Raw genomic sequence first — 44,177 nt, 5'->3', positions numbered from 1 at the left:
TCGGCAACCGGATCAGTTGTGTCATCAATTACGATATTCTGATTTTGAGTGATTGAATTGCCACTTGCATCAGTATAGGTCCAAACCACAACCTTACTTGTCGTGATTGGGAAAGTTTCTGTATGTGTTCCCGTAATTGCGCCATCACAGTTATCTGTGGCAGTTGGGGCTGTTAAACTTGTTACTTCACACTGTGCATTTACATCGGCAAGTGTTGCCAAATCAGCAACWGGATCAGTCGTATCATCAATTAYGATATTCTGATTTTGAGTGATTGAATTGCCACTTGCATCAGTATAGGTCCAAACCACAACCTTACTTGCCGTGATTGGGAAAGTTTCTGTATGTGTACCCGTAATTGCGCCGTCACAATTGTCTGTGGCAGTTGGAGCTGTTAAACTTGTTACCTCACACTGTGCATTTACATCGGCAAGTGTTGCCAAATCAGCAACYGGATCAGTYGTRTCATCAATTACGATATTCTGATTTTGAGTGATTGAATTGCCACTTGCATCAGTATAGGTCCAAACCACAACCTTACTTGTCGTGATTGGGAAAGTTTCTGTATGTGTACCCGTAATTGCGCCGTCACAATTGTCTGTGGCAGTTGGAGCTGTTAAACTTGTTACCTCACACTGTGCATTTACATCGGCAAGTGTTGCCAAATCAGCGACAGGAGCCTGATTATCACTTACTGTTACATCAAAACTACAAGTATTATTATTTCCAGCATTATCAGTAACAGTCCAAATAATTGTAGTTGTTCCTGTTGGAATTTGAGCACCATCAAGAGTTGTGCCTCCATTAAAATCATTAGACACTGATGCTACAGTACAATTATCCGAATAAGACTGAAGATCGAATTCAGTTCCAGACACGGTATAATAGCATTGACCTGAATCGGTATTTTTACTTTGATTTGAAACGCAGAATAAACTTGGATCAACATTATCGATTTCAGCAGTTTTGGCCGTTAAGGCTGGAGCAGGGTTCGCTTCACAATTTGTCGATCCATCACTAAATGCAATACTCTCAATATTGTAAGTTCCGTCACTTGTTATCGCGTCTGTAGTTAAAACTGCTGATCCGGATCCATCTGTTGTAACAACTTCTGATTTTGAGGTTCCATTATCGTTATACCCAACAGTATAATCAGTATTTGCACTTAAACCTGTAACAGTAAGTACAGGTGAAGTATTGTGACATACTGGTGATGACACGTTAAAATCAAGTGAAGAAATATCCGGAAGCGGATTCACGGTTACATTTAAAACCAAATCGCCTGAAACACAAGCCGTAGGTGTTTCTTCTCTGGCAGTAACCTGGTAGTTACCTGCACTTCCCCAGCGAATTTGAATTATACTTTCATAATTTGCACCGGAAGCTACAGTTGGCTCGTTGAAAGTTGTACCCTGATCAGTACCATCATTCACAATTACACCTCCAGTAATTGTCCAATAAATGGTTGAACCAGAATTTCCTTCCACCCTATAAGTTCTTAATTCTCCTTCACAAACACTTTCGTTTGGAGACAGGTTTGTCTGTGCATAAAGATCTACTTTAGGCCAGACAACAACTAAAAACAATAAGATATATTTTATGTAGAAATGTTTCGTCAATATCTTTATTTTAGGGTAAAACTCTAGTTTTGTTTTAGTTCAGATTACACGCTTGCTTTATTTTTCTTAAACACCTATACGGCAATTGTTAAAAAGTGTTTAGTTTTTTTATAATAAATGCGAATATAATCAGTATTTTTTTATTTTTTATCTTAAATACACCTTGTCATCGGTGTCATTCATCCAATAATTAAAGTCTTTAGTCAAAGATTTGGCTTAATTCATTTATTAAAATAGAAATATGCCCTCTTTATACGCTACCTCTTAGCTTCATCATTTAATGTAAAATTCACAAAGATAATAATTTTATATCCTTAATAGATTTAATTAATCATGATAAATTCCAACAGGATTTGGCTCCACACCAATATCAAAAGTACCTTGCGCAGTACATGATTTTGAATCAGTTACTGTGACTGTATATGTTCCAACTCCCAAAGAACTTGCATTGGGTGAATTCAAACCTCCATCATGACTCCAGCTGTATGTATAGAATGGACTCGATCCATTTGGAGTTCCTCCTGTAACATCAACATTTAACTGACCGCTTGTTCCATTGGTACATACTACACTCGAAGCATTTAGTGACACACTTGGTTGTGGGTTTACAAGTATTCCCGAAATGTGTTCAATATTACTACATCCATTGGTCTTAGTTATCGTTAATGAAAAATCTTTTGCCATTAATGCAGCCGTATTATAAACGACAGTAGTATTTGCTGAGTTAGGAGAATTCACCTCTGCTGTGGGAGTCCACAAGTAAGTATCACCTGCATCGGAATTGGAAATTGTGGCAGATAAACTAATTACTTCGCCACTACAATATTCCGCTTTATCGGCTGCAATTGTAAAGTGAGAATTTTCTCTTACTGTCAGCACCATATTATCTGTATCGACACAAGATGCTGTAGCTGAGGCAGACTCCTTAACGGTAAGTGTGAATGTATAGGTTCCAAATGGAATATTCTCATCAACAGTCGGATTCGGCACGTAAATGTCGCTTAAATAGCTTAATCCGGAAGCAGGAGAACAAGCCCACTCGTAGTAGATCCCTCCACTCCCTTCTAACTGTGTTGTTTCACCTTCACAAATCGATTTTGCAGGACCTGCCTCGGCAGATATTGGTGTAACACCAGGGATTGTTACATCGAAACTTTCATTTCTACAAGCATATCTATCCTGAACGGTAATTGTATAAACATCCCCAACCTTTGGGTTATTCAAGGTAAAAACATTGTCATCCTGAAATGGACCTCCATCTAAACTGTATTGATAATCTGCAGGATCTAATCCTGATTTCAAATCCACAGTAATGGTCGCAACGGGTGTTGCCCCATCACAAGAAACCAAACTTGTTGGCGAAGCTTCAATTTCCGGGATATCGATAATGGTAACGACCTTTTCATAGTATTCAGGTGCCGAACAAGGGCAACTTTTTAAGAAAGACAAACGCAAATCTTCATCTCCCTCAATACCAGAATCACTAACAGCCTGGTAATAATATGTAACTTCGGTAACTCCCGGAGACATATTTACGGTACTTGGTATTTTACCATCACCAATCTGTGAGCCAAATTCATCTACATAAATATAATCGACCCCATTTTCAGCAGTACCTGAAATATTTAAATCAAATGTAAGATCAACGTCAAGATCTTCTTCTCTTTTGAATTTAATAAAACTACCCGAGCAGCCTTCATACATTACGTCAACGTCCTCTTCAACTCCAATACCATTCTGAATGATAACTTCGTTTGATTTAAAACTCTCAGCTTCCAGGAATACGGCTGAATTGTAGCTTGCATCCCACACATCAGCAATAATCAATCGAATATGATAGGTTTGACATGGTTGTACGTTTGCTGAAGCAGTAAGTACAGTTGTTCTTCCATCAAACTGTGTCGCAAAACCACCAGCTTCATCAATATAGTAGGTCGAATTCCCACAGTTATCATTTACATTATTAATGGTAACCGGATTTGAAGTACCTGGTATCAAAGCGATATTTTTCCCTGATAATCCCGCATCAGCTGTAATTCCCGGTCCACTAATGATAAAAGCAAATACATCATTGTAAGCACTACATGCATATTCTGGATATTCCTCTGAAGCAAAAACGTATCTAAACTCCAGCACATCACCTGCAGGAACAAAATCAAATTCAAGAATTTGAGCATCATTTCCATTATTACCGGTTAGGGCATTGACATCAGAATCATTACCAGCATCCCCAATATTCTGACTCGAATTTCCTGTATTTGGACCTTCTGCACTATTTACATCTCCAGTAGATATAATAATCCCAGAAGAAAGTGGAAAGTCAGAAGTCCCAGCATTAAAATATCCCAAGCCTCTTGTCTCATCTCCTGAATACACGATATTATCGGTTGTTAAACAACCCGTAACCAATACATTTTTCACAAGGTTCTCTGCAGAGTAGCTATTTTCCGGAGATTTATCATCCACTTCTATTGGATCTGTAGATGGAAGATCATCATCTACAATTGTAATGGTTTCTTCCTGAACACCATCTTCACTCCCATTTATCACTGAAGTGATATCAACAACCACATTAATGTCGCCATCATTGATACTATTATCAATGGCAGTAAAATTAGTACTTGCAGAAGTTGAACCGGCCGGAATTACAATTTGACTTGCAGAAGAGTAATCAGATCCACTTCCGCCTGTATAACTCAAATTAACAGTTACAGGAAAAGCTTGTGCACCTACAAGCGAGGCTGTAATGCTAGCAATGCCACCATTCTCATTAATCGATGTAGGACTAACACTCAAACTAACCAGGTCGGTACTTTTAGGCTCACCCGAAACCACAACATTATCCATATAATAAAACTCATTGGTCCAGGTATTTCGCATCTGCACCTTAATTACCAATGTATTCCCATCAGGAATATCTGTACATGCCTGCATTGCAGAAATATCATTTATGTGTGAACCATTTGAAGCAAAAAGCACATCTGCGCCTCCATCAACCGAATAGTAAATTCTCAGGTAGTCAACATCCTCCATCTCATTGCCCCATGAACCAATATCCATGCTTATTTTCATTTGCTCATAAGCAGATATATCTATGGCATTTGTGGTCCATTCTCCTATATTATCAAGATCAGTCCCTGCGATTCCTGTACCACCACTACCATTGGCTGGATAAGTCCTGCTACTAATTGTTCCCTGTCCGTTATTATTCAGAGTCCACCCCTGGTTGGCACCTTCAAAATCTTCCTGCCAAATCACAGAAGATCCTGCTGCACAATAATCTATATTGCCCTGAACCAGTATATCATCAATTCTATAGTATTCTTGATTTCCTGTACCATTCTTCATTCGCACCCTTATCTCCAGACTAGATCCATTCAATCCACTTACAGAAGCATTCCTATCGGTATTGTTAGCAGGAAAATCATCGTACCATGGATTAGTAGCATCAAAATTTTGCCATCCACCTCCATCAAGATTGTATTGAAATAAGATATAATCCTCATCTCCATTACCTTGCGGCTCCAAACCTCCAGATTCCTGTGCATCAATAGAAATAGAAATGTCAATATAGGCAGAGATATCAATTGCAGCTGTAGTAGTCCACTCAGCAACTGACCTATTGTTATCACGAAGTTCCAATTTTCCATTTCGAACCTGAAACCAGTCATTCCCATCAGCACCATTAAATCCACTTGTAGTCCACCTTCCACTTTCCGAGGTATCGCCATTGCTATTGTCCGAAAAATCCTCAGACCAAATCGTAACCTGTGCATTTACTGCAAGCGAAGAACATACAATGATTAATAAAAGTAAAACAGCGCGTACAATTTTATAGGCAGAAGTATTTTGGTAAGTCTTTTGAGTAGAACTTAGCATAGGCGTTTACATTTGGATAATCTAGGTAGAAATAGCTTGTGTCAAAAATAATTAATTATATTACAACTCCAGAGATCTACGAAAAAAAATCACTTTTGTTTAATTTTCTTTACACAAAGAATATTTAAACTTCAAAATTTTGCAACACACATACTTTAATCATGATAGATCCCTACTGGAACAGGAGTAGCATAAATTCTAACATTAGCCGTATTTACAAGATCCAATTCACAGACTCCTTTAGCTGCTTTTACAGAAATGATATTATCCCCTAAATTTAATTCGGAAGATGGGATAGCAATCGGAAGATCAGCACCTGTTCCATTGGCACTGCTACCCACTTTAACTGCACCTCTATACAAACTATATACCACACCCGTTTCGCTGGCATGAACGGTAAAATTGGCAATTTCGCCCTGGCATTTAGAATCTCCACTTACAGCAAGAGAGTTATCTGCTACATTCAACATATTAACAGTAAGTGTGATATCGCAGGTTGAAACATTTCCGTTAACATCCTCAACCGTTAAAGTAACAACATTATCTCCTACATCATTGCAATCAAAGTCGGTCCGACTTAATGTTCTGCTCCCAATTCCACATTCATCAATATAGCCAGGATCAACATCATCAACAGTAATACTTCCCGATCCGCTTGCATTAAGATCCAAAACCAAATCCTGGCATGTTGCATCTCCAGTATTTCTTACATAGTCTCTGGCCTGACCAGGTCCAACCCACTCTAGCCTAACTACAGCGCCACCACCATTTTCATAATAATCCAGTCGTACCGAAGCAAGTTCATCTGCAGTTAAATCAATAGTTCCAGATCTTTGTTGAACCCCATGATCTCTCCAATCATCAATCAATTGTATTCCATTCACCCATAAGCGAACTCCATCATCAGAATTTGTATAAAATGTATAAGTCCCTGTTTGAGGAGCCTTAACTACACCTTGAAATCGGATGGAAAATTGGTTATTCCCAACCAAAGAAGACTCTGGCGGACCACTTCCCCAACTATAATTTAACTCATCAACCGTTAAAGTTTCCTGGTAAGTTTCAAAATTACGGCCCGAATAATATTCAGCAGTCCATTGAGAAATTTTAGGAGCCTGATTATCCACAACTGTAATCGTAAAAGTATGACTTGTAGAATTTCCTGACTCATCTGTGGCCACAAAGGTATTGGTAGTTGTTCCTACCGGAAATAAAGACCCCGGTGGCAAGCCCTGAGTTTGAACCACTGTTACCGTTTGAAATTCTACCACATAGCGTCTATTATTTGTTCCTCTTAAATCATTCCATCTACCATTGCTATACATCTCAGTATAATCCTCCCCACTTCCCCAATCATTTGGTTCACCACCATTCCAATTGTCAAAATCAACAGGTTCACCAGTAACCCATTCGAAATTACCTTCCGAGGAAGCATCCGTTAATCCAATCCATATTCCTCCTAACTGGGCATCTAACCAATCATTTTCAGCTTGAGAATTGATGGTAACCAAATGACCTCCTAAATCCAATGCATTTTGAATTGCTGTGGTGGCATTAGCAGAACCATTTGAATAATAATAGGAATGATTGTTCCAAATTCCCAAATTTGTGTAACCAGATAAATTTCCGGTAAAAAGACTTTGATCATCAGTAGCTGACGGGATGGTATAATTAACTACAGCACCACAAACTCCGTCATCAATATTTACACTCATATCTGTTTGCGGATTCTGGAAAGTAGGTGCAGTAAGGTCAGGAACAATCGGACTACCCTTAATCACAAGGTTATCCAAATAAACATAGCGACTATTGCTAACATTCGAAGTTATCCGAATTCTAACATTGGCATTATCGTTAAAACTATTGCCTAAATCATAAGATACAGCTTGCCATGTGTCTCTGCTACAATTTTGAGTATACAAGCTTCCTCCAAATCCACTTCCACTATCAGCAGACAGTAACCATTGATGCGTTCCATTGTTGTTCCCAAACCAATAACCTCCATCCCATTCTACGCTAATATTTTCATATCCAAGGGTAGAAATACTTAATTCGATAAAACTATTGTCACTACTTGTATAAAGTGAAGAAAATGGGTTACCATAACTTCCCGAAAATCGAACATTTGACGATATACTCACTGAAGGACTTCCTATCGAACCTGGTTGCACACTTAAATCTCCATTGGAAGAGAACTGGAAATCTGCCATCACCTGCTCTTGAGAAAAAGAACTCAAAACCATATGTACGAATAAAAACAATACGAACACGTGTTTCCATCGAAACAATTCGAATTGTCTTTTTATATTTTTTTCAAACTTCTTATTCGTATTGAGCATATTACAATCTCTGATAATGATGTTTAATAAACTGGTATGAAAATTTTGTACGAAGTAAATATTTTTTTGTTCTTTTAACACAAAATTAGATTGTTAAAAAGCATATCTTCCAAATCAGGAAATCATGAATAGCTCTAAATATCAACACCTCTTCTTCGATCTCGATCGCACTCTGTGGGATTTTGATTCCAACTCCGAAATTACACTGAATCAATTATTCAGAGATTATCAACTCCAAAGCATTTTTGGAAGTTTTCTTTTCTTTAAATCAAGGTTTGAATACCACAATGGGAAACTTTGGAATGCCTACTATCAAAACAGAATTCGGAAAGAAGATTTAATGTACAGAAGATTCTATTTGACTTTAAAAGAGGCGGGCACTGATGACCTGGACCTGGCAAAAGAAATTGCGCAGGATTTTATTGAAATTAGCCCACTACAAACAAAAACCTTTCCTAACGCGCATAAAACATTGCAGTATTTAAAAGACAAAGGCTACAATCTCCACATCATCACCAATGGCTTTAACGAGGTTCAATATAAAAAACTATCAAACTGCAGGCTCATCTCCTACTTTACAGAAATTATCACCTCCGAAGATGCTGAAGCCAATAAACCATCGCCACTAATTTTCGATTATGCCCTAAAAAGCGCTGGTGCAACAAGAAGTAACAGCATAATGGTTGGCGATGATCTAAAAACCGATATCGCTGGCGCCAGAAAGTCAGAAATCGATCAAATATACTTCAATGCACACAAGAATAAACACGAGGATCAACCCACTTATGAAATCAACAATTTAATTGAAATCACTAAAATTCTATAACCCGAACAGAATCCTTACAATTTCAAACCTGTTTTTAAGATTTTTTAACAATTCATAAGCTGAAACTGCCGAATAGCATGTTTTTCGTAACAAAACAAAGTCTATATTTGCAGCGGTAATTGTGACGGACAGGCTTGGTAACCCTTCCGTTTTGTCAACATCATAAGTTTGTATGTAACTTCCATAAAAATTCTAATGGGTTAGTAAGAGTTACAGGGTTAATAGATATACAAATGGTTAATAAAATATAGAGTTAGACTATACAAACGATGTTGATATAAAGGCTGTGTTTAGGGGACACAGCCTTTTCTTTTTTCTCAATCCTATTTTTTCATTATTTCACCCATAGATAATTGAGTCCATCTACAAATCACATCAAGTTTTTCTCTTCTTCTTTTTAGCAGCTGGAAACAGCACATTGTTCAAAATCAATCGGTATCCTGCCGAATTCTTTTTTAAATTCAAATCTGTTGGAGGATCTCCAACTAAATGTTGGTAATCTTCCGGATCGTGTCCCCCATAAAAAGTCCATGTCCCCTTACCAAACTTCCCATGGATATAACGTGCCTCGCCAGCCGATTTATTTTCTCCCATAATTAAAACTCCAGGCTTAATCAATTCTTTCTTGAAGGCAGTGGTTTGTCCCATAAATCCTTTAATAAGGTTCTTGTGATTCTGACAGAGCATGGTGGGTACAGGATCCCACTTCGCCGAAAAATCAAACAGAGAAAAGTAATCTTCATCTCTATTCACTTTACGTGATAAGGTGACATCAATATCCGAAAACTCGTACACATACGGGTTGGTTTCCAGTGTAAAATCAGTAAAAGCAAATGTTTTATTGTAATCCAACTTTTCCTGGGCATGTTCATCCATAGGATCACCATCGAAAACATGATTGCAGATATCCGTTTTATCGGCCGCAAGGCTTATATCGAAAGTATCGGTAGCAGAACACATGGCAAATAGAAAACCACCATTCTCAACAAATTTCCGAATGGTTTGCGAAACCGCTTTTTTCAAATCTGATATTTTTGAAAAGCCAAATTTATTAGCCCTTGCTAAATTGTCACTTACCTCATCTTTATACCACTGCATATTTCGGTACGAGGCATAAAATTTACCATGCTGCCCTGTAAAATCTTCATGATGCAAATGAAGCCAATCGTAATCCGAAAGTTTATTGTTTAAAACTTCATCGTCATACACAATATCATATGGAATTTCGGCATAGGTAAGTGCCAGGGTTACAGCATCATCCCAGGGCTTTTTCCCTTTGGGTGTATAAACGGCTATCTTAGGAGGCTTTTCAAGCTTAACGGCATCCATATTGGCTTCAGGCGATGAAATCTCATTCATCATTTGAGCGACTGCAGCCTCAGAAACTACAGAATAGCTTACACCACGAATTTTACACTCATCCTCAATCGATTTATTCAAAGGCAAGAGAAATGAACCTCCACGATAATTCAACAACCAGTGAATTTCATAATTGTTCTCCAAGGTCCAATAGGCAATTCCATAGGATTTTAGATGATTTTTCTGAGAATCATCCATAGGAATTAACAAACTTGCCGAGAATGCCGGAAACAAGTTAAAGCAGAATAAAAGAAGTATTAGATATGATTTTAACATGCTATTCATAAGTACGATCGATCAATTGATTTACTTCGAAAGTACAAAATCACATGCTAAAGGAAAAACGAAATGATTTAAAAAGGAGCAGCGTCTTCAAAATCGCTACCACCTACAAGTCCTGCATTTGGATCTTCGAAGCCACCTGAGTCTTGATTCATACTAGAACTGAAAGTTTTAACTTCTTCGGGACCATCATCGCCAAATGGATTCAAACTTTCGCCCTCCAAATCCATAAATCGAGCCAGCTGGTTACGGAATCTCAACTGAATTTCGCCAACCGCACCATTACGGTGTTTTGCAATAATGATATCAGCAATACCAATTAATGAATTCCCTTCGGCATCTTCTGTAATTCCATAACGCTCCGGACGGTGAATAAACAACACCATATCGGCATCCTGCTCAATTGCACCAGACTCACGAAGGTCGGAAAGCATTGGCTTTTTAGCATCACCGGTTCGCTGCTCAACCCCACGATTCAGCTGAGAAAGTGCAATTACCGGAATATTTAACTCTTTTGCGATGATCTTTAGCTGTCGCGATATCAAAGATACCTCCTGCTCACGATTCCCTCTCATATCGGAACCTGCTGTCATCAGCTGCAAGTAGTCAATAATCACACAACCAATATCATATTTGGCTTTTAGTCGACGACACTTTGAACGCAATTCATAAATCGACAAACCAGGTGTATCATCTACATAAATTGGAGCATCCACCAAATCTTTAATCTTAACATGCAATTGCTCCCACTCGAAATCTTCCAGTTTACCATTTCTTAGCTTCTCCGAGCCCAATTCGGTTTCACTGGAAATCATACGTTTCACCAACTGATCGCCACCCATCTCCAGAGAGAAAATTGCAATTGGCGCTTTGTGCTCCACAGCCATATTTCGGGTCATGGATAGTACAAAGGCAGTTTTCCCCATCGATGGACGCGCTGCAATAATCACCAAATCGGATTTTTGCCAGCCCGAAGTAATTCTGTCCAATGCGGTAAATCCGGAAGGCACACCACTCAATCCATCGGGGCGTTTCCCAGCCTCAACAATCTGGTTAATTACCTCATCGGCCAGTGGACGAATGTGTGCAGATTCTTTTTTAATATTTCCTTCTGCAATATCAAAAACTTCCTGCTGCGCCTTATCCAATAAATCGGCAACATCAATGCTATCATCGAAAGCCTGGTTCTGAATATCGGACGAAACACGAATCAATTCACGCTGAATGTGCTTTTGGGCAATAATACGAGCATGAAACTCGATATGAGCGGCCGAGGCTACACGGTTGGTTAACTGGGTAATATAAAAAGGTCCACCTACCTCATCCAAAGTTCCTTCTCGCTTCAACTCTTCGGTTACAGTTAAAATATCGATAGGTTCTTCTTTGGTGGAAAGATTCATAATGGCCTTATAAATCTTTTGGTGAGCATCCTTGTAAAAAGAATCAACTTTTAACAAGTCTCCAACCGAAATAATTGCATCTTTTTCCAACATTAAAGCACCCAAAACAGCCTCTTCCAATTCCACTGCCTGAGGTGGTACCTTACCGTATTCCAGATCAATTTTATTTTTCGATTGATTCTTATAATTGTTTGCTCCAGCCATATACCTTTTAAATATTTAATTCTTCAGATTTCAACACCATCTCTCTATCACGTACTCATTCAAATTTGTGTCGAAAAATTTGAGAATGCAAAGATAAAGATAGAAAATTAAAATGCTATAATTTGATTTTTTTTGCTCTTTAAAACGAGTATTTTTAAGGCACATTTATCAAGAATACTAAATATGCTTTGCTTTCCAAATGCCAAAATAAATTTGGGTCTTAACATCATTGAGAAAAGACCCGATGGATTTCACAATATCGAAACCGTTTTTTACCCTTTTCCTTTGTGCGATGCTCTCGAAATTGCCCAAAGCGATTCCAATGAAACTTATGAGTTCAGTTCATCGGGAATTCCTATCGGGATAGATCCCTCTCAAAATATCGTGATTAAAGCCTTTGATTTAATTGCCTCGAAATTTGAGATTCCCTCTACTGCAATTCACTTGCACAAAAACATTCCTTTTGGAGCCGGATTGGGTGGTGGCTCGGCCGATGCTGCCTACATGATTAAAATGCTGAACGATTTTTACAGTTTGGGTTTAAGTATTCAACAAATGGAAGAATTTGCCATTCAAATTGGCAGCGACTGTCCTGTGTTTATTAAAAACGAAGCTGTTTTCGCCGAAGGAAAGGGCGAAATTTTTTCTTCTATTCAGCTCGATTTAAGTGGATATCACATTGCCTTAATCAAGCCTGACATTCACATTAGTACACCGGAGGCTTATTCGGGTGTTTCGCCTAAAAAGCCGGAAAAATCGGTAAAAGAATTAATTAAACTACCACTGAAAGATTGGAAAGAAAATATTTTCAACGATTTTGAGGATAGCATTTTCCCAAATCATCCTGAACTTAAAAAACTAAAAGAAGAACTGTATGAATCGGGCGCCATTTATGCAGCAATGTCGGGAAGTGGATCGAGCATGTTTGGCATTTTCGAAAGAGAACCAGAAATCCAGGAGAACTGGAAAAAGCATTTTATTTGGAGTGGTAAATTATAAACTCCAGTTATCAGCAAATAAAAAGGGATTGTCATTACAACAATCCCTTAATATTTTCATATCAGAAAGATTACTCAATCTCTACCATTAACATTTTGTTAGGGACTTTTACTCCTTCTTCAACATGAATCTTTTTAATAACACCGTCGAAAGGCATTTCGATCTGATTCTTCATCTTCATAGCTTCAAGAATCATTAAGCTTTCTCCAGCCTTTACTTCCTGCCCTTCTTTAACGAAAATTTCAACAATTGTTCCTGGAATGAAAGACATAATATTTTTAGGATTTGGTCTCTCCCAATTTTTTCTTCTTTCAAACTTTTTGGTCAATTCTGTTGTGTAAACAGTACCATCAACGTTGAATTCTTTTAAATTTTCCATAACGAATAATTTTTAGAATGGAGGAATACCGTGCTTCTTAGCTGGTCTTCTATCAACTTTATTATTTGACACCTCGATAGAGTGTAATAACATACTACGAGTCTCTTCCGGCTCAATAACAGTATCGATATAACCTTTAGCAGCTGCAACATAAGGATTAGCGAACTTCTCTTTATATTCTGCAACTTTTTCTTTACGCATTGCTTCAGGATCTTCAGCATTCATAATTTCCTTACGGAAGATAATGTTAGCCGCTCCTTCAGGTCCCATTACAGCAATTTCTGCGGTTGGCCATGCAAACATGAAATCTGCCTTCATATGACGAGAGTTCATTGCAATATAACCTCCACCGTATGCTTTACGGATAATTACTGTAATCTTAGGTACAGTTGCTTCTGAGTAAGCATAAAGAATCTTAGCACCATGACGAATAACTCCCATGTGCTCCTGATCAACACCTGGTAGGTAACCTGGCATATCCTCAAGAGTAACAATTGGAATATTAAATGAATCACAGTAACGGATAAAACGAGCGGCTTTATCAGATGAATCACAATCCAATACACCAGCTAATACCATTGGCTGATTAGCAACAAAACCAACTGTTTCACCATTCATTCTACCGAAACCAATAACGATATTTCTTGCGAAATTCTCCATGATTTCAAAGAAATCTGAATCATCAGAAATAGCTCTGATTACGTTACGGATATCGTATGGTTGAGTTGGATCAACAGGAACAATTTCCTCAATTTTGTACTCTGGTTTTGGAGGCTTTGGTGGGAAAGCTTTTGCTTTCTTCGCATTGTGCCAAGGAATGAAGGTAAGTAGCTTCTTAATTTGTTCGAAGCATTCGTACTCGCTTTGAGCATAGAAATGAGCATTACCTGTGATTTCACTATGAACTTTAGCTCCACCCAGTTCTTCCATACTAATTTCTTCACCCAATACAGTTTTAATTACCTCAGGGCCGGTAATAAACATTTTTGAAATGTTTTCTACCACAAACACGAAGTCGGTAAGCGCAGGAGAATAAACAGCTCCACCAGCACATGGACCAAGAATAACGGATAATTGAGGGATTACACCTGATGCTAATGTATTACGGAAAAAGATTTCACCATATCCAGCAAGTGAATTAACACCTTCTTGAATACGAGCTCCACCCGAATCATTAATACCGATCAATGGTACACGCATTTTTAATGCATGATCCATGATTTTAGTGATTTTACGTGCATGCATAAGACCTAAAGAACCACCAGCTACTGTAAAGTCCTGTGCAAAAATACACACTGGCTCCCCGTAGATAGTTCCTGTTCCAATAATAACACCATCACCATGAAGTTGTTTCTTTTCCATACCAAAGTCGCGAGCTTCATGCTCAACAAACATATCGTACTCATGAAAAGAATCTTCATCTAAAATTGATGTTACCCTTTCTCTAGCAGTCAACTTTCCCATCGCAACTTGCTTCTGGATAGCTTTTTCACCGCCACCTTGAAGCACTTTTTCTTTTCTCTTTCTAAGATCAAGAATGTTTCGTTTCAATGACATAATCTGTACATTTAGTTAGAAAATATATATCTCTATATATGTTGAATTTCAATAGCTCATGAAATTCCAAGCTACAACGTTAGCAATTTTTACGCTAGAAAAAAATTCTGGCGTTTACTAGCTTAGTGTTCCAGCCATATAAAATAAACTCTTTAGCCTGATAATCAAAACTTTTCCTAAAAAACTATTTAGAATAGTTCTATTTAGGAGCAATTCGATACAAATACAGGGCAACACAGGTAAAAACAATATTTGGTAACCAAACGGCGAGCATCGGGTTCATGCTACCATTGGTAGCGAAAACAACCGAAATCTGTAAGAATAGTATAAACGAGAAACTTAACAGTAATCCTATCCCCAAATGCAATCCCATACCTCCACGAATTTTTCGCGAAGCCAGTGAGGCTCCAATTAAAGTTAGAATGAAAGTTGAGAATGGATTGGCCATTCTTTTATATTTCTCAATTTTATAAGCATTAATATTACTGTCACCTCTCAAGGTTTGCTGATCGATATAATCGTTCAGCTCATTATAGTTCATCGCTTCAACCAAATATTTTTTACGCCCAAATTCTTTTGGACCAAAACTTAATGTTGTATCTATTTTTTTACCGTGCTCAAAACTTTCTTTTTCGCCATCATAACTCCTGATAAAGTAGTCATTAATGGTCCATTTATTTTCTTTTTTGTTCCACTTGATATTTCTCGCCGTCAATTTTGATTTCAACTCCTTACCTTCAAACTTTTCCAATGAAAATCGGTAACCCGTATTGCTCGAAGTCTCCCAGTTGTGCATGTAAATAAACAAACCTGGCTCTATCTGGCGATGTATGTTTCTATCTTTATTAATGTATCTCTTTTTAATGTAAGTTTCGTTAAAATCTATCCTTTTTGCATTTGCCGGGGGGATAATAAAATTACTCAAGGCAAAGGAAAACACGCCAATAATCAGCGAAGCGATAAAATAAGGAAACATCATTCTCCTAAAGCTAATCCCACTACTTAGAATGGCAATAATTTCGGTGTTATAGGCCATTTTTGAAGTAAAGAATATTACTGCAATAAAAGTGAATAAGGCACTAAAAAGATTGGCAAAATAGGGAATGAAGTTCAGGTAGTAATCGAATAGAATTGCCCTAAGCGGTGCTTCTTTATCAATAAATTCATCGATATGTTCCGAAAAATCGAAAATAACAGAGATACTGATAATAAGAACAATCGCAAAAAAGAATGTACCCAAAAACTTTCGGATAATATATAAATCTAATTTCTTCAAAACCTGATTTTTAAATTCTGATTTTTTCGGTGAATTCCAAAAAAAACTTACCGGATTAAAAGTATAACTAATTCTTCAAATATCAATTAGAGCAAGCGTATTGTAAGATTTTTTAACAATTATAAACGCGTTGCTAACTTTTTAACCATGATATCTTTCCATGCTGCAAATGTTCCTGCATTAATCTGTTCTCTCGCCTCACGTACCAGCCACAGGTAAAATGCAAGATTATGGATACTACAAATCTGTGAACCTAACAACTCGCCTGAATGTACCAAGTGACGAACATAGGCTTTCGAATAAGCTGAATCAACAAAAGAAGTTCCATTAGGATCGATTGGTGAAAAATCATCGGCCCACTTCTTGTTTTTAATATTGATAATCCCTTCGCTTGTAAAGATCATTCCGTTACGTCCATTTCTGGTAGGCATTACACAGTCGAACATATCAACACCTCGTGAAATGGCTTCCAAAATATTAACAGGTGTACCTACTCCCATTAAATATCGTGGCTTGTCTTCCGGAAGAACGTCATTTACCACCTCAATCATCGAGTACATCTCCTCAACCGGCTCACCAACTGCTAAACCTCCAATTGCATATCCTTCTCGATCCAAAGAAGCCACATGTTCGGCAGCCTTGATTCTTAAATCGTCGTATACACAACCTTGAACGATTGGGAAAAGGGTTTGAGAGTATCCATATTTAGGTTCTGTTTCGTCAAATCTTTTCACACAACGTTCCAACCAACGCTGGGTTAGTTCCAAAGAGTTTTTAGCATACTCGTAGGTCGAAGTTCCCGGAGGACACTCATCGAATGCCATAATAATATCGGCACCAATGGTTCTTTGGATGTCCATTACATTTTCTGGTGTAAAGAAATGTTTCGATCCGTCGATATGAGAACGGAACATGGCCCCTTCTTCGGTAAGTTTTCTGTTGTCGGCCAAAGAGAAGACCTGAAATCCCCCACTATCAGTCAATATAGGACAATCCCAGCCATTAAACTTGTGCAAGCCTCCTGCTTTTTCCAAAACATCCAACCCCGGACGCAAGTACAAATGATATGTATTTCCTAAAATAATTTCTGCATTGATATCATCGCGAAGCTCACGCTGATGCACTCCTTTTACCGAACCAAGTGTTCCTACCGGCATAAAAATCGGAGTTTCTATTTTTCCATGATCTGTCGTTATCTCTCCTGTTCTGGCAGAAGATTTTGGATCGGTTTTATGTAATTTAAAATCCATATTGACTGTTTTAAAACTGCAAAAACAAAAGTCGGCTTTTGCAAAATCGGCAACAAAGATACTAATAACCTGAGTTCGATTAAAAATATCAGTCACAGAAAATCATATTTATTCAGGATTTACTTTAAAAAATCAGAAAGAATACCAGGGTATTTTGAAGATTTTTTAATGTAAAGATTGGATGAAGATGATTTTTAAAAGAATTTACCTGCTTTTGGCATAAATTTCCTCAATTTCTCTCGAAATATCCCGATATTACTGCGAGTATTTGAGAAAATTTCTACTCAAAACCAGAATAAACTGTGACAATATTTTTAATCGAACTCAGGTTAATAAATCTTATTCCAGAATAAAGTAGTTTAAACAGACAAAAAACATTTGATTCCCGCTATTTTTTTTCGATTTAAATTATTTCCCCAGGCCTTAGATGATGAAGATTCGTTTAAATTTGAACTGCACAAAAAAAATATTGTATTGGAAACTTATTTTTATCACTCTCTTACACCATTTCAATGGTTTTTAATAATCGGTTTAGCACTGTCATTTCTAACAGAATTATTCTACTCAAACTTCTATTTAAGAAAAATCAAAAAGAAACAAGAAGCAAGAATTAACTCGGCTTCCACCCCTGTTTCAATTGTAATTTGCGCTAAAAATCAGGCACATTATTTAGAGAAAAACTTAAGAGGATTTTTAAATCAGGACTATCCGAACTTTGAAATCATAGTGGTTGATAACGGAAGTGTAGACGATACCGAAGATGTTTTAATCAGGTTAAAGAATGAATATCCTCATTTAAGATCAACCAAAATTCCCATTGATGACAAGTTTAAACACAACAAGAAACTGGCCATTACAATTGGTGTTAAAGCAGCAAAACACGACCGAATTCTACACCTGAACCCTAACAGTTTTGCCAACAGTGAAACATGGTTACAAAATACCATGGCACAAGCCGAGGGCAAACTCTACAATGCATATAGCAATTTTGATTATCGCAAAGGCTTCTTTTATAACTTCTACAGGTATGATCTTAGCAAACAAATGATAAAATTAGCCGCTTTTACAAAATCCAATAAGCTTTATGCCGGCAATGCATACAATATGAGCTTTTCAAAAACTGATTTTCTAAACAACAAAGGTTACGCAGGCAATGCGCATTTCGAGGCAGGCTACGATCATATTTTATCGATAGATTTGGCAAAAAAAACAGATTACACCTTTTCAAGTATGCCCGACACAAAACTAAGTGTCGATGCTAAAAACCAGGCTAAAGTGTGGAGAACCCTAAAGAAGTATTACTTCAGAAGTCGAAAACACATCCCTTTTAAAAGAAAATTTTTGTTGGACCTTGAACCAGTTGCTCAATTTTTATTTCTTCTCTTTTTAATTCTATCCGCTATTTATACACAGCTGTACTTTTCCTTACTCGCCTTGTACCTTGTAAAAATTGCCGTTAAAGGATACAGCTTTAAAAATGCTTTAAGGCATTTGAGGGAAGAGAATTTATTTTTATCTTCGTATGTATATGTCTTTTTAAGACCTATCTATAATTTGATATTTTATATCCAAAGTTGCACCTACAGTAAACGATCATAATGGAAATAAATCCGAACCTCTCAGAAAAAGCTCAATACGACTACAGGCTTGTACAAGCTTCGGTTAATGGAGATCAGAAAGCATACGAGGAGCTTTTTAAAAGATACAAGGACGCTATATTTTTCATGTTATTAAAAATGGTTAATAACAAGAATGATGCGGAAGATTTAACCTTTGAGGCTTTCGGTAAGGCTTTTCGAAACATCAGACAATATTCTCCAAAATACGCATTTAGTACCTGGTTGTTTAAAATTGCATCGAACAACTGTATCGACTTCCTTCGCAAGAAGAAAGGCAATACCATTTCGATCGATGGAAAAGATGATGCTGAAAATGAGAGAACCATTACACTTGAGTCCAGCGGCCTGAATCCTGAACAGGAATTTGTAAAAAAACAAAAGGCCAAAATCATGCGTAGCGAGGTGGGCAAGTTAAAAGAAAGATACCGAAGACTTATTGAACTGCGTTACTTTGAAGAATTCTCTTACGAAGAAATTGCCCAGGAACTAAAGCTGCCTATTGGAACAGTAAAAGCTCAACTTTTTAGAGCCAGGGAATTACTTTTCAACAACTTAAAAGATTCGGAAGTTAAAATCGACAAGAAAAAGAAATAATATTCTTGTTGGAAAACAATGAATGCGAATTAGTTCTATCTTTGCCAACCTAAAATTAAAATTGGCATGGAAATCATTGAAAAATATTTTACAGATTTAACTGAGGAACAAAAGTCACGTTTCGCTCAGTTACAGGATTTGTATACGCACTGGAACAGTCAAATCAACGTCATTTCGCGTAAAGATATTGATTCCTTGTACTTGCATCATGTTTTGCATTCATTATCGATTGCCAAAGTAATCCAGTTTAAAGCTGGAACACAAATTATGGATGTAGGTTGTGGAGGCGGATTTCCGGGCATACCTTTGGCCATTCTTTTTCCGGAATGTAATTTTTACATGGTAGATTCGATAGGAAAAAAAATTAAAGTGGTAAATGAGGTTGCTGCTGCACTGGGGCTTAAAAATGTAAAAGCCGAACACACTCGAGTTCAGCAAGTAAAAGAAAAATTCGACTTTATTGTAAGCAGGGCTGTTACTGCATTCCCAAAATTTGTAAACATGGTTCGTAAAAATTCTTCACCAAAAGATAAAAATAGTTTAGCCAATGGCATCCTATATATCAAAGGGGGAGATTTTCAGGAAGAAATCGCCGGCTATGGCGATAAAGTGCAGCTTTTCGATTGCACTAAATTTTTCGAAGAAGACTTTTTCGAAACAAAAAAAGTGGTTCATCTTGAGCTTTAGGCAAAATAATTTGCATCATCCTTTTGTTAGATTAAAAAAAAACTTATTTTTGCAGTCCAAAATCAACGGATATAATAACTTTATTAGATAAAAATTTTTCGCGATGAAAAGAACATTTCAACCATCAAATAGAAAGAGAAGAAATAAGCACGGTTTCAGAGAAAGAATGTCTTCTGTAAGCGGAAGAGCCGTACTATCTCGTAGAAGAGCTAAAGGCAGAAAGAAAGTTTCTGTTTCAAGCGAGCGCAGACACAAAGCTTAATTGTACAATTAAGTAACCGATATACAGAAAGTAAAGAATTCAAATTCTTTACTTTTTTGTATTTAATGGCTACGCCCTTTCTACATTTGACTGAGTTCCAGAGGAGCTCTTTTTTTTTGCCCTAATTTTTGCAAGAATACGCTATCAAATGAGGCAGCTCATTTCCTAAATCTAAAAATCTCTGCTATTTTTGTAAAACGCAAAAAAATTAGAAATAAACTCATTGATTTGCCGTTTACCAACTATCGAACTTATCATCGATAGCCAACCCAACAGAAAAACAGATTAGGATGAAATCAAATCATTTTTTTAAAAGTAAATTCTTTTTAATTCAGGTCGGTATTGCTTTAGGAATCACTATTGTATTGGTTTGGATTACACTATCAGGTTTAAAATGGTATACTCATCATGGCGAGAAATTAACTGTTCCGAATTTGTATGGAAGAAGCCTGGAAGAAGCCGAGCAGAAAATTGACGAAGAAAACCTGAGATTTACAGTATACGATTCAATCTACAATCCCAAATATGCACCGGGAACGGTTTTGGATCAAAGACCATTGGCAGGAGCCATTGTAAAGCGCAACCGAAATCTGTTTTTAACCATTAATGCTCATCAACCTGAGCAGGTGCGATTCCCAAACCTGGTTGACAATTCTTTCCGACAGGCCTACGAACTGCTTATTACCAATGGATTTAAAATTGGTCGTTTAGAGTATTCGAAAAGTCAGTTTTTTAACCTTGTACTTTACCCTAAACACAAGGGAGATTCAATTGGCGCAGGTACAATGATTGACAAGGGGGCAACCATTGATTTGGTTTTGGGACGAGGTAATACATTTGGTGTATTGGCTCCTAACCTAATGGGAAAAAGCAATGCCCAGGCAAAAGAGAAGATTATCCTTTCGAATTTAAATATTGGTAAAGTCGAATTCGACGAATCAATTGTATCACATAGCGATTCATTAAATGCAAAAGTATTCAAGCAATATCCTTCCTACAACGAGGATCGTAAAATCCGTCCAGGAAACAATATTGATATCTGGTTAACAAGGGATACTTTAAAACTTCAGCAAGCAGATTCACTGCTTCAACAACGATTAAGCAAAGTGCTTTATTAAAATACCAAAGGACTAATGACACAAGAACCAAAAGATAATTTCAATCCTGAAGAGGAGATGGATGCCAATCAGGAAGTATTCGAACATTTTCGTTTCGAAGTTGATCCTGGGCAAAGCATGCTTAGAATTGACAAATACCTGGTGGACAGAATGCAAAATGCTTCGCGAAATAAAATTCAGGAAGCTGCTGATTCGGGCTGTATCAATGTAAATGATAAACCAGTTAAAAGAAATTACAAGGTAAAGCCAAATGATGTAATTACCATTGTTTTAAGCTACCCTCCAAGAGAAATTGAAATTATTCCTGAGGATATCCCTTTAAATATTGTTTACGAAGATGATGCCTTTCTGATTGTGAATAAAAATCCTGGAATGGTGGTTCATCCTTCCTATGGACATTATTCGGGAACATTGGTGAATGCTTTGGCTCACCACCTAAAAGATTTGCCACTTTTCAATTCAAAAGACCCAAGGCCAGGTTTGGTTCACCGTATCGATAAAGATACTTCGGGAATTTTGGTGATTGCAAAAACGGAAGAGGCCAAAACCAAGCTTGGTTTGCAATTCTTCAACAAAACCAGCGATAGAAAGTATCGCGCTTTGGTTTGGGGAAACCTGGAAAATGATGAAGGAACAATTACCGGGCACATTGGAAGAAATTTAAAAAACAGGAAGGTGATGGATGTTTTTCCTGATGGAGAATATGGAAAGCATGCCGTTACTCACTATAGAGTTCTTGAACGCCTGGGATATGTGAACCTGGTAGAATGTATTCTGGAAACAGGTAGAACCCACCAAATCAGGGCTCACTTTAAGCATATTGGTCACCCACTTTTTAATGATTCAGATTACGGTGGAGACCAGATTTTAAAAGGAACTACTTTCACCAAATACAAACAATTTGTACAGAACTGTTTTAAGATCTGTCCGAGACAAGCATTACATGCCAAAACCTTAGGATTCGATCACCCTGTAACTGGTGAGTACGTTTCCTTTAATTCTGAAATTCCTGAAGACATGAGTACTGTAATCCAGAAATGGAGAGATTACACAGCACACAGAGAAGAATAAAATACTCAAACCCAAACAAGCACGATGAAAAGAAATATTGCAGTAGTAGCAGGAGGCGATTCGGCCGAGATTGTGATTTCACTTCAAACGGCAGATCATATTTTCAATACACTAGACAGAGAGCTTTACAATCCTTACCTGCTTGAGTTAAAAGAACTGGACTGGAATGTAAAAATCGACGATCAATCCTATCCTATCGATAAGAATGATTTTAGCTTCACAAAAGAGGGGGAAAAAATCAAGTTTGATTTCGCTTACATTGCAATTCATGGTACACCGGGCGAAAATGGAATTCTTCAGGGATATTTGAACCTGCTGAGAATACCTTATTCAACCTGCGATGTATTGAGCAGTGCTTTAAGTTTTAACAAGCATGCCTGCAATTCTTACCTAAAAAGTTTAGGTTTCAATTTTGCCAAATCGGTTCTTTTAAAGAAGGATGAAGCGTATTCTGTAGAAGATATCAATGCCAAACTGGGAATGCCATGCTTTGTGAAACCAAATGCCGATGGTTCAAGTTTTGGGATATCAAAAGTAAAGCAAGTTGAAGATTTAAATGATGCCATAGAGAAGGCATTTAAGGAAGGCAAAGAGGTAATTATAGAAGAGTTTATTGATGGACTGGAATTTACCTGTGGTCTGGTTAAAACAGAAGCAGAGAGTCTTGTTTTCCCGGTTACCGAAGTTCTGCCCAAAAAAGAATTCTTCGATTTTGAAGCCAAATACGATCCGGATATGGCAGAAGAAATTACTCCGGCCAGAATTTCGGATGAACTGACCCGAAAAATTCAGGACATCTCTTCTAAAGTATACGATGCCTTAAAATGCAAAGGAATTGTGCGTGTTGATTACATGATCAGAAAAGATGAGATCTTCATTCTCGAAGCCAATACGGTTCCGGGAATGACAGCCAATAGTTTTATCCCGAAACAGGTGGCTGCAATGAATCGTGAATTGAAAGATATTTTAAACATGGTAATTGAAAACGAATTCTAAACTTCAATTTTAATTTAGCTTAAACGCCTGATTAAAAAAGTTTTAATAATTTCAAAAAAATGAAAAAAAAGTAATTTTTTTTCATTTTTTTTTGCGCTTTCGAAAGGCGCTATTTATAAGGGTTCTTTCTAATTTTATGAAAATAACTCTCTGAAAACTAAGCCAAAGCTCTAAAATATCACAAACTTTTTTCAAACTTATACGTAATAAGAGTATAGAATTTAATGGATTATTTTCAATTCATTATTTCATAGTTAAATTTTAGGGTTAGTAATAGAACATTAACAAGGAGACAGGGGCAGTCTCCTTGTTTCTTTTTATCCCCTTCCACAAAAAAATCCGATGAATAAATTCACCGGATTTTAATATGATTGATTTCTTATCGTAAGAAATTAGTCAGCATCAACATACTCCTCGTTGTAAACTTCTAAAGGAGCACATGTACACATTAAATTACGATCGCCAAATGCATCATCCACACGACCTACTGTAGGCCAGAATTTATTATCAGCAACCCAACTTAATGGATATACAGCTTTCTTACGGCTGTATGTATGGTTCCACTCATCAGCAGTCATTACCAAGTGAGTGTGAGGCGCATTTTTCAATACATTATCTACAGTATCAGCTACACCATCTTCAATCTCTTTCATTTCTTCATTGATTTTTGCCAATGCTTCGATGAAACGATCTAATTCTTCTAATGGCTCACTCTCTGTAGGCTCAACCATTAATGTTCCGTGTACCGGGAACGATAATGTTGGAGCGTGGAATCCGTAATCCATCAATCGCTTCGCAATATCAGTATCAGTAATTCCAACCGATTTGTTGAATTCACGACAATCAAAAATCATTTCGTGACCAACACGTCCGTTTGCACCTGTATAAAGAATCTTGAATCCCATTTTTTGGAATGAAGATGCAAGGTAGTTAGCATTCAAAATTGCCATTTTGGTTACTTCTGTAAGACCTTCAGCACCTAACATAGCAATGTAACCGTAAGTAATTGGCAATACGCTTGCCGATCCGAATGGAGCTGCAGCTACCGCTGTAATTGCATTTTCACCACCTGTTTTCACATATTTGTGAGAAGGTAAGAATTGTACCAAATGCTCAGCTACACCAATTGGACCAACACCTGGACCACCTCCACCATGAGGAATCGCAAATGTTTTGTGTAAGTTCAAGTGACATACATCAGCACCAATTAATCCAGGATTGGTTAATCCTACCTGTGCATTCATGTTTGCTCCATCCATATAAACCTGTCCACCATTCTCGTGGATCAAATCCATCATCTCCTTAATTCCGGTTTCGAATACACCATGAGTTGAAGGATAAGTAATCATGTAAGCACACAAATTTTCAGCATGCTTCTCAGCCTTCGCTTTCAGGTCATCAAACTTCACGTTACCATTCTCATCGCAATCAACGATTACCACTTTCATACCTGCAACAGTTACCGATGCCGGGTTGGTTCCGTGTGCCGATGAAGGAATCAAAACAACATTTCTGTGGCCTTCACCTCTCGAAATGTGGTACTCACGAATTACCATCAAACCGGTATACTCTCCGGCAGCACCAGAGTTAGGTTGCAATGTACATCCTGCAAAACCGGTAATTTCTGATAACCATTGTTCCAATTCGCTAATTAACTCGGTATAACCATCTACCTGGTTCATTGGTACGAATGGGTGAATTCCACCAAACTCAGGCCAGCTAATTGGCAACATTTCAACAGCTGCATTCAACTTCATGGTACATGATCCCAATGAAATCATAGAAGTATTCAATGCAATATCTTTTTTCTCTAAGTTCTTAATGTAACGCATCATCGCTGTTTCTGAACGATAGCGGTTGAAAACATCAAGAGTTAGGAAATCACTGGTTCTTGTAAATTTGTTATCGAAGTAGATTTTTTCTTCCACTTCTTTTGCTTCCACTTCCTTACCGGCCGCTTTCGCAAAAATATTCAAGATGGTATTGATTTCTTTCTTACTGATTTTTTCATCAGAAGAAATACCAATTGTATTTTCATTCACATAGCGTAGGTTGATCTCAGCTTCCAAAGCAGCTTTTCTGATCTCTTCTACTGAAACTCCTTCAGGAACTACAACTTCAATAGTATCGAAGAAGTTCTGAACATTCTGCTGGTAACCTAAAGCTTTTAATCCTTCAGACAATTCACCTGCACCTGCATGAATGTGCTTAGCAATTCTTCTTAAACCTTCAGCTCCATGATACACACCATAGAAACCTGCCATAGTTGCAAGTAATGCCTGAGCAGTACAAATGTTAGAAGTTGCTTTTTCACGTTTGATATGCTGCTCACGAGTTTGTAGAGCCATACGTACAGCGTGGTTACCTTGTGCATCTTTGGTTACACCAATAATACGACCTGGTACATTACGCTTGTATGCTTCGCGACAAGCCAAATATGCAGCGTGAGGTCCACCATAACCCATTGGAATACCAAAGCGTTGAGTTGTACCTACTACGATATCAGCTCCCCATTCTCCCGGAGGAGTTAAAAGTGCCAAACTCATTAAATCTGCAGCAACAGAAACCAAAGCATCAGCAGCATGAGCTTTTTCAACAAAGTCTGCATAGTCTTCAATACTACCGTTTGCCGCTGGATATTGTACGATTGCACCAAATACATTCTCGTTAAATTCGAAGGTTTTAAAATCTCCTACAATCAACTCAAGTCCAAGAGGTGCTGCTTTAGTATTTAATACATCAAGAGTTTGAGCAAAAATATTCTGATCTACAAAAACCTGGTTCGCACCAGCTTTCTTTTTTGCACGAGAACGAAGTCCCTGCATCATATACATTGCCTCACCAACCGAAGTTGCTTCATCTAAAAGAGAACAGTTTGCCAGTTCCATTTTAGTTAAATCCAAAACCATAGTCTGGAAGTTTAGCAATGCTTCCAATCTACCTTGAGAAACTTCTGCCTGGTACGGAGTATATGGAGTGTACCAACCTGGATTCTCCAATATATTTCTCTGAATTACAGCAGGAGTAATTGTATCGTAGTACCCTTGACCAATGAAAGTACGGAACAATTTGTTCTTCGCAGCAATGCCTTTAATCTTGGTAAAATACTCATACTCCGATAAAGCTTCTGGTAAGTTCAGAGCTTTCTCCATTCTAATATCCGCAGGGATCGTTTCTTCAATAAGGGCATCGATAGAAGATGCGCCAACAGTTTCCAACATGGTCTTGATATCGCCGTTGCGAGGACCAATGTGACGTGAAACAAACTTTTCGCTTGCCATATTGTTGTTTATTTTAGTTGTTGTTGTTTAAAATTTAATTTGTTGTAAAAGTAGCAAAAGATTTAAATTTTCAAGTAGCTAATTCAGCTTTTCAGGCGCTGTTTTTTAACATTCTTTTTTTTGAATAACAAACATCTTAACTTTTTGTTTTCTAGAACAATACAAAGATGACTTTTGTCATATTTTTCGCTAATTTTTCCCTCTCGAACATCTTAATCATTTTGTTTACTTCAACTTGCAGATTGTAGCAAATAAAAAACCTCTTCGAGTGGAAGAGGTTTTATATCCTGTGATAATTGTTATAATCCTTTCAGAAACACATTGTTATTGCGTTCGTGACCGATTGTGGTTGAAGGGCCGTGTCCTGGGTAAACTTCTACTTCATCGTCCAAAACCAGCAGTTTTTCTTTAATTCCACCAATTAATTGTTCGTAGTTTCCGTAAGGCAAATCGGTTCTACCGATACTTTCACGGAACAAAACATCACCGGCAATTACAAACTTTTGTTCTTCGTTGTAAAACACTACATGTCCTGGCGAGTGCCCTGGCACGTGCAATACTTTCAATTCAGAATTTCCGAATTTAATTACATCTCCATCCTGAATGGCTTCACCCATTTTTGGTGGTTCCACTACATTCTCCAAGCCTAAACGAACTGCATAATTTGGTGCTTCGGCCAATAAAAACTCATCATCCTTATGGGCGCAAGTCAGTAAATTAAACTCATCTTTCATAAACTGATTTCCCAAAACATGATCGATGTGCAGGTGAGTATTCAGTTGTTTTACCAGTTTCAAACCTTTTTTCTCCACAAAATCAATCAACTTCTTGCCTTCCTCTTCGAAAAAAACGCCACAGTCAATTAATACTGCTTCTCCTGTTTCATCATGTAATATGTATGTATTTTCTTGCCAGTGATTAAACACCAAAGTTTCAATTGTAATCATATCCGATAATTTTTTAGTAGCCCAAATTTACATTTATTTGTACGAACTTGAAAAGTAGAGGGCTAAATTTATGCTTCTTTCAATGCAAAACGATCCAAGACCTCATATACAGAGCCATCCTGACTCAACTTACTCTCCATTAAAACGAATTCCTTTACCCAAAAAGTTTCATCGTACCATTCATTGTATGATTCTAATTTTTGCTTTACCATTTCTGGATTTTTTACACCATGTTTTATTCTTCCGAAGGTAACATGTGGGGAAAATTTGGTATCGCTAAAATCAACAATGTGCTCCAATTGATTTACAAGTTCGTTCCGCAAATCGTAAATCGAATTGTCGCCATCCACGCCAAACCACAAAACCCTGGCTTTATTTATCGATGGGAAAGCACCCAAAGCTTTCAACCGAATTTGAAAAGGAGGAATTAAATTGCCACACTGCCTCAATCGCATTTTAATCAATTCCAATTTTCTAACATCTGTAGCTCCTATAAAGCCCAGTGTAATATGAAGTCCGTTTAAATCAACCCATTTAATCCATTCGTCTTTTAAATCCAATTGAACTTGCGGTAATATCTTACGAATTTGATTTTTATGATGTATCTTTATTGCAATGAAAATGCGTTTGGTTTCCACTTGGAACTGATATTTAATGGATGTTCGTATTCAGGCATTAAAATATTCATTTCTCGAAAGGAAACCATATGAAATCGAAATTATCTGCGTCAAACTATAAAATCTTATTGGAATGAAATCAAAAAAATTTGCCGTTATACTTGCAGGATCGGGAGTTTACGATGGATCTGAAATTCACGAAGCTACTTTAGCATTATATGCTATCTCGAAAAACGGAGGTGAATATGAACTATTTGCTCCGAATACCGACCAGTATCATGTTATTAATCACCTTACAGGTGAAGAAATGAATGAAAAGCGCAATGTGCTTGTAGAAGCTGCCCGTATTGCCAGAGGAAACATTAAAGATGTGAAAGAGTTTGATGCCGCAAATTACGATGCTCTTCTTCTTCCAGGTGGATTTGGGGTAGCAAAAAACTTGTGCACCTTTGCTTTTAAAGGTCCCGATTGCGATGTAAATGCTGATGTTGAAACTGCAGTAAAAGCTATGCACGCAGCCGAAAAACCAATTGGAGCACTTTGTATTGCACCTGCCCTAATTGCTAAAATATTGGGAACAGTTGAGGTAACCATTGGACAGGATGCGGGAACTGCTGAAGCCATCAGCTCACTGGGAGCAACCCATGTGAATACAACTCATGGCGAAATTGTTTTCGATAAAGAAAACAAAATTGTTACTACTCCTTGTTATATGCTTGATGCTACCATTGCTCAGATTGGCGAAGGAGCCGAAAATGTGGTAAAAACAATCATGGCTTTATAGAAATTACACAAAGACCTTATCAAATTATAAAACTGAAAGTACGCAAAACTGCAAATGCGTACTTTCTTTATGCTCTAGCGTATGAAGAATAGAAATACCAAAGATCCTGGCGAAAATCACATTTATTCTTTTGTACTGTCCAACTTGTTCTTGTTTGTTGGGATTTTCTTTAGTTTAAATTCAGCTTCGGAAGTTGCCATTCTGTTCTATTCCCTATCGGTAAACCTCTTTTTCCATTGGCTAGGATTTTACTCCAGGGTGAAGAAAAAAATCAGTCATTTTTCAGAGTACTACAACAACCTGCTTATTGCCTTGTATTGTATTGCATCAGCCGTTCCGGTTTTTCTTTTGCTGATCCCTTTACTTCTGGAAATTTCGCTAAGCCACTGGACACTTCTATTGGCTAGTTTAGCCATTAGCTACCTGCTGAAATACCTGTTAAAAAACTACTTTAGCTGGGAAACAACTACTGAAAAGCTGATGAATCGATATCGCATGAGCATTGAACAGGAGCGCGATGAAAATTTCCAGCTCATTAAAGCTCACCTGGATCTTAATCCTGAAAAATTTGAAGATTATATCGAGAAATCGGAACTCTTTGATGATAGAATCGAAAATTATCTAAAAAATTCTAATTGATTCTTTTGGGCAGTTTATGCGGTGGAGGCAATTCATGCTTACTCATTCTGTCCAAAATTTCTTCTACCATCCAATCATCGCCAAGCGGATCGTATTCTGCTTTTAAAGAAGTTCCAAACATGCTAGCAATTGATTGCCAAAAAACTGCTGTAACAGATCCTTTCAATTCCTTTAGGTGATGATAACTGCTATGTCCAGATTCCCGATCGATCAATTTCATGAGCAATTTTCCCTGCGAAATCTTCAATTTCATTAATGGCTTTTTGTACTCCTTCATCAATCCCTTGTACTCTTTTCTGATTAGTCTTCTTCTCTCCTTTTTGCTGTGAATGTTCTCCAACTGCAAATTCAAGCGTTCTATGGTAACATTTGCTTCTTCGGCATAAGGGTAAACCACTCGTACATTCCGAACCGTTCTCCAGTACTTCCTGGTACTGCGGTAATGTTTCCGCTTTCGTTTTTTGTATCGTTTTACAATGATTTCGTCGAGATTTACATGCAGGTTGGTATCGGCAAAAACCACCGTGTCGAGTACAAGATTTGGCCTGCCCTCAAAAGTTTTGGCTTTTCCACTTTTGCCAAGCATCAAAGCAAAACATCCTATCAGTAATATTTTTAAAACAGATGGTCCTTTCACAATTCAAAGTTAATCTTTCTATCTTTAAGGAAATTACCAAAACATACTATCATGCAAAAATTTATTCCCCTATTTCTTTTACTGATTTCTTCAGTAATCGTTTCGGCCCAGGATAGAATAACAGGCCATAATTTTGCAACCCGTTCGGAAGTGATTGCCCAAAACGGAATGGCTTGCACCAGTCAGCCACTGGCTACACAGGTAGCACTCGACATTCTAAAATCTGGAGGAAATGCCGTTGATGCAGCCATTGCAGCCAATGCTACACTAGGATTAATGGAGCCAACCGGTTGTGGAATTGGTGGTGATATTTTCGTAATTCTTTGGGATGCGAAATCAAAAAAATTATATGGATTAAATGGCAGTGGCCGTTCTCCAAAATCGCTTAGCCTGGAATACCTGCAAAAAAATACCAATGGTAAGATTCCGGCCTATGGTGCCTTACCAGTTTCTGTTCCAGGCTGTGTTGATGGCTGGTTTAGCATTCACGAAAAGTTTGGAAAGATGGATATGGAAAACATTCTACAACCAGCAATTACTTATGCAAGGGAAGGTTTTCCGGTAAGCGAACTAATTGCCTACTATATGAATGGCTCAGCAAAGAGATTAAAAAAATATCCAGGCTTTGCCGAAACCTATATGCCAAACGGGAAAATGCCTCAAAAGGGTGAAATTTTTAAGAATCCATATCTTGCTAACACCTATGAAAAACTGGCCAAAGGTGGTCGCGATGCTTTTTACAAAGGCGATATAGCCAAAAGCATTGCCAAGTACATCAAAGAACAAGGCGGTTTTCTTTCTTACGAAGATATGGCTTCTCACAACTCAGAATGGGTTGACCCAATATCAGTAAATTACAGGGGATACACAGTGTGGGAATTGCCCCCAAACGGACAAGGAACTGCTGCCCTTCAAATTCTGAACATTCTAAAATACTACGATATTGCCCAGATGGGATTTGGCTCAACAGAATACCTGCACACTTTTATCGAAGCTAAAAAACTGGCTTTCGAAGATCGCGCAAAGTTTTATACCGATCCCGATTTCTCGGATATTCCAATCCGTGAATTGATTTCGAACGAATATGCACAGGAGCGCAAAGCATTAATCGATCCGAACAGGGCGGCAAGAGAATATCCGGCAGGAGAATTGGAACAAGGAAATACCATTTACCTTACAGTTGCCGATAAGGAAGGAAACATGGTATCGCTTATTCAGAGTAATTACAGGGGAATGGGTTCAGGCATGACTCCTCCTGGTTTGGGATTTGTATTGCAAGACCGAGGCGAATTGTTCAGTTTGGAAGAAGGCCATGCCAATGTTTATGCCCCGGGTAAGCGTCCATTCCATACCATTATTCCGGCATTTGTTAGTAAAGACGACAAGCCATTTATCAGCTTTGGTTTAATGGGTGGCGCCATGCAACCACAAGGGCATGCTCAAATTGTAGTAAACCTGGTCGATTTTGGCATGAATCTGCAGGAAGCAGGCGATGCACCAAGAATTCGTCACGAAGGTTCGTCTCAGCCAACCGGTTCGAAAATGAAAGATGGCGGTTGGGTAAACCTCGAATCGGGCATCTCTTACCAGAGCATTCGCGAGCTAATGCAAAAAGGACACCGGGTTAAATTTAGCGCTGGTGGATTTGGTGGTTACCAGGCCATTTTGTTCGACGAAGAAAATGGTGTGTACTATGGTGCTTCTGAGTCGAGAAAAGATGGTCAGGCAGCTGGTTACTAAAGCAGGATTATGCGATTTAATTTAACATAGTTGACATTTTAAATTAAATACAGGAAAAGCTCGTATTTATAAAGATTAATAGGTCTTTGTGAAGATTTTAAAAAACATGAAATTTACTTAAGACTATTTTTTGGGATGCACTTAATTTTTACTTCTTTTGCAAATCACAAAATAATACAACAAACAAGTTTTAATAACGACATAACAGATCGGGCATGACTAAGTATGTAGAATTAAATGTTAGATCGGAGATTGGTGAATTAGAGGGAGTAATCCTTCATACTCCGGGTGCAGAAGTCGAAAACATGACTCCTGAAAATGCCGAAAGAGCACTTTACAGCGATATCCTGAACCTTGCGGTTGCCAGAGAAGAATATAAGCAGTTAAGCGGTGTGTTGGGAGAAATTGCACAAACCTACCAGGTAAAAGATCTATTGGCAAATGTTCTTAAAAACGATACAGCCAAAGAGTCCATTATCGATAAGATTTGTTTAATGGAGCCACAGGTTGGTATAAAAGGCAATACCTATTGTGTTAAAGATTATTTGTTGGATCAGGATGCAAATGAGCTGGCAACACTTTTAATTGAAGGTGTACCCTTAAAGCGCGACAACCTTACTAAGTTTTTAAGTAAGGAGCGTTTTGCAATGCGTCCATTGCACAACTTCTTTTTTACTCGCGATGCTTCCATGTCGGTTTTGAACGAAGTATTAATTGGTAAAATGGCCAATGGTGTTCGCGATCGCGAATCATTAATCATGCAATCCATTTTCGATTACACGCCAGGATTTAATACCAAAACGGTAAATCCTATCGATAATCCTTTGATGGATCCTAACTGTATGATTGAAGGTGGTGATGTTTTAATTGCTCGCGATGATATTCTTGTAATTGGTAACGGAACAAGAACTACCTCGCAAGGTATCGACTTTATTCTTGCACAGCTATTGTCGCAAAAAGAAGAAAAGCAACGCCATATTTTGGTACAGGAGTTGCCAAGTCAGCCAGAATCTTTCATTCACCTCGATATGGTATTTACCCTATTGGATGTTGATACATGTATGGTTTATGAACCATTAATTATGCGTCCGAACAAGTACCAGACCGTTCACATTACCATCCAAAACGGAAAAGTATTGGATATCAGAAGAGAAAACAACCTTCTGGAAGCACTGAAAAAATTAGGTATGGATTTGAAGCCTGTTTTCTGTGGTGGTAACGGTGATCCTTGGAACCAGGAGAGAGAGCAGTGGCACAGTGGTGCAAACTTCTTTGCTGTTGGACCGGGTAAAGTGGTTGGATACGGAAGAAATATCCACACCATGGAAGCCATGAACAAGAATGGATTTGAAATTCTTCGTGCGAAAGATATCATTCGCCACAAAGTGGAACTTTCTGATTACGAAAAATACGTAATTACCATTGAAGGTTCGGAGCTGCCTCGTGGTGGTGGTGGTGCACGATGCATGACCATGCCGGTTCGTCGTAAGCCAGTAAATTGGTAAGCAATTACGCAAAATAAACACAAAAAAGGAATCCGTTTTGGATTCCTTTTTTTGTTGGTGGTTGTGCTGTTATACCAACTTATTTAGTAATTACAATGGGCAATCTAGTTTTGCCAACTTCCCATTTTAATTCCCCATTGTACCATAGTTTTGTATTAAAGAATTGATTTGATTTTATGAATCTCCATTCTGTTTTTATTGTATCAACTACATTCTCTGAAAGTTGAAGCAATACAGTATCCTGTCCAACCGTTTCTTGATTATATTCTTTTGTAACTCCTCCTCCTGTGCTAGCTGAAATTACGTAAGTACCATTTTCTTTTTTAGAAATAAAATCACGAGGTTCTATTTGATTGTCGTACAAAAGCTTTTTTTCTCCATCATTAAAACAAAACACTTTAATTTCATCATGCTTAAAATGATTTAATGAATTAGGATTTAACAAATCCTTTCCTTCGGTATCCCGTATGCTAAGCTCAAATATATAATCAATATGTGAATCTAAAATAGCTACTTCATCTTTACTTTTCGTGCAAGCAACCATTGTTAATGCTATGAGTAAAATAATATTCTTCATACCTACCATATTTTAAGGTTTTATACCAATAACACATTTATTATTATACTGATAATTCCAACCGTTTGAAATAGCAAAATCATCACTTTAATGAGTGATTTATTACCACCTAACCAAAGCAGATTCCATTCTGGAGACACTCAATCATAAATCGTACTCTACTGGTATTATTTTATTTTTATAAAGTTTAGTTGAACTATTAATCTGATTTTAGTTTCTCTTTAATTATATCAATTAAATCTTTATGACCTTTTTTGCGTGCTTTTCTCCAAAATGCAAGCTCCATTATGATTCCCACGAAAATAAAAGAGGATAAAAATATGATAAGACTCCTAATTCCCATATTAAAATACATTAAGAGTATTATAGATATTAATAGCAATGCTGATAATATTACTTTCATATTCATAAACTAAAGTAAACGTGACAAATACTTTCCTATTCTCCCTGCAATACCAGTAGATCCAGCAATAGCTCCTCCTAAAGCTCCCCATCCTGCGGATTCCCAACTCCCTCCTGTTATACCTCCATAGATACCTCCATAGATAGCTCCACCAATATCGGCTGCAACCCATGGAGCTACTTTTGTGTTTCCATAAGCATCCGGATTTTCTTCCCACCATTCCAAGGAAGAAATAGATATTGCTAAAACAGTAGCTAACATATGTCCTTCTTGAGATATAGCATCATAACCAACATTATTAAATTCTGTTATTAGTTTTTCTACATTAAGCTTTAAGTCATAATCTGATAACTCTCTATTGTAATTTAATTTTAAATTATAATATAAATCAGATAAAATTCTATAAGAATCACTATTTATTTGGTTATCAGACTTAAGTCTTTCGATTAAATCTAATAAGTTCTCACTTTCAGGATCTCCGGACTTTAATCCAACATTCCCAAAACTTACTTTTTTTACGTTGGATTCAACTACTAGTTCCTTATGCTTATTTAACTCTCCAATAAGAGTAGTTTTATCTGTAGATGAGATTTCTAAAGTTGAAACAAATTTTTTATTAAAGTTATTTATAAAATCAATTTTTTCATCAACATCTTCTCCATTATCTATTGCCTCAAAATTATTTTTAACATTAGTAAGAAACTGATTGTGTATGTCTCCAATCTTTGAGTAATTAGAAACCTTAAGTGTTTCTTCATTTGTATTGGTTGTGTCCTCATTTTTTGAACAAGAATAAATAAATCCAACTCCGAGGCCTAGGAGTAATAATAATACGAACTGTTTCTTCATAATTAAAATTTTTAAAAGTTAATCCCCACTCCAATCTTAGGTAATAATTTAAACTCATCGGCGAATTCAGTTTTAAACTCAAGCCCTATCATTAATTTGAGATTTTCGCTAAATACATTTTTCTTCGTAATGTATACAGGCAATCTCATATACTTATCAGCGCTTTTAGAGTATGAAAATCCAAGTCCACACGATAAATCAATTCCTAACGATTCGTTCATCTCACAATCATTTCTCAAAAAAATGGAGTAAGTCGCGTCTTTTAATTGTTCATTTCTTGCTTCCATTCTTAATTCAGGATAAACAGTTTTATCTTGAAAGAATGCCAATCCAAACTCATTAGAGTGGTAATAGCTAGCCGTTATTTTCTTCTCCTGGGCAAAACTGTATAAAGATGTAATCACACACAGCAGTAACAATAATTTCTTTTTCATTTTTAAAGCTTTTAACAATTTGTAATTCCTGTTATTTCTCTAAATCATTCAATCATTTCAACTTGCACCTCCTTTCGTTTTTTTATAACACCCTGTAAACTAGATAAGGAAAGCTCAAATCACAAGCGATATCGACCAACAATAGCTGAGCATCGACCAACGCGTACTGCATATCGATTTAGTAATTTTGTTAAGAATTAAAGTCTTATAAGGAGAAGCGCATGGCATAAAATGGATGGCCGTTTTGAATTAGCCCGATGACAGGAAATTGAATTCGGATTCTTTTTATATTTTTGTTCCGCATTAAAGCCATACAGAATACTATCAAATGAGAAAATTGAAAAACAGCGAATTAGATCGCAAAAGTCTAGAAGAATTTAAAGCATCGGAAAAAACACCAATTGTTATTGTATTGGATAATGTAAGAAGCCTGAACAATATTGGTTCGGTATTTCGTACTTCGGATGCACTATTAATCGAAGCTGTTTATTTGTGTGGCATAACGGCTACTCCACCACACCGCGAATTGCACAAAACGGCATTGGGCGCGGAAGATTCGGTGCATTGGGAATATTTTAAGAATACCGAAGATGCTCTTGTACAATTAAAGGAGAATGGCTTTGAAATCTATTCGGTAGAGCAGGCAGAAAACAGTGTTTCGCTTGAAAATTTCGAGACCGATGCTTCGAAAAAGTATGCCTTGGTTTTTGGGAACGAAGTAAAAGGGGTTCAGCAGAAAGTGGTAGACGCATCGGATGGTTGCATCGAGATTCCACAGTTTGGCACCAAGCACTCTTTCAACATTTCGGTTAGCTGCGGAATTGTACTTTGGGATTTGTTCTCGAAAATGAACTATCGAAAGTAGTTTAGAGGTTAAACTCCAAGGTAATCAGCGATCCAGGAAATGCCTTCTCGTACTCTTTCGAGAAGGTTCGTTGTTTTACCTGTTTCCATACTGCCGATCCCGACATGATTTGAATTTTACCCTGGTTTTGCATCACAAACTGCCTGATGGTATAAATTCCAATTCCTTTGTGATTTCGTTTTGCACTGGTAGTTCCATTTTGAACCGACCACTCCATGGCCGCAATGGGATGGTTTACACTCGAGACATCGGTAAAAGTTTTCCCTTTATTCACAATGCTTACAAATAGCTTTTTGTTGTATACCGAAAAGTAATGTGCAATAAAAACTTCGCGGCACTTGCTGTGAGCAAATGCATTTCGAAAGACTTCGGCTACACAAAGCTGTATGGCCATTTTTAGGTGCTGATTAAGGCTGATATCAGGTCTTTCCGGGAAGATCTTCTTTTCCAGGTATTCCGATAAGGCTTCCTCGCTTGAACTGGTGAAATTCTGGCATTTGATTAAATGCTTCCACAAATCTTTACGAGCAGCACCATTTACAAGCTTTTTGGTGTTGAATAGGTTGGCAATAGACTCTTGTATGCCTACCAATCGAAGTTTGTTTTTCTTTTTCTCGAGCACAGATATCAAGCAGCCCAATGCCGAAAACAAGTTCGATTCAAAGACTTTTGTTTCCTCGAAATTAAGCACGATTTCTTCGCCATAGCACTTCTTTGTACGATGATACAGTTCGGTAAAAAATACGACGCCTTGAAAGTTATTTGTTAGTTTCTGAGGAATTAATATCTCCATCTTATTCGCTTGTTTAATCCTTATTTATAGGATCGTCTAAGATAAAAAAATCACACAAATATCGTAAGTTCTTAAATAAAAAAAAGCGACCCATTACTGGATCGCTTTTAATATATCTTGTAATTCTTAATTACTCAACGATAGCTTTGAATTTAGCATCTTCGAATACTTTCGCAAATTCCATATCAGACTTCGCTACTGATTTTAAAGAAGCATCTTTTGCTACAGCAGTTTCAAGGTTAGTGAACACTAAGTTGTTATTAGCAGTTCTTGCACCTACAACAGCTTTTAGGTAGTATACCATTGCAGCATCGCTAGTGTTAGCGTTTAATTTTTCAAGAGCAACATTGTTTTTACCAGCTAAGATGTTAGCCAAAGCAGCGTTTACTGATGGACAGTCACCGAAGTGCTTCACAGCAGTATCGTAATCAGCTTTCATGATAGCAACAATACCTTGGTTGTAGTTTACTTCTTTACCAGCACCAGTTGCAGCACCGAAAAGAACTTCTGCTTCAGCAACGTTTCCGTTTACTAACTCAACAGCACCTAAGTTGTTTTTCACAACTGGGTTGTTAGCTGAAAGCTGATCAGCTTTTTCGAAGTTAGATTTGGCATCAGCAACTTTACCCATACCGAATAAGATCATACCAGCGTCGTTATAACCTCTCCAGTCTTTAGAGAATTGCTTCTTAGCAGCTTCGTAAATTTTCAATTTATCATCAGCAGACTCAACTAAAGTAGCAGAATATAATAATTCTTCAACGTTTAGTTCAGCTGGGTTATTCATTCCAAGATCTTTCAATTCAGCGTCAGACTTACCAATTAGGTCAACGTTAACAGTGAATTTAGCTCTTCTTAATTTAGGAAGTACTTCTTTCTTTACATCGTCGAAAGCAGCAGAAATGTTTCTGATTTCTTTTTCACGTACTTCAGGATCTGAGTACATAGAAAGAACGCGAAGAATCAATTCTTTATCCTGGATGTTTGAAGCTTTCATTAACTTTTGGAAACCTTCCCAGTCTTCTGGAGTAACTTTAGACTTGAAGAATTCTTCAGCAGCATATTCTTCCATCTTAGCTCTCTTCATTTCTTTCTTGATATACTTAGAAGAAGAAACTTCACGCTTACCAGCTAATTTCTCATTCCAATCTTGCTTTCCATCAGGAGATGCATAAGCAGATACTTCAACTCCTTTGTATTCTTTCTTTTCGTCAGCTTTAACTGCGTCTAAGTAAGCTTTAAGAGCTTTCACATCTTCAGCTTTCATTTCCGACCAACGAACTTGTGAGCTGTTGATTAGGTAGTGAAGATCAGCATCTTGAGTTTCAGGAATAATTCTTTGGAAAGCATCTTTACCAATAATGTTCATTGGCTTGTTCTGCACCATAGTAGCTGTAGCAACTACACCATCAGCAATTTTATATGGATCGAAATCAACTGATTGCTCACCTTTGCTAGCAGTCATTCTAACTTCAAGGTCAGAAATTCTCATCGCTTGTTCGTAAGGAACTTTACCGGTGTAGGTAATTGTTTTACCAGTTTCAAAAGGAACTACAGTATTGTTTCCTTGAACTTTCTCGCCTTGTAAAGTTTTAGATGGGAATGCTTTTTCGCCACCTTCGAACTTAAGTACAGGAGTTGCAACAACAGTGGCTTTCTTGTTAAAGTATCCACCTGGAATGTTTACAACAACTTTTACATCAACCATATCAGCGTGTGCTTCCAACACTTCAGGAGTCACCTGATACTTGATATCGCTTGCTTCTTTCTTCATCTTATTAAGACCAGCACAGCTTGTAAGTACTAATCCTGCTAAAGCCAAAGAAGCTAAGGAAATAACCTTTGATCTTTTCATAACAACTACTTAATTATTTTAACTTTTAAAATTATATTCTAGTTCAAAAACAAATTTAAGAAAATTTTATGCAAATTAAATTTATTCGGTCTTTTTATTTGATTTTTCAGGGCTTTCAGAGAATTATTCGATTTAAGCCTGCTTTACATTCTGTGTGAAATATCGCTTCGGTAATCTTCTCATAATCACTTTCTTGGTTAACAAAGTCGATATTGTTGGTATCAATTACCAAAAACTTAAGGTCGCGCTGCTGCTTAAAAAACTCGAAATAACTGTCCTGAATCTTCAGTAAATATTCGGCTGTAATCTCCTGTTCGTAATCGCGCCCGCGTTTCTTAATATTCGATAGCAATTTGTCTACATTGGAATGCAGGTAAACGTACAGATCAGGCTTGGGCAGTGAATTGTAGATGATATGAAAAAACTGGCGGTACAATGTGTACTCATCGTCCTGAAGGGTTTGCTTCGAGAAGATCAGCGATTTCATAAAGTAATAATCGGATATGGTAAAGGATTTAAACAGGTCACGTTCGCTTAATTCCTTCTTTAACTGGTTGTACCGATCAGCCAAAAACGACATCTCCAATGGGAAAGAATATTTCTCAGGATCTTTATAAAATTTAGGCAAAAAGGGATTTTCGGCAAACTGCTCTAAAATCAGTTTCGCATTACGATCTTCTGATATTTTATGTGAAAGAGTAGTTTTTCCGGCGCCTATATTACCTTCAATTACGATAAAATTATAATCCATTAAAAACGTGTTTGTAATTTGGAGACATAAAAATAAAAAATGACGCGCAAATATCAGGCTTTTTTAAAGAAAGAAAGAGCCAATTTTGATAAAAAATATCAACATTGACTCTTTGCTTTTATATCCTGTTATTTTTGAGCTACTTATGTAAAAATATCAAGTCGCTACAATTGCTTTCCATTTCTTTTGCATTCCCGGTCTTTTCTATTGCCCAGAATATTACCTACAATCATTCCTACTCCGGCACAAAGAAAAAATACGGTAGAGTTAAAGCTGTAAAACAATCCGTAGGTTAAAAGTAATCCGAAGACCATTCCTAGCAATCCATAAATGGCCGAATAGGTGTAGGTGAAATGATGAATTTGATACACCCCATGCTCTTTTTTCAGATGCTTCAATAGTTTTTCTACTCGTTTCTCGTATTCACTTCTGTTTACTCCGGATTTATTGATCAGGCGATCCAATTCATCTACAATTTTCTCCAATTCTGCCTTTGCATATTTGCAATCCAAACAAGAGCCTTGTCGATCCAACAATTTGGCAATTCGTTTCAGCTTTTCAATCTGATAAAATCGAAAATCCTTCACTGATATGTATTCCTGAGCCTGCTGGTCTACCTTTTTAGAGATTGCTTCTACCCAATTCTTTTCCATTCTTTCATTTATTTTACACTGCTAAAATAGGCAAAGCAAAATCAAAAAAAAATCCCGGGAAATGTTTCCCGGGATTAAGATTCAAAATATATCAATTATTTTTTCTCTTCTTTTTTCTTTCTTTCAGGTTTTGGCAACAATACCTTTCTCGAAAGTTTCAGTTTACCAGATTTCGCATCGATATCGATCAACTTCACTTCTACTTCCTCACCTTCTTTCAATACTTCATCAACAGTTTGAAGTCTTCTGTGTTCGATTTCAGAAATGTGAAGCAATCCATCCTTACCTGGAAGAATTTCGATAAATGCACCGAAAGTTACGATTGATTTTACTTTTCCTTTGTAGATTTCTCCTACTTCAGGTACAGCAACAATTCCTTTTACTCTTGCTACAGCAGCATCAATCGATTCTTTGTTATCAGCTGAAATATCAACAATACCTTTACCGTCAACTTCCTCAATTACGATTACAGCACCAGTAACTTCCTGAATTTCCTGGATAATTTTTCCACCAGGACCGATAACTGCACCAATCATATCTTTTGGAATCTCCATTGATACGATACGCGGAGCATGTGGTTTCAAGTCTTCTCTTGGCTCTTCGATTGTTTCACCAATCTTATCCAGGATATGTAAACGACCTTGACGTGCTTGTTCTAAAGCTTGCGCTAACACTTCGTATGGAAGTCCATCAACCTTAATATCCATTTGAGTTGCAGTAATACCATCTCTGGTTCCTGTTACTTTAAAGTCCATATCACCCAAGTGATCTTCATCTCCTAAGATATCAGAAAGAACAGCATACTTTTCAGCACCAGGAGTTGAAATCAATCCCATTGCGATACCAGTAACTGGCTTCTTAATTTGGATACCTGCATCCATTAATGCCAATGTTCCGGCACAAACAGTTGCCATAGATGATGAACCATTAGATTCCAGGATATCCGAAACAACACGGATTGCATATGGAGAATCTGCAGGAATCATACCTTTAAGAGCACGGAATGCAAGGTTACCGTGACCAACTTCACGACGGCTGATACCACGTGTTGGACGAGCATCACCAGTTGAGAATGGAGGGAAGTTGTAATGTAGAACAAACTTCTCTTTTCCTTGATACAATACATCATCAACAATCTTCTCATCAAGTTTAGTTCCTAATGTTACAGAAGTTAATGATTGAGTTTCACCACGAGTAAACACAGCAGAACCATGAGCTCCTGGTAAGTAATCAATTTCAGACCAGATTGGACGAATCTCAGCAGTCTCACGACCATCTAAACGTAATCTGTCTTCCAATACCATATTTCGAACCGCTTCTTTTTCCACATCGTGGTAGTAACGGCCAATAAGTGTCATATTAATTTCTTCTTCCTCTTTTCCTTCAGAGTATTCAGCTACAAACTCTTCCTTAACAGCTGCGAAATCTTCAGCACGCTGGTGTTTGTTAGCATTCTTACGACGAGCAACCTCTAATACCTTGTCGTAAGTTTTGTCGATGATTAACTGACGCAATTCTTCGTCGTTATTTTCATGACAATATTCTCTCTTTTCAGTTTTACCAACTTCCTCAGTTAATTCAATCTGAGCCTGGCACTGAACTTTAATAGCTTCGTGTGCAACTTTGATAGCCTCTAGCATTTCTGCTTCAGAAACTTCGTCCATTTCACCTTCCACCATCATAATATTTTCCATAGTAGCAGCAACGATCATATCAAGATCCGCAGCTTCTAATTCTGTACGAGTTGGGTTAATTTTATATTCCCCATCAACTCTAGCCACACGTACTTCTGAAATTGGCTCCAGGAATGGAATGTCAGAAACAGCAAGGGCAGCTGAGGCAGCTAAACCAGCCAAAGCATCAGGCATGGTATCTGCATCCGCAGAAATCAGACTGATAGATACAAAAGTATCAGCATGATAATCTTCCGGGAATAGTGGACGTAGAGCACGATCCACAAGACGAGAAACTAAAATCTCATAATCAGAAGGTCTACCTTCTCTTTTCATGAAACCACCAGGGAATCTTCCTAATGCACTAAATTTTTCTTTGTAATCAACAGACAAAGGCATAAAGTCAACATCAGGTTTTGCGTCCTTAGCGGATACTACTGTTGCCAACAACATGGTCTTACCCATTTTTACTACTACAGATCCATCAGCTTGTTTTGCTAATTTACCTGTTTCAATTGTGATGGACCTTCCATCACCTAATTCAATTATTTTTTCGATCACTTTCATCTTTTGTAGTTTATTTCAAACTTCTTTTTGGATAAGCAACAAGGTGTCGCCAATATATAAAAAGCAATCCCGATTACTCGGGATTGCTTTAATATGATATTATTTACGAATATTTAAAGCTTTGATAATAGCTCTGTATCTTTCAATATCTTTTGCTTTTAAGTAATCAAGAAGATTTCTTCTTTTACCTACTAGCAATTGCAGTGCACGTTGGGTACTGTAATCTTTTCTGTTGTTTTTCAAGTGCTCAGTTAAGTGAGCGATACGGTAAGAAAACAAGGCGATCTGAGATTCTGCAGTCCCAGTGTCTTTGTTAGACTTCCCGTACTTTTCGAAAAGCTCTTGCTTTTTCTCTGCTGATAAATACATAATTCTTTTATTTAAAATTAATTTGTTATTAAAGATTGCTATTCACAATCAATTTGCAAAATTAAGCAATATTTTCTACAAAGCAATTTATAAGAGGAAAAACATCAGACGAATCGAAGGAATTTTACTGAAAGTTAATAGGATAAGTATCCTTTATCATATTAATTGAGTAAATCGGTCCTTCGACTCCGCTCAGGAACCTTTGGACAATACAATTATTTCAAGATAGCAGTCGACTCCGCTCAGGAACCTTTGGACAATACAATTATTTCAAGATAGCAGTCGACTCCGCTCAGGAACCTTTGGACAATACAATTATTTCGAGACCATATTTGACTCCGCTCAGTAACCTTGGATAGTACAATTATTGTGGTTAGCTGGTGGCTGAGAGCTGACAGCTGAAAGTTTGTTGACTTTTGGGCAAAAAAAAAGAGTCTCACTCCATAAGGAATAAGACTCTTTAAAGGTTGGCGTCGACCTACTCTCCCACATCTCTGCAGTACCATCGGCGCTAACGGGCTT

At 37.4% G+C, this 44,177-nt stretch carries 36 protein-coding genes; 14 read left to right on the top strand and 22 right to left on the bottom strand.

Going from position 1 to position 44,177, the window contains the following annotated elements; all coding sequences use genetic code 11:
- From ELS83_RS19060 to ELS83_RS19050, 3 genes are all read right to left on the bottom strand, one after another.
- On the bottom strand, positions 1-1,586 hold a 1,586-nt coding region (locus ELS83_RS19060; RefSeq protein ID WP_171597135.1), incomplete at its 3' end, for an HYR domain-containing protein.
- A gap of 360 nt (positions 1,587-1,946) precedes the next feature.
- The gene (locus ELS83_RS19055; protein ID WP_171597134.1) at positions 1,947-5,498 is read right to left on the bottom strand and encodes a choice-of-anchor L domain-containing protein; all 3,552 of its coding nucleotides are present in this window, start codon (positions 5,496-5,498) and stop codon (positions 1,947-1,949) included.
- Between the two features lie 155 nt (positions 5,499-5,653).
- Positions 5,654-7,708: a PA14 domain-containing protein gene (locus ELS83_RS19050; protein WP_171597133.1), complete on the bottom strand. Its 2,055-nt coding sequence runs from the start codon at positions 7,706-7,708 to the stop codon at positions 5,654-5,656.
- Positions 7,709-7,961: 253 nt separating this feature from the next.
- Here ELS83_RS19050 and ELS83_RS19045 point away from each other — a divergent pair, with 253 nt between their 5' ends.
- On the top strand, positions 7,962-8,663 hold the full coding sequence (locus tag ELS83_RS19045; protein ID WP_171597132.1) for a YjjG family noncanonical pyrimidine nucleotidase: 702 nt from the start codon (positions 7,962-7,964) through the stop codon (positions 8,661-8,663).
- A 375-nt stretch (positions 8,664-9,038) separates the two neighbouring features.
- Here the strand turns inward: ELS83_RS19045 and ELS83_RS19040 are convergent, their stop codons facing one another.
- Positions 9,039-10,307, bottom strand: coding sequence for a hypothetical protein (locus ELS83_RS19040; protein ID WP_216616697.1), 1,269 nt, complete (start codon positions 10,305-10,307; stop codon positions 9,039-9,041).
- A gap of 68 nt (positions 10,308-10,375) precedes the next feature.
- Positions 10,376-11,908 carry a replicative DNA helicase gene (gene dnaB / locus ELS83_RS19035; RefSeq protein WP_171597131.1) on the bottom strand — a complete coding sequence of 511 codons (1,533 nt, stop codon included), beginning with the start codon at positions 11,906-11,908 and terminating at the stop codon, positions 10,376-10,378.
- Positions 11,909-12,091: 183 nt separating this feature from the next.
- On the opposite strand from dnaB, the gene ispE reads away from it, so the two are divergent.
- Complete coding sequence (gene ispE / locus ELS83_RS19030) at positions 12,092-12,907, top strand: 4-(cytidine 5'-diphospho)-2-C-methyl-D-erythritol kinase (protein WP_171597130.1); 816 nt, start codon at positions 12,092-12,094, stop codon at positions 12,905-12,907.
- A gap of 70 nt (positions 12,908-12,977) precedes the next feature.
- Here the strand turns inward: ispE and ELS83_RS19025 are convergent, their stop codons facing one another.
- From ELS83_RS19025 to tgt, 4 genes are all read right to left on the bottom strand, one after another.
- Complete coding sequence (locus tag ELS83_RS19025) at positions 12,978-13,286, bottom strand: biotin/lipoyl-containing protein (RefSeq protein ID WP_171597129.1); 309 nt, start codon at positions 13,284-13,286, stop codon at positions 12,978-12,980.
- A 12-nt stretch (positions 13,287-13,298) separates the two neighbouring features.
- Positions 13,299-14,843 (bottom strand): acyl-CoA carboxylase subunit beta, encoded by a 1,545-nt coding sequence (locus tag ELS83_RS19020; protein WP_171597128.1) that lies wholly within the window; start codon positions 14,841-14,843, stop codon positions 13,299-13,301.
- A gap of 199 nt (positions 14,844-15,042) precedes the next feature.
- Positions 15,043-16,119 carry an LptF/LptG family permease gene (locus tag ELS83_RS19015; protein ID WP_171597127.1) on the bottom strand — a complete coding sequence of 359 codons (1,077 nt, stop codon included), beginning with the start codon at positions 16,117-16,119 and terminating at the stop codon, positions 15,043-15,045.
- 119 nt (positions 16,120-16,238) lie between these two features.
- Positions 16,239-17,369 carry a tRNA guanosine(34) transglycosylase Tgt gene (tgt, locus tag ELS83_RS19010; RefSeq protein WP_171597126.1) on the bottom strand — a complete coding sequence of 377 codons (1,131 nt, stop codon included), beginning with the start codon at positions 17,367-17,369 and terminating at the stop codon, positions 16,239-16,241.
- Positions 17,370-17,843: 474 nt separating this feature from the next.
- Here tgt and ELS83_RS19005 point away from each other — a divergent pair, with 474 nt between their 5' ends.
- The 7 genes from ELS83_RS19005 (at position 17,844) to ELS83_RS18975 (ending at position 23,716) form a co-directional block, all read left to right on the top strand.
- Positions 17,844-18,968: a glycosyltransferase gene (locus tag ELS83_RS19005; protein WP_171597125.1), complete on the top strand. Its 1,125-nt coding sequence runs from the start codon at positions 17,844-17,846 to the stop codon at positions 18,966-18,968.
- Positions 18,968-19,582 (top strand): RNA polymerase sigma factor, encoded by a 615-nt coding sequence (locus ELS83_RS19000; protein WP_171597124.1) that lies wholly within the window; start codon positions 18,968-18,970, stop codon positions 19,580-19,582. The genes ELS83_RS19005 and ELS83_RS19000 overlap by 1 nt, the downstream gene beginning before the upstream one ends.
- Before the next feature lie 66 nt (positions 19,583-19,648).
- Entirely contained in the window at positions 19,649-20,269 is a 621-nt protein-coding gene (gene rsmG / locus ELS83_RS18995; protein ID WP_171597123.1) for a 16S rRNA (guanine(527)-N(7))-methyltransferase RsmG, read from the top strand.
- Positions 20,270-20,372: 103 nt separating this feature from the next.
- The gene (gene rpmH, locus ELS83_RS18990; protein WP_110363239.1) at positions 20,373-20,531 is read left to right on the top strand and encodes a 50S ribosomal protein L34; all 159 of its coding nucleotides are present in this window, start codon (positions 20,373-20,375) and stop codon (positions 20,529-20,531) included.
- Between the two features lie 290 nt (positions 20,532-20,821).
- Entirely contained in the window at positions 20,822-21,649 is an 828-nt protein-coding gene (locus tag ELS83_RS18985; RefSeq protein ID WP_171597122.1) for a PASTA domain-containing protein, read from the top strand.
- Positions 21,650-21,664: 15 nt separating this feature from the next.
- The gene (locus tag ELS83_RS18980; protein ID WP_171597121.1) at positions 21,665-22,720 is read left to right on the top strand and encodes an RluA family pseudouridine synthase; all 1,056 of its coding nucleotides are present in this window, start codon (positions 21,665-21,667) and stop codon (positions 22,718-22,720) included.
- 24 nt (positions 22,721-22,744) lie between these two features.
- Entirely contained in the window at positions 22,745-23,716 is a 972-nt protein-coding gene (locus ELS83_RS18975) for a D-alanine--D-alanine ligase (RefSeq protein WP_171597120.1), read from the top strand.
- A gap of 392 nt (positions 23,717-24,108) precedes the next feature.
- Here the strand turns inward: ELS83_RS18975 and gcvP are convergent, their stop codons facing one another.
- The 3 genes from gcvP to thpR all read right to left on the bottom strand — a co-directional run bounded on the left by gcvP (position 24,109) and on the right by thpR (position 28,582).
- Complete coding sequence (gene gcvP, locus ELS83_RS18970; protein WP_171597119.1) at positions 24,109-26,997, bottom strand: aminomethyl-transferring glycine dehydrogenase; 2,889 nt, start codon at positions 26,995-26,997, stop codon at positions 24,109-24,111.
- 299 nt (positions 26,998-27,296) lie between these two features.
- Positions 27,297-27,944: an MBL fold metallo-hydrolase gene (locus tag ELS83_RS18965; RefSeq protein ID WP_171597118.1), complete on the bottom strand. Its 648-nt coding sequence runs from the start codon at positions 27,942-27,944 to the stop codon at positions 27,297-27,299.
- Between the two features lie 68 nt (positions 27,945-28,012).
- On the bottom strand, positions 28,013-28,582 hold the full coding sequence (gene thpR / locus ELS83_RS18960) for an RNA 2',3'-cyclic phosphodiesterase (protein ID WP_171597117.1): 570 nt from the start codon (positions 28,580-28,582) through the stop codon (positions 28,013-28,015).
- A gap of 112 nt (positions 28,583-28,694) precedes the next feature.
- On the opposite strand from thpR, the gene elbB reads away from it, so the two are divergent.
- Together elbB and ELS83_RS18950 are read left to right on the top strand one after the other, a co-directional pair.
- Positions 28,695-29,345 (top strand): isoprenoid biosynthesis glyoxalase ElbB, encoded by a 651-nt coding sequence (gene elbB, locus ELS83_RS18955; protein WP_171597116.1) that lies wholly within the window; start codon positions 28,695-28,697, stop codon positions 29,343-29,345.
- Between the two features lie 81 nt (positions 29,346-29,426).
- Complete coding sequence (locus tag ELS83_RS18950; RefSeq protein WP_171597115.1) at positions 29,427-29,984, top strand: hypothetical protein; 558 nt, start codon at positions 29,427-29,429, stop codon at positions 29,982-29,984.
- Here ELS83_RS18950 and ELS83_RS18945 read toward each other — a convergent pair.
- A complete protein-coding gene (locus ELS83_RS18945; RefSeq protein ID WP_171597114.1) occupies positions 29,977-30,621 on the bottom strand; it encodes a DUF4294 domain-containing protein in 645 nt (214 codons plus the stop codon). The two genes, ELS83_RS18950 and ELS83_RS18945, sit on opposite strands and share 8 nt — an antisense overlap.
- A 51-nt stretch (positions 30,622-30,672) precedes the next feature.
- On the opposite strand from ELS83_RS18945, the gene ggt reads away from it, so the two are divergent.
- Both ggt and ELS83_RS18935 read left to right on the top strand, forming a co-directional pair.
- Complete coding sequence (ggt, locus tag ELS83_RS18940; RefSeq protein ID WP_171597113.1) at positions 30,673-32,361, top strand: gamma-glutamyltransferase; 1,689 nt, start codon at positions 30,673-30,675, stop codon at positions 32,359-32,361.
- A gap of 215 nt (positions 32,362-32,576) precedes the next feature.
- Positions 32,577-33,866, top strand: coding sequence for an arginine deiminase (locus tag ELS83_RS18935; RefSeq protein ID WP_171597112.1), 1,290 nt, complete (start codon positions 32,577-32,579; stop codon positions 33,864-33,866).
- 79 nt (positions 33,867-33,945) lie between these two features.
- On the opposite strand, the gene ELS83_RS18930 is transcribed toward ELS83_RS18935, so the two are convergent.
- From ELS83_RS18930 to ELS83_RS18920, 3 genes are all read right to left on the bottom strand, one after another.
- Positions 33,946-34,443 (bottom strand): hypothetical protein, encoded by a 498-nt coding sequence (locus ELS83_RS18930; protein ID WP_171597111.1) that lies wholly within the window; start codon positions 34,441-34,443, stop codon positions 33,946-33,948.
- A gap of 412 nt (positions 34,444-34,855) precedes the next feature.
- Complete coding sequence (locus ELS83_RS18925; protein WP_171597110.1) at positions 34,856-35,695, bottom strand: hypothetical protein; 840 nt, start codon at positions 35,693-35,695, stop codon at positions 34,856-34,858.
- Positions 35,696-35,706: 11 nt separating this feature from the next.
- Positions 35,707-36,129 (bottom strand): hypothetical protein, encoded by a 423-nt coding sequence (locus tag ELS83_RS18920; RefSeq protein WP_171597109.1) that lies wholly within the window; start codon positions 36,127-36,129, stop codon positions 35,707-35,709.
- 328 nt (positions 36,130-36,457) lie between these two features.
- On the opposite strand from ELS83_RS18920, the gene ELS83_RS18915 reads away from it, so the two are divergent.
- Positions 36,458-36,994 carry an RNA methyltransferase gene (locus ELS83_RS18915; RefSeq protein ID WP_171597108.1) on the top strand — a complete coding sequence of 179 codons (537 nt, stop codon included), beginning with the start codon at positions 36,458-36,460 and terminating at the stop codon, positions 36,992-36,994.
- 1 nt (position 36,995) lies between these two features.
- On the opposite strand, the gene ELS83_RS18910 is transcribed toward ELS83_RS18915, so the two are convergent.
- The 6 genes from ELS83_RS18910 to rpsO form a co-directional block, all read right to left on the bottom strand.
- Complete coding sequence (locus ELS83_RS18910; RefSeq protein WP_171597107.1) at positions 36,996-37,787, bottom strand: hypothetical protein; 792 nt, start codon at positions 37,785-37,787, stop codon at positions 36,996-36,998.
- Positions 37,788-37,917: 130 nt separating this feature from the next.
- Positions 37,918-39,642 carry a tetratricopeptide repeat protein gene (locus tag ELS83_RS18905; RefSeq protein ID WP_171597106.1) on the bottom strand — a complete coding sequence of 575 codons (1,725 nt, stop codon included), beginning with the start codon at positions 39,640-39,642 and terminating at the stop codon, positions 37,918-37,920.
- A 115-nt stretch (positions 39,643-39,757) separates the two neighbouring features.
- Positions 39,758-40,393, bottom strand: a complete 636-nt coding sequence (locus ELS83_RS18900; protein WP_171597105.1) for a deoxynucleoside kinase — start codon at positions 40,391-40,393, stop codon at positions 39,758-39,760.
- Positions 40,394-40,557: 164 nt separating this feature from the next.
- A complete protein-coding gene (locus tag ELS83_RS18895; RefSeq protein ID WP_171597104.1) occupies positions 40,558-41,046 on the bottom strand; it encodes a hypothetical protein in 489 nt (162 codons plus the stop codon).
- A 95-nt stretch (positions 41,047-41,141) separates the two neighbouring features.
- Positions 41,142-43,286, bottom strand: a complete 2,145-nt coding sequence (pnp, locus tag ELS83_RS18890; protein WP_171597103.1) for a polyribonucleotide nucleotidyltransferase — start codon at positions 43,284-43,286, stop codon at positions 41,142-41,144.
- Between the two features lie 99 nt (positions 43,287-43,385).
- Positions 43,386-43,655, bottom strand: a complete 270-nt coding sequence (rpsO, locus tag ELS83_RS18885; protein ID WP_110363274.1) for a 30S ribosomal protein S15 — start codon at positions 43,653-43,655, stop codon at positions 43,386-43,388.
- Positions 43,656-44,177: the final 522 nt, after the last annotated feature.

This window comes from Marinifilum caeruleilacunae (assembly GCF_013141825.1).
Lineage (GTDB): Bacteria > Bacteroidota > Bacteroidia > Bacteroidales > Marinifilaceae > Marinifilum > Marinifilum caeruleilacunae.
Note: the sequence above shows the minus strand (reverse complement) of the source record. Positions and strands in the feature narration are given on the sequence as shown.

Excerpts from the sequence above, each read along its gene's own strand:
- ELS83_RS19055 (WP_171597134.1), bottom strand. The coding sequence starts at position 5,498 with ATGCTAAGTTCTACTCAAAAGACTTACCAAAATACTTCTGCCTATAAA.
- ELS83_RS19050 (WP_171597133.1), bottom strand. The coding sequence starts at position 7,708 with ATGGCAGATTTCCAGTTCTCTTCCAATGGAGATTTAAGTGTGCAACCA.
- ELS83_RS19045 (WP_171597132.1), top strand. The coding sequence starts at position 7,962 with ATGAATAGCTCTAAATATCAACACCTCTTCTTCGATCTCGATCGCACT.
- ELS83_RS19040 (WP_216616697.1), bottom strand. The coding sequence starts at position 10,307 with ATGAATAGCATGTTAAAATCATATCTAATACTTCTTTTATTCTGCTTT.
- dnaB (WP_171597131.1), bottom strand. The coding sequence starts at position 11,908 with ATGGCTGGAGCAAACAATTATAAGAATCAATCGAAAAATAAAATTGAT.
- ispE (WP_171597130.1), top strand. The coding sequence starts at position 12,092 with ATGCTTTGCTTTCCAAATGCCAAAATAAATTTGGGTCTTAACATCATT.
- ELS83_RS19025 (WP_171597129.1), bottom strand. The coding sequence starts at position 13,286 with ATGGAAAATTTAAAAGAATTCAACGTTGATGGTACTGTTTACACAACA.
- ELS83_RS19020 (WP_171597128.1), bottom strand. The coding sequence starts at position 14,843 with ATGTCATTGAAACGAAACATTCTTGATCTTAGAAAGAGAAAAGAAAAA.
- tgt (WP_171597126.1), bottom strand. The coding sequence starts at position 17,369 with ATGGATTTTAAATTACATAAAACCGATCCAAAATCTTCTGCCAGAACA.
- ELS83_RS19000 (WP_171597124.1), top strand. The coding sequence starts at position 18,968 with ATGGAAATAAATCCGAACCTCTCAGAAAAAGCTCAATACGACTACAGG.
- rsmG (WP_171597123.1), top strand. The coding sequence starts at position 19,649 with ATGGAAATCATTGAAAAATATTTTACAGATTTAACTGAGGAACAAAAG.
- rpmH (WP_110363239.1), top strand. The coding sequence starts at position 20,373 with ATGAAAAGAACATTTCAACCATCAAATAGAAAGAGAAGAAATAAGCAC.
- ELS83_RS18985 (WP_171597122.1), top strand. The coding sequence starts at position 20,822 with ATGAAATCAAATCATTTTTTTAAAAGTAAATTCTTTTTAATTCAGGTC.
- ELS83_RS18980 (WP_171597121.1), top strand. The coding sequence starts at position 21,665 with ATGACACAAGAACCAAAAGATAATTTCAATCCTGAAGAGGAGATGGAT.
- ELS83_RS18975 (WP_171597120.1), top strand. The coding sequence starts at position 22,745 with ATGAAAAGAAATATTGCAGTAGTAGCAGGAGGCGATTCGGCCGAGATT.
- gcvP (WP_171597119.1), bottom strand. The coding sequence starts at position 26,997 with ATGGCAAGCGAAAAGTTTGTTTCACGTCACATTGGTCCTCGCAACGGC.
- ELS83_RS18965 (WP_171597118.1), bottom strand. The coding sequence starts at position 27,944 with ATGATTACAATTGAAACTTTGGTGTTTAATCACTGGCAAGAAAATACA.
- elbB (WP_171597116.1), top strand. The coding sequence starts at position 28,695 with ATGAAATCAAAAAAATTTGCCGTTATACTTGCAGGATCGGGAGTTTAC.
- ELS83_RS18950 (WP_171597115.1), top strand. The coding sequence starts at position 29,427 with ATGAAGAATAGAAATACCAAAGATCCTGGCGAAAATCACATTTATTCT.
- ggt (WP_171597113.1), top strand. The coding sequence starts at position 30,673 with ATGCAAAAATTTATTCCCCTATTTCTTTTACTGATTTCTTCAGTAATC.
- ELS83_RS18935 (WP_171597112.1), top strand. The coding sequence starts at position 32,577 with ATGACTAAGTATGTAGAATTAAATGTTAGATCGGAGATTGGTGAATTA.
- ELS83_RS18930 (WP_171597111.1), bottom strand. The coding sequence starts at position 34,443 with ATGAAGAATATTATTTTACTCATAGCATTAACAATGGTTGCTTGCACG.
- ELS83_RS18925 (WP_171597110.1), bottom strand. The coding sequence starts at position 35,695 with ATGAAGAAACAGTTCGTATTATTATTACTCCTAGGCCTCGGAGTTGGA.
- ELS83_RS18920 (WP_171597109.1), bottom strand. The coding sequence starts at position 36,129 with ATGAAAAAGAAATTATTGTTACTGCTGTGTGTGATTACATCTTTATAC.
- ELS83_RS18915 (WP_171597108.1), top strand. The coding sequence starts at position 36,458 with ATGAGAAAATTGAAAAACAGCGAATTAGATCGCAAAAGTCTAGAAGAA.
- ELS83_RS18910 (WP_171597107.1), bottom strand. The coding sequence starts at position 37,787 with ATGGAGATATTAATTCCTCAGAAACTAACAAATAACTTTCAAGGCGTC.
- ELS83_RS18905 (WP_171597106.1), bottom strand. The coding sequence starts at position 39,642 with ATGAAAAGATCAAAGGTTATTTCCTTAGCTTCTTTGGCTTTAGCAGGA.
- ELS83_RS18900 (WP_171597105.1), bottom strand. The coding sequence starts at position 40,393 with ATGGATTATAATTTTATCGTAATTGAAGGTAATATAGGCGCCGGAAAA.
- ELS83_RS18895 (WP_171597104.1), bottom strand. The coding sequence starts at position 41,046 with ATGGAAAAGAATTGGGTAGAAGCAATCTCTAAAAAGGTAGACCAGCAG.
- pnp (WP_171597103.1), bottom strand. The coding sequence starts at position 43,286 with ATGAAAGTGATCGAAAAAATAATTGAATTAGGTGATGGAAGGTCCATC.
- rpsO (WP_110363274.1), bottom strand. The coding sequence starts at position 43,655 with ATGTATTTATCAGCAGAGAAAAAGCAAGAGCTTTTCGAAAAGTACGGG.